Origin of the sequence: Bacillus thermotolerans, from assembly GCF_000812025.2 — a bacterium.
GTDB classification, from domain to species: Bacteria; Bacillota; Bacilli; order Bacillales; family Domibacillaceae; genus Quasibacillus; species Quasibacillus thermotolerans.
Map to the genome: position 1 here is coordinate 1 of NZ_JWJE02000003.1, position 57,671 is coordinate 57,671.

A 57,671-nucleotide genomic window follows, 5' to 3' on the forward strand; every position below is an offset into this window, starting at 1 on the left:
TAAGTACCTTGCGCTTCCTTAGTGGTTGGTCGATGTGTACCCCCACAGTGGACTCTCACCACCTAGATAGTTGCCATGCCTGGCACACAAGAATTCAGGCGGCACTGCCTCAGCAGTCCGCCTATGTATCTTCTTATTTTAACAGCTTCCTGCAGGAATGTGAATGTAACAATCCTTTCGAAAAAAGAGAGCTTTTTATTTGGCCGTTTCCTTTGCTGCTTCATACAAAGCATTTGTAACCGTGCCATACTCGCTTGCATGCGGCCGATCATCATCATCTTTATATCCGTAATCAAACATGCGGTTCCGGTTAAGCGTTAATTTCGTAAAAGAAGGGCGCAGCAAATCAAACAATTCGAACCGCTCCTTTAAATGAGAAAATGCTTGTTGATAAGAAAGAATCTCCTCACGCACCATACACCAGAAACGCTGCTCGGATAATTGCTCTCTTTCTTCTAAAATGCGGCTTAAGTATCGAAAATGACAAATAAACAGTCCTGTAAAAATAAACTGAGTTAAACCTTCAGGCGGTTCACTGCGCAGAACAGCCTTTAGCTCGGCCGAAAGCCCCTTCAGCTCAGGCAGCGGCTGATCGCTAATATTCACGTCATCAACGAAATCTTTCATAATAATCCGTTCCGGTACCCCCTTCTTTAATACGAGCACCGTATTTTGTCCGTGCGGCGAAAACACTGTACCGTATTGATACAAGTAATGAAGCAGCGGAGGCAGAACAGCCTTCATTAACCTGCTCGTCCACTCTTCTGCAGACAACCCTGACTTTTCGATAAAAGCAGATACAAGAGGCTTTTCTTGCCTGTCAATGTACAGCAAAGCCGCCAGCGTAATCGCCTGTTCATCTTCTTTTAGTTCGTTATATACGCTCTCTCGCCACACAACACCAAGCATTTCTAAATATTGATAAGGAGCTCCCTTCAGCCTCTCAAAGACCCGATGGCTCACATTCATCGTAGCTACCTCTCCAAGAAGGCCGAGCCGGCATGTTTCCTTTAAAAACGAGTCATTCTCCCGTATCCCCTTCATAAAGGCTGTCACTTCAGGCGCAATAATCGTCCGTTCACCTGGCAGCCCCCTATAAACAAGCGTATTTAAGATACTCATCGGCAGCTTTACATGATGCTTTTTCTTATCGGTTACATTCACAAACGTGCGAATGGACTGCTGTGGAAGATATTCATCTACCCCTTCTCCAAGCGGAATAATGTCTTTCTTTGCTATTTCAGTTGCGTACATGGAGACAAGCACGTTGTTCCATTGCCACATGTGAACAGGCATGAAATAATAATCCTCGGCACATACTCCGTTGTCTTCCAGCTTTTTATCGAAATATTGGCGTGTCTTTTGATCCAGTTCTTGCTCTATCAGCTGTTCATAATCAAGCTCTTTGACAGAATAAAATGTTCCTGCATTTTTTCGTACAGCAATCCAGGACAGCTGTACGCGCTTTTTTTGTTCAGGTGCATATTGAACATAATCGTCATACCCAAAGCCAATTCTTCCTTTATTATAGGTGATCCACGGGTGACCAGTCATTTCACCTTCCAGCTCGGCATAATCCATCTCAGTGAGTTCATGAGATAATTTTGTGTGTTCTTTTAGATGCGTATCCGCAACGAGGGTATGCAAATATTCCTTAACCAAGTTTCCTGCTGTAGAAGGAGACATATGTCCTTCTTCCTCCTGAATGCTCAATAGCAGCTGAATAGACAGCGGAATGCCGGTGTTTTCCGCCGGTGCCACTTCTATACTGTTAGCCAGAACTTGCAGGCTGTCAAATACCCGGGCTTTTGCCTGGAAGCGATACACCTTTCCTTTTCTGTCACTCCATGTAAATGTACATATCTCTCCTTCCTTTGATTGCAGTGTCGGTATGATGATTTCTTCATAGGCAAACTCTTGCAGCATTTTTGCTAAAAGCTGCTGATCCACCTCTTCCCAAGCTTCCTTCGTCAACATATGTAATGGCCATTCACAAATACTCACGACGATTCACTCCTTTTCTTAATTGATAGACAGGTGTCAGACTCTTGATAAAAAGCAGACACATACATACAGCCGCTCCGATCAACAGGAAGCCTCCCAATAAAAATGGCCCCTTCATGCTGCTGGATTGTATAGCGAGAAAAGCAGCCGTTGGTGCAAACAGCAACGCGGCATTCTGCACGGAGGAAACCACGCTGTACAAAAGCGGCGATCGTTCACCTATGCCTGAACGGAAAAAGAAAATATCCATTGCAGCCAGGCTAATAAAAAAACAAAGGCTATAGGCGATTCGAATAATAACGAATACTAAATAAGACTCTACTGCTGCTTGGACGAGAAGCAGTCCTGCTGTCACCACTGTTAAGCCGATAAGCAGCCCTTTCACATGGGAGTGCAGGATGCGTTTTGGCATCATAAACTGCAAGACCACGGCAGTCAGGCTCGGCATAACGTATAGTAAGCTCATCTCTTGCTCGGAAACCGTATAATCCGCTTCTAGAAAAGCGGTAAAATAAGGGCGTATAGTATGGTGGCCGATGTAGAAAAAGAACACCACAAACAAGTAAATAAAAAACTCTCCTTGTCGCTTTCCTTCCTTATAAAGAACCGCCCTTTTTCCCTTCTCTTCTGAAGGGGATGGCTGATGCCAAATAATAAAACAGCTGACCACAGCCAAAAGAAGGTCGATACAAGCAAACAGGTAGTAAATATCCAGCGGTAACGGATGGCTGATCAGAAAGCTTCCCACTATCCCAGACACGATGACGCTTCCATGAAATACGAACAAATACGTCGTGGTCGCTCGCACCTTCTCCTGATCACTTCTGCTTGACGCAACGATTGTCGGATACAATAAGTAAATGATACTTTGGAAGAAAAGCAGTAAAAGTGATACAGCTAAAAACTGAGTAAACGTATCGACAGAAGGAAGAAGCAGCTTGCATCCTGCCATAACGACTAAAGCGCCCGTTACAAGGCGTTTGAAGCCCCATTTTCTGGAGGCGACTGCCCACAATGGCGTCATTACAATGACAACAAGCCGGCAGCAAACGATGAATAGACTCGTGGCCTCGACGCCATCTACCCGAAAATATTGGGAGAACAGCTGCGGGTAAAAAGGTGAAAGCAGCATTTCCGAAACTAGTGTAAAAAGCAGACAGCTATAAACAAAGCTCTTTTCCTTCGTCATGAAAAACCTCTACAAACCAAACTGCTGGAATACGTTCTTTTCATCTATCCGGTAGACTTCTTTTCCGGCCAGCTGATTAATAATCACCGCATTCCGAAAGGCCCCCAGTCCTAAATCCGGGGCGCCCACCCCATGTGTATGGATCTCACCGTTTTGAACAAATAAATGATGGTTGCCTTCACTGTGCATTTTCACCTTGTAATCCTCTTCAATCACAAGCTGGCCATTGGCATCCCATTCAAGCTTGTCTTTTATCCCATTCAGGCAATCTGGAATGTATGGATGATAGCCTGTCGCAAGGATTACCGCTTCGCTGTTGATTTCTGCCGTCTTGTCCTGTTCGAATTGATGGAGCGACAAGCGGTACATACCCTCTCTTTCTTCAATAGACACCAGCTCCGTCAGCGCCTGCAGTCTCACATTCATGGTTTGTTGTCCAACAGACCGCTCGTATAATACATCATAAATCTCACCAATCGTTTGAAAGCTGATTCCTTTGTATAACAACGATTGCTTGCTTAAGACAGCTTTCTTCTTTTCAGACGGCAGCTGATAGAAGTAATGGGTGTAATCCGGTGAAAAGTGTTCCAGCCCAAGCTTAGAGTATTCCATCGGATAAAAACCTTTTGATCTCGTAAACCAGGATAATTCGTATCCATAATCCGGTTGTTTTAATAACAGATCATAGAAGATTTCGGCCGCACTCTGTCCTGAACCGATAACAGTCACCGACCGTCCATTCAGCAACCTTTTCCGCTTATCCATGTATTGGGAAGAGTGAAGAATCTGCTCTCCTGTCATCGATTGAAACGGATATGGTATGTACGGTTTCGTTCCCACGCCGATGACGACATGTCTAGATTTATATGTCCTTCTCTCTTGGTCATCATGAGAGAAAACAGTCACTTGATAACAGCCGTTCTCTTCCTGTTCCACTTTTTCCACTTCGGTTCCGAACCGGAGCTGAGGCAGCTGAGCAGCGACCCACTGGCAATAGTGATTATATTCCTTGCGCGGAATTTGAAATTTCTCAAAGAAGTAAAACCGATACAGTCTCTTTTGTTCATGCAAGTAATTTAAGAAGCTGTACGGGCTCGTTGGGTCCACCATCGTCACGGCATCGGCAAGAAAGGGCACTTGCAGGGTTGTCCCTTCAAGAAGCATGCCTGGATGCCACTCAAACCGTGTTTTCTTATCAAAAAACAATGAAGAGCAGTCTGTTTTTTCAAGCAATGCTGCTAGCCCCAGATTAAATGGGCCAATTCCTACTCCAATCACATCTAAAATTGATTCGCTTGCCAATTTTTCCACCTTCTTTCGAACATATCCCTTTCACAGGCCATAAGCAGGCCTATTTTGTCAGGAAGCTTAACTTCCTTTACTGCTTTAAAGCCGCATTTTTTAAATACATGAATCATTTTTTCATTTCTTATATCAGGCTCAGCTACCACTCGATTCGTTTCTTTACATTCAAATTGCTTATATAACATAGTTAAAAGCAATGGATAAATAAGCCCCTTTCCTAAAAATGCTGGAGGTCCAATCAACAGATGAATGCCTTGGTCATATTCGCCAAAAGAATAGTAGTTACCAATAATATCGCCCTTCACCCAATACGACTCCCAGTAGCTCATAGGTACACCATCTAATTCACCAATAAGAAGTGTTTGATGGTCATCTTTTAAAAACCTCTGTAAATGCTTCATATAATCATCGAAAGAAATATTCAGGTTCCAAAATGGGATCACGTGCTCCTCATGCATCCATGTATGCAGACGTTCACCATCTTTCTCCGCCTTCACTGGACGAAATGCTATGGTCTTTTGGCTAATAGGATCATAATGCTCGTACTTATCAAATGAGCGAGCAGCTACATTAGACTTCATGCAAATCACCTGCCGTTACTGCCAGCGGATTCGTCACTTGCACATAAACCGATTGGGTATCCAGTGATCCAACCAGCTCATCCATGTCGTGAACTCTCGTCAGCAAATTCGCTTTGCATGGCAGCTTCTCTTCGTATAACAAGGAATCTACTAAATGAGTATGATCACCCAGCTCCTGTTTCAAATCTACTAGCTCTTCCTTGATCATTGCCAGCAGCTTCTCCTCATCGATCAACTGTCCGGTGCCAAATGCGTTAACTAAACCAAATAAGTGATTGAAAAAGACATAATATCGAAAACGCTCCTCCGCAATAGCATCTGTGCAAACCGTATCGCTTTTTTCATTTAAAGATGGAATCAGTTCCCGTAATGCTTGTGCCTTCGACTCCATGAAATAGTAGCCCTGGTTATCCCGGTAGTAAAAACGGGATGGATATCCTTGCTCGTCCAGTTGAATAACTGAATTTTGCTGATGAGCTTCTAAGGCAATCCCATGCACAGCATACAACCAATAAAGCGGACGAAGGCTTACCTGCAAGTAACGGCTGAACCACCTTTCGCTTGCTGCTTCTAGAGAAATCCTTTCTCTTTCGGCTATGCTATGGATGACGTTGACTAAGTGAGACGCTTCACCTGCCAGCGGGTCTTGGCATAGAGCGGCAATCAAGCTCGTTCGCTTCTCCTTGCCTTTCTGGAAAGGGTTCTCCCGGATCACCGTTTCAAAGCCTGTCTCTTCCCCCGAGCCTGTCTTTACGTTGATATAAGCCGGATCTTGAACAATATGAAACCCCGGGTAACGAACGGTTAGCTGTTCATGAATACCATTTTGAAGAAGCCGGCTCACCTCTACTCCTCGGTCAAGCTCCTTTCGCTTATTGATGCGCAGCGAGTTAGTAATTTTGACTGGGATCGAAAACTTGTACATTACACTTGCCTTCGGATGGTACACAGTCCGAACCGAAGAAGTTGGATGGAAAGCCCTTCCTTGTGCACCAAGGTAGGTGAGCTTCCCCGTTTGTATATAGTCACAAATATCCTGCCTGCCCAGCAGCTTTCTCGCCTGCAGTGGATGAACAGGTATTAAGGCATAGCCATCCTCCTGGCAATAAGCTTCCTTGAACGCTGGAGAGACTGCCGCATCCTTCTTCAGCTCTTCCTTTATAAGCTGTGCAGCACTGATGGATAAGACGGACGCCTCTTCGACTATGTCATTGACAGCCCGGAAATAATGGAGCTGAAACGCGCCCTTTCTTTCCGGGGCAAATACATCCTCTTCCTCGGGTTCAATCCCTTGGCGGCTCTTCGGCATAGGGTGTACCTGGTGTCCAATCAGTAAAGACTGTTCAGACTCGAGAAAGGTTTTGTCTAGTTGGTAACACTCCGCCAAACCCTCCTTCCTCGCAGTCAGAATACCCTTCATCGTTTGGTAGCTTAAAATCATCCGAAGCATGAATTCATCCATTTCCAGACCCTTTCTGGATAAGAAAGACAGCTCCTTTTGAAGAAGAAAGGTTAGCGTCAAGTAATCTAGCTGTTTTACCTGGTCATTCTTTATCTGGTAGTACATGACTTTGGAGAACAGATGGCGCTCTGTAATAGATTGGTAGCGTACAGGAATAAATAATGTAGCCTTCTGCTGAGAAAGCTTAATCACTAATACCTTCTTCACGCCCGAGTCGTTCGGAATCATTGGAACCTCACATGGCTTCTTCCACTCACCAGCTCCCGTTTCTTTCACATAGCAATTCAGTAAGTTCTGCATCGTTATATAATTAGTAAGGAAGGGAATATCCATACTGCATCTCTCCTTTCTCCTCTTCTATTGCTTTGCCTGCTCGCTTAATCTTCTGCAGATGCTCTTTCATTTGGCCAATCGTATTCAAAGGGTTCAGCATTGTAAATTTCAAATATACATCCCCGGCCTGCTTCGTTTTCGCCATGATCAGTTCACCACTTCTATAAAAAGAGCGTTGAAGCTCCAGGTTTATATCGTTTATATAGGCAGCTTCCCGGCTCCCCGCCGGCAGATAACGAAAAACAACTGCATTTATTTCCGGATCATTAATTACTTCAAAGCAAGGGTCTTCTCGGAATAGGCGAGCTGTTTCCTTCGCCAGTTGAATAGTGTAGTCGACCATCTCCCCGAATGTATCGGTCCCTATCAGCTTGAAGGTCATAAGCAGTTTGAGCGCATCGAACCGCTTCGTCGTTTGCACACTTTTTTCCACCAGATTGAGAATGCCCGCCTCACCATCTTCTTGAGGGTTTAAGTAATCCGCATAATGGGCAATATATCGAAAATTCCGTTTATTTTTCACAAAAAAAGCACCGCAGCTAATTGATTGGTAATATAGCTTATGGAAATCAATAGTGACCGAATCGGCTAACGGAAGCCCATTGAGTAAGTCCTTGTATTGATGAGAAAACAGCATGGCTCCACCGTAAGCTGCATCCACATGAAGCCAGAGGTGTTCATCATCAGCCAGCTGGGCTGTCTCTATTAAAGGATCAATGCTTCCAAAATCTGTTGTTCCTGCTGTCGCAACGATCATGAAAGGAATCAGTCCTTGTTGGCGAAGTTCATGTACCTTTGCTCTTGCCTCCCTTATGCACATTCTCTTCTGGTCATCCGTTTTTACGGTGACAACTGCATTTATTCCTAAACCAAGCTGGGCCGCCGATTGTTGAACAGTGAAATGAGCATGTTCTGAGCATAGAATTCGAAGCCTGTCTGCTTCGAAGGGAAGCCCTTCTTTCTGTACATTCATAGAGAAGTGTCTTTGGCACGCCCAGTTTCTCGCCAGCAGCATCCCCATATAGTTTGATTGAGTTCCTCCGCTCGTAAATACACCGTCTGCCTCGTGCGTATAGCCGATCTGCTTGGCCAGGAACTTGATCAATTCCTCTTCCACATAGGTGGCCGCTGGGCTTTGATCCCAAGAGTCCATCGACTGATTCAGCGCATTGATCACAACTTCAGCTGCAATAGACGGAACTAAAGGCGGGCAATGAAGATGCGCCATAGCACTAGGATGAGAGATCCATAAAGAATCTTTCATAACAGTCTGCTCTATTTCCTCCATCACTTTGTCCGTTTGCTGTCCTTCCTGCGTAATCGCCAGAAGCCTTTTTACCTTCGAGGCAATTTGCCGGTCAGAAACTCCTGTGAAAGGCGTATAAGCCCTCCTCGTTTGATCGGCCACTAGCTGTACGACACGGTCCATTAATTCATAATAAGCGCTGATACTTTCATGCCCTGGATGAAGAAACCATTTTGTAAAAGCCGTATTCATTCTTATCACCTTCTGTTAGGAATTCCCGCCTGATGCTCCGCGCTAGTGATCGCTTCATGGAGGCGGTTCAGTACTTCATCTACTTGTTCTTTCGTAATCACTAGCGGCGGCAGCAAACGGATCACTGTGCTGAATCGGCCGCCTACTTCTAAAATCAACCCCCGCTTAAAGCACTCCTGCTGAATGGTCTTAGCTAATTCCGGGTAGGCAGGATAACTTCCCACACCATTCGGCTGCTTGGTCGGGTCAACAATTTCGATCCCGATCATTAATCCTCTTCCTCTCACTTCCCCAATGGAAGATACCTGCTTTTGAATAAATGTCAGTTGCTTCATAAAGTACGCCCCAAGCTCGGCAGCGTGATCAGGAATCTGATGTTCTTTTATGAATTGCAGTGTGGCTTTTCCAGCCGCCATCGCCAGCTGGTTTCCCCGGAATGTGCCAATATGGGCTCCCGGCTCCCACAGATCAAGACGCTGGTCGTAAAGAACAACAGACAACGGAAGGCTTCCTCCTATTGCTTTGGAAAGAACAAGCACATCGGGTTCGATACCGGCATGTTCAAAAGCAAACATTTTGCCGGTCCGGCCGATTCCCGTTTGCACTTCATCAATAATCAGCGGAATATGTCGCTCTTTCGTTAAACGACGCAGCTGTTGTAACCATTCGATTGGTGCAGGAATAGAACCGCCCTCTCCCTGGACAACCTCCACAATGATACCCGCCGGCGCAACGATACCGCTTTCCGGATCGTCCAGTAAATTTTCAATATAGGCGTTGCTGACGCGGTGGCCTTCTGCTCCAATATTAAATGGACAGCGATAGGCATATGGATAGGGAAGGAAATGTGCATCTGGCACCAGCGCGTGAATTTTACCTTTCGGTGCTGTCGTCCCGCTGATACTCAACGTTCCGTGAGTAGACCCATGATAACCGCCTTGAAACGATAAAATACTCCGGTTGCCTGTAGCTGTTTTTACAAGCTTTAAGGCTGCTTCGATCGCATCGCCGCCAGTTGGCCCGCAAAACTGAATTTTTGCTTTTTCGGCAAAAGAACCCGGTAAGGAAGCATACACTTCATCGATAAACGATTCCTTAATCGGTGTCGTCAAGTCAAGGGTATGTAACGGTGTATAGGAGTCCATTGCCTTTGAAATAGCCTCCCGGACCACTGTGTGATTATGCCCTAACGCAAGCGTGCCTGCCCCCGCCAAGCAATCTATATACTGTTGACCGTCCATATCCGTTACATAGATTCCCTCTGCTCTATGAATCGCAAGCGGCAGCCGTCTCGGATAAGATCTGGCATTGGATTCTCTTCTTGCCTGCCTGGCTAGCAGACTTTCATTAGCTGAATGAGAACGGATCACTGTATCCATTGATAACACTCCTTGTCATCGTCACAATTAGTATGCGATAATTTAATTGATAATGATTTTCATTATCTGTTGCATATTTAGACTAACTGATAATCATTCTCAAAGTCAACCGTCTCAACAGAAATTATGATTTTTTGCCTACTTTATTCTTTTATTCATCTATTATTCAGCTGCCCAAGATCTATGGCAGGACTATTTCATTATGTTCGCCAAAAGAAAGACATAAGAAAGCCCCTCTTGCTATACACAAGAGGGGCCCGTTATTTATTTAGGCAGCTTTTTAATTATTAATATACTTCTCAAATACCTCTCCGAAGTCCTTCACATGATACTTTTCACGGATGGAGGACATCCACTCGAAGCCCGCTTCCGTTAATTGTTTGTACGTATTGCTTAAACTTTGCTCCTCTGTGCGGGAGTTTTGCAACACAGTCACAGCTCTGTTGATGCTTTCAGATGCCATATCCATGTAAATGTTGTTCTCGTGTGTCAGTTCTGCAATTCGAAGCAGTGCTTTATATAAATCTTTTAACTGTTCGATTTGATCTTTTCTTACATCGATATCAATCATTTCATTCCCAATTTGGAATTTAATCTCTACATCCATATCGATTTTTCCAGCTGTCTCTAACACCACATTCGAAATTTTATATTGCGCATACGGATATCTTCTCAGTGTCCGCTTAGAGGACATCGCACTCTCCCCATCCACGTGGATGATCGCTAGATTTGTAAAGCAATACTCATCTGCTTTCGTTTTAATGACGAAATAAATTTTTTCATCATCTTCATGCATCACATAATCGTCAGCATCTGTTTTGTCATAGTCAGACGGCGGAATAATTTTCCCAATATCTGATAAACCAAGCGCATCTGAAGCAATTTTCTTAAACATGGAACCTCTCCCTTTAAAAGATCATCTTTTCTCACTCTTCTCTATTGTATCAACAGAGGAAAAAGATAGAAACACTTAACCCTGAAAATGGGTATTGAGTCATTATTCCTAGAACTGCTCATCTATTTGCTGCTGTTCACCTGAATAATACGTCTTACAGTCAGGAGACACGACAGGTCTTTAATAGAAAAGGATAGGTGTATGTATGAACGTAATCTCTCGATTGAGGGAGCGGAAGTTACTTATGAAGACGGTGTGATCCGCGCAAAAACAGGAGTCAATCTCAGAACATTCGGAGATCAAATAACCCTTCTTGTACAAAAGGCCGACGAGGAAACAACGAGCGTACATATACAGAGTAAACCAGCTATTCCCACTACTATTGTAGACTATGGAAAGAATATAAAGAATATAGAGGCGATCACTGCTTATCTGAAGCCGCATATATAAACAAACAGCATGCGAACACTTTATAGGTTCACATGCTGTTTGTTGTTATCACAGGCACTTTTCAGCAAGAAAGAGGGATTGGTGGAGGACTAGTCTATTTCTTTCTCCAAAACCTTGCCGCTATCCGCATCAACTTTCAATTCTACTTCCTGGTTATTATGCTGAACTTCGATTTCATAATAGCCATCATCGTCAAGCTCTGCTTCAGTTACTTTACCAGGTACACTCTTTAGAGCAATATTTATCGCTTCTTCATGAGAAATGTTCACTTGCTTGTTCACACGATCGTCTCGATCATCATCGTCGTCCCGGTCATCCTCTACATTCATCACCTTGCCGGAAGCCGCATCTACTTCCACTTCCTTATCACCACTGCGATCAGATCCATTTACTTCTATGTCATACTTTAAAAGGCCGTCATCTTCCTCGAGCTCAATGCTCTCAATTGTACCGTTCACTTGATTGACTGCCGCTTCTTTCGCTTTTTCAAAGGAAATGGCTGGTTCACTGCTGACTGCTCCTACTCCAATGGCTCCACCTAAAATAATTGCCCCTGCTACACCTGTAATAAATAATTTGCGCTTCATTTACCCTTCCTCCTTCATTTGATGTTACTTCTATCATAGACCGTCAAAATGAGAGGATAAGGATAGATAAATGAGAGTTTGATGAGAAAAGTATGAGCAAGTCTAATCCTCCCAAGTAATGGACATCACCTTGCCAGAGATCGCATTGATTTGAACAACAGCTTCCCTATCGTCGTCCCGCTCCACTTCAACTAGATAGTAAGTCAATCCATTCGATTCTTCCAGGTCGATGTCATCCTCAGCCGTGCCGCTCACATTCTTCAGCGCAATAGCCCTTGCTTCTTCCTCAGTAATCTCGCGGGCCGGCGGCGAAGACGGCTGCTCCTTTGGCGGCGCCTCAGGAAGAGGTTCCACAGAGGAGTCAATGACTTTCCCTGTCAAAGCGTCCGCTTTCACTGTTGTTCGCTCCTGACCGTGTTCAATGGTCGCATAGTAATAAGCATGGCCGCCCTCTGCCTGCTTTTTCAGTCCTGTCAACTTGCCGGGATAGCTTTTCTGCAGACGCTCCTTCATTTCCGTTTCGCTTACTTCCTTCGGCGGCTCCGCCTGTTTGTTGCTCTCTACTTTCGTTAAGGAACGAATATCTCCCGTTTCTGCTGCCATTTCAACCTTGTACGGCTGCTTTTCTATTTCAATCATCAGCTCATATTGATCACCGGATTGCGTGATGCTTTTTACTTCAGCCGCATACATTTCCTGAATGCGGTTCTTCGCTTCATTCTCCGTTAACGGCTCTGCTGAGGCAAATAGCCCCGTCATCTGCCAGGCGGCTGCACCGACAACTAGAAGAGCTATGGCAATGACAGTGATGAGCCGAAGACGCTTCTTATTCATTTGATCACCCCGTTTAAATCCTTTAGCTCTTTAGCTTTAACTATATACGATCATCATGAGAAATTAGTGAGAATCAGTCAAAGGAAGCCATATTTGCGCGGTCGTTCCTTCTCCTTCCTTACTCTCCAAACGCACATCTGCTCCCATAGCTTCAGCGATTTCTTTAGCAAGGGACAGTCCCAGTCCAAACCCTCCTGTTTTTCTTGTTCTTGCTTTATCCACCCGGTAAAAACGGTCAAATATGGAGGCCAGCTCATCAGCTGGAATACCGATTCCTTGATCAATAATCTCAACAACCGCCCAGTTCTCCTGCAGGCGGATCACTACTTGAATAGATGCCTCACTGTATTTGCGCGCATTATCCATCAGAATATACAGCAGCTGGCTCAGCTTTTGCTGGTCCGTTCTAAGGATCACGTCTTCTTCCACCTGCAAGGTAACCCCGCGGTTGTATGCTTTTTGAAAAGCCTGTACCGATTTTTCTACTAAAGGGGTCAAATGAACATCAGCCAGCTCTACATTCCACTGCTCCTCTTGTCTAGCCAGCTGGAGAAGCTGCTCGGTCAAGTTCTTCATCCGCACGGCTTCCGAATGAATTGCTTCCACCGATTCATCAAACAGCTCCGGCTGCTCCTTTCCTCTTCTCTTCAGCAGGCTCGCATAGGATTCAATAACCGTCAGAGGGGTTTTCAGCTCATGAGAGGCGTTTGATATGAACTGGCCCTGCTTCTCATAGTTTCTTTGCAGCAAATTCATCATATGGTTAAAGGTATCAGCCATTTGATAGAGCTCATCTTTACTCTTTTTCGGCAATTCAATTTTTTTGTGCTGGCCGCTCCGCTGAATCTCCCCCATTGTGCGGATCATAGAGGAAATCGGCTGTGTAATAAAGTTGCTCAGCCAGCGGGAAGAAAGAATGACGGGTACCATAGCGATTACTGTCACAGCGACGAGAACCGCCCTTAATACAGCAAGGGCCTCCTCTGCTCTTTCCAGGCTCTCCGTCATTTGCAGGCTGGCTAACTCTCCGCCTTCCCACACTACAGGAATGGACACAAAGGCATATCTCACACCTTCATATTCGACGATCTCATGCCGCTCCTTCTCATAAAAGACAGCAGGATATTCACTCAGATGCCCTTGGCTCGGTGCCGTAACAGCCGCGGCCGCTTGGCCATTCTGCTTCACAATTTGCAGCATCCCGCTCACCGGCATATAAGCCCTGAGCAAGGTATTTGCTGGAACCGATGCGTCCGTTCGGCTGATGCCTTCAACCGTTTGCCGGGCCTCATCTGTGGTATCCTGCAGTTCACTTTCAAGCATGACATGGCTAAATGTGTAATAGACAGCGCCGTTTAACAAAATAAACAGACTGATAAACATAACAGCCGTGTAGAGGTTAATCCTGTTTCTCAGTTTCATTTTTTATCCTTCAGCGCGTATCCTACACCGCGCACCGTGTGAATCAGCGGGTGATCATACGGCTTATCGATCTTATTGCGCAGATAGCGTATATAGACATCTACAATGTTCGTATCCCCGTAATAATCATACCCCCATACGCCGTTAAGAAGCTGCTCTCTATTCAGCACTTGGTTGCAATGCGACATTAAGTACGCCAGCAGGTCAAATTCGCGCGGTGTCAGTTCAATGGAATCCTCTCCCCTCATGACTTCACGCGTCATTTCATTCAGCCTCAGATCCGCGGCCTGCAGCCAATTCTGGTCGACCACCATTCCATTTGAACGCGGCTGGCTTAAGCGCAAGGCTGCCCGTACACGTGCCAGCAGTTCTTCTATTTCGAATGGCTTCGTCACGTAATCATTGGCCCCAAGATCAAGACCTGAGACCTTATCCTCGACCGAACTTCTTGCTGTTAACAGAATAACAGGAATCTGCGGGTCGCTTGAGCGGATTCTTCGTAATAACTCAATACCGCTGATCCCTGGCAGCATGACATCAAGCAGCACTAAATCCCAGGACTGGTCATGAAACAAACGCCAGCCATCAAGCCCGTCCAGCGCTTTCCCAACTTCATAGCCTTCATAAGTCAATTCCAATTCTAAAATTCTAGCAATTTTCTCCTCGTCCTCTACGACTAATACTTTTGTCTTTTCCATTCCTATCCTCCGTTTGACTTCATGCATTTACTCCCATATTAGCACAACCAGGCAAGGAAATTGGTTATCAGTTTTTGAACAAAAAAGAACAGACCTGCTCTTCTAAGCAAGTCTGTTCATCATGAACATGTACAGCTATTTTCCTGCATATAAAAAAGACAGGTATGAACACCTGTCCGCTTAGCTGGTTAATTGAAGTAAATGGGCGGCTTCATTTTCAGAGATATCCTTGACCAGAGCGATCTCACTAACGAGAAACTTGGTGGCAAGGTCCAGCATATGCTTCTCACTAGAATTCAGCGCTTTCTCTTTTTGATAGTAGACCAGGTCATGAAAAACCTCCGCTGTATCCTTCATCTCGCCTGTTTTCATCTTCTCCGTGTTTCTTTTCAGCCTTTCCTTCCATGGAAGGGCGCCATGAGGCTCTTCTCCTTGGAGCTCAACAAGAATTTCTTTCGCCTCTGACGTATCAACGACAGAGCGGATTTTCATCTTTTCCATGTTCTTCATTGGAATCATCACATTCATTTTACTAAGCGGAATCGTAATCATACAATACTCTCGTGTTACACCTTGGATTTCCTTTTCTTCAATTGCTTCAATGACCCCTGCTCCATACATAGGATAAAATACTTTATCGCCTACTTGAAACAACGTATCCACCTCCATATTTCATCACCTATATAGCATACCACAAATACTTACTTTAATCAAAATATTATAATATACCACGCAGTAAAACTACATGTCAACAATAAAACTTTCATTTTCCGTAAAAAAAAGCGGCTTAAAAGCAGGCAGTTTCCCAGCCTTTAAGCCGCTTCTTATCTATCTTTCATTTATACATCGATGCTCGTGCCGATTCCGTTTTTCTCTGCCTTTGCATACACTCCTTTGGCTACAGCAAGATCAAAGTAGGCAGCTCCGACGGACTTAAAGAACGTAATCTCTTCATCATCTTCTCGTCCTGCCTTAACGCCGGTTGTCAGCTCATGCAGCTCGCCATGCACCTCTTCAAACGACCAGTCATTCTGTTCGTCCGCATAAATAAGCTCACCGGCCTCCTCCTTTACTCCCGCAAGATCATCAGCGACAATTTTGGATGCGCGCAGCACCGTCGCGTGATCGACCTCTCTCATATGCGGCAAGTAGGAACCTACCCCGTTAATATGTGTACCGGGCTGCAGATCCTTTCCATTAAACACTGGTTCATTGGACCGGGTAGCACAGCAAATAATATGAGCCTCATGCACCGCTTCTGATACATCGCCGACCACCTTAAAAGGAGTCTTTACACCAAACGAACTCAGCCTCTCACCGAACGCCTTCGCCTTCTCAAGTGTTCGGTTGAATAAAAGAATACGTTCAATATCTCGAACGGCCAATACACCAAGCACCTGCTCAAACGCCATGGCCCCTGTCCCGATAACGGCGAGCACACGAGCGTCCTTCCGGGCCAGCAGATCAGTAGCAATCCCGCTTAGCGCCCCTGTCCTCAAGCGTGTTAAATAGGAAGCATTCATCATCGCTACGTGTTCGCCATTCTCTGCATCCGACAGCAAAATTACCCCTTGAGTTGTCGCTTTGCCTCTCGAAGGGTTCCTCGGAAAAATAGTCACAACCTTCACCGCAGACACCTCTTCGGACAAATCGGCGCTCGGCATATACAAGGCGGATGCTTCATACTGCGGGAACTCCAATACCGTCCGGTGAGGATTATTAATTTCTCCTATGTTTTTTGCTTTCAGTACCTCTTTCGTATCTTCAATTGCTTCTTTCATGCCATAGCATTGCTGAATGTCCTTTTCACTAATCACTAACATACTAACACCCTCCTTGATGAAGTAACACCCCTATTGTACATTGTTAAACAAACAAGGCTGCAAGAAATCAGTTTCTACTGATTTCTTGCAGCCTGTTGTACATATGATTATTTTAACTCATTTAACACTTCTTCAATTTTAGCCAGCTCAGATTGTAAACCGCCGCCGCCTAAGTACCAAAGCGGACCATCTAAGTATACGATACGGTCGTTCTTGTAAGCTTCTGTTTGCTTAAGAATGTCATTTTCCATATCGGCTTTAATATTTGATTGACTACCCGTAGCTGCTGTACGGTCAATCACGAACAATACTTGTGGATCGAATTCTAGGATTGCCTCAAAGCCGAAGTTCGAACCGTGAGAAGAAGCCTCAATGTCTTCTGCTACTGGTTTGAAACCATACTCCTCATAAATGTAACCAAAACGAGATTTTGACCCAAAGCCAGATAGGTTACCTTCGTTATACATAGTCACTAATGAAGTATCATATTTTCCAGCCAATGCTTTGATTTCCTCTAGAGCTGTATCATATTTAGCAAGATATTCGTCCGCTTCCGCTTCTTTATCGAACATCTTAGCTGCAATATCTACTGAAGCTAGGAATGTATTCCAGTAGTCATCCTGATTAGTACCAACGAATACGACAGGAGCGATTTCTTTTAATTCTTCATAGTAAGCAGATTGGCGGCCAGAGATAAAAATAACGTCTGGGCTCAGTTCTGCAATATCTTCAAGCAATGGTTCTTTTAAAGTACCAATGTTTGTATAGTCATCACTTTCATACTTTTTAAGGTGATCTGGTAAGCTGGAGTCTTGAGCAACACCCATGATTCCCTCTACACCGAGCGCATCCAATGTATCTAACATACCATAGTCAAATACAGCAATTCTTTCCGGCATTTTTTCAAATGTCACATCTTCAAAGTTAACTGTACCTGCTTCTTCGTTCTCCGTTGAACTGATTGTTGGAGATACAGTCATTGGATAAGCTCCATTGTTTTCTGCAGATTGGCTGTCAGAGCCAGCGGATTCATTTTCTGCCTCTGTTGCGGTGCCTCCGTTAGATCCGCATGCAGCAAGCATTAATAGCATGGCTAATAAAAAACTAGCTAACTTCCATTTTCCCATGTCTCTTACTCTCCTTTTATGAAATTACGATTTTTATCAATAATGAGAATCATTATTAATGATAACTGTTCTCATTATATGGTGAATTGTTATTAGCGTCAATACTTCTTTGACAAAATAATTTAAATTTTTTCAACTGAGTAACAAAACGAATAGACTGTATGACAATTATATCTTTTTAAAAAGAGCTGGAGAAAACAAGTTAAAGGATTAAACTTATTTCTCCAGCTCTTTCTACTGATTAATTAAATTGGCTTATGCATGTGCTTTGAAATAGACGCAAATACGACATCCATCCTGCTCTTGAATAGGAATATCCATATCGTACACCTCACGCAGTGCAGCCGAATTAATAATCTCATGCGTCGGTCCGTTTTTCACCAGCTTGCCGTTTTTCAAGGCAACAATGCGGTCCGAATAGACAGATGCGAAATTAATATCGTGCAAGACAATGACTACCGTTTTACCAAGCTCGTCTACAAGCTTGCGCAAAATCTTCATGATTTGAACAGAGTGCTTCATATCCAGGTTATTTAAAGGCTCATCCAGTAACACATATTCTGTATCCTGCGCGATGACCATCGCCACAAAGGCACGCTGCCTTTGACCGCCTGATAACTCATCTAAAAACTCATTTTGTATATCCGTTAAATTCATATATCCCAGTGCTTGGTCAACGAACTTTTCATCCTCTGCTGTTAGACGCCCCCGAGAATACGGGTAGCGGCCAAACGAAACAAGCTCGCGCACGGTTAACCGGACGTTCAGATAATTGGATTGCTTCAGAATCGAAACGCGCTTGGCGAATTCCGTTGACTTCATTTTCTTTACGTTCTCCTGATCAAGCAATACTTCTCCGGTATCCGAATCTAACAATCGGCTCACCATAGAAAGAAGTGTGGATTTACCAGCTCCATTCGGACCGATAAATGATGTAATCGTTCCAGGTTCAATTTTCACGGATACATCTTCTACAACAGGCTTCTTACCAAATCTCTTCGTTAACCCTTTAATTTCAATCATCCTGCTGCCCTACTTTCTTTTAATAATAAGTAAATGAAGTAAATACCACCAACAAAGTTAATGATCACACTTAACGTTGTACGTAATTCGAAAATATGCTCAACAAGGAACTGACCGCCAACTAATGCAACAATACTAATTAAACTTGCCCCTAAAATCAAGATGGAGTGCTTATAAGTAGCTAAGTATTGATAGGATAGATTCGCTACAATTAAGCCAAAGAACGTAATAGGACCAACTAAAGCTGTGGATGTCGCAATTAAAATGGACGATAAAATCAGTACATTGATTACCATCCGGTCATAATTGACACCAAGATTCATTGCATTTTCCCGGCCAAGCGACATAACATCCAGCTTATCTATAATGAGATAGCCATAAATAAATGCAATCAATAGGATGCCGATGGCCACATATAATAAGTCAGCATTCACGTTGGTGAAGCTTGCAAACAAACGGGACTGAAGACTTAAGTATTCTACCGGATCAATCATAACTTGCAAGAACGACACGAGACTTCCTAAAAGTGCCCCTAAAATCATCCCAATGATAAGGAGAAAATAAATCGGATACTTGTCTGCCCGGAACAAGAAACGGTATAAAAGGACCGCGAATAACACCATAGCTATAATCGCTACACCGAAATTCAAATATTTGTTCAAGACCCAAATCGACATGGACCCGGCAAAGAAATAAATTAGCGTTTGCACCACTTCATACATTGAGTCAAGGCCCATAACGGAAGGAGTTAAAATACGGTTATGGGTGATTGTTTGGAACACCACTGTCGAGTAGGCAATTGCCACTCCCGTTACCACCATGGCCGTCACGCGAACCATACGCCTTGGGAAGGCGTAATCAAAGCCGCCCTTTATATCGTAAAATGCATACAATAAAACACAAACAATGGATAATAATGCTAAAAAGATCAACTTCGTACTATTTTTTGCCATATGCTCTTCCCCTAAGTAACATGATTAAGAAGATCGCACTACCGATGACTGCCACAGTTACGTTAACTGGGATCTCAAAAGGGTGAATAACAAGACGCCCAATAATGTCACACAATAAGAGGAAGACGACCCCTAATAGCGCTGTATGTGGAATTATTTTGCGTAAATTGTCACCTAAATAAAGAGAGACAATGTTAGGTACAATTAAACCTAAGAACGGGATCACTCCGACAGTTAGTACGACAGTTGTAGAAATAATCGCTACAAGAATAAGACCTATGTTTAACACAAATTTATAACTTAAGCCTAGGTTCTTCGCAAACTCTTCCCCCATACCTGCGACGGTAAATTTATTCGCATACAGATAGGCTAAAATAACCGCTGGAACACTTACGTATAACAACTCATAACGACCAGAGATCATTAATGCAAAATTCCCCATTAACCAAGAGGAAATATTTTGAAGAAGGTCTCCTTCGTATGCAAAAAATGTCGTAATGGATGACAAGATATTTCCGTACATAATCCCGATTAACGGAACGAAAATAGCGTCTTTAAATTTAATACGATCTAGAATTTGCATAAAAAGCAGCGTTCCCGCTAGAGCAAATGCAAAGCTGAAGATAATTTGCTGTGTATACGTGGCATTCGTGAAGAACAGCATAGAGAGTAAAATCCCTAGCTTGGCTGCATCTAACGTTCCAGCAGTCGTTGGCGACACGAACTTATTTCGGCTTAAAGACTGCATAATCAATCCCGCAATACTCATTCCCGCGCCCGCCAGTATAATCGCCATTAGACGCGGCAGGCGACTAGTTAAGAAAATTTGTGTCTTATCCGAATCCCAGTTGAGCAAGTCACTGATCTTGATATCAATCGCGCCGATAAATAACGATATAAAGGACAGGACGATAGTTGCGATTATCATCATCCATAGTCTCATATGTAACCCTCATAACATGTTTATTCTCAGTATGTCATTTGAAAATGATTATCATTCCAAGTATACTATGATTATATAGAAAGAATTGTCTAAAATCAAGACCAAATGCATAATTGTATCTAGGCAACGCTAGATAGGTAAATCCATATTTTGTAAATAATCATTTTTACATCTAAAAGACTGATAAAGAACTAGCGTTCAAGCCTTTACAATGACCTATGTATCATTTTTCATTAAAAGAGAAGGCATCCTTTGGAAAGATCAAAAAGGCTGTATCCCGAATTGGATACAGCCTAAATATATATGGGATCTTAATATAATTGAGACTTTAATGAGAATCCATCTCAAGAACTCCAGCTGTCTATTACATGCCACCTGTTACAGGGATACTTTCGCCTGTAATCGCTCCAGCCCCATCGGATGCTAGGAACACGGCAGCCTTGACGATTTCAGATGGTTCAAGTAATCGCTTAATCCACTGTTTGCCTAGAATATGATGTTCTAGCGCCTCCTCTACAAAAATACCATCTGCAAGAAAATCGTATATGGATGAGCTGAAAGCAGTAAAAAAGGCTGCCGACAAAGTCGACAGCCTGAAGCAATGTTAACACTGCTTTATGTTATACCGTTAAATGTAATGATTATCCACCAAATTATGTATGGTGGAGACGGTGGGAATCGAACCCACGTCCAAGGATAACGGCACTTGAACGTCTACGAGCGTAGTCGATATATTTTAGTTTCGCTGTTCCTTATGCCTATCGACTGGCGTCCGGACAGCTAGCCTGATTAGTCTCTTCCTTCGTCCCCAGGCGGAGAACTCCGGCGTAGTCCACTAAATTTGGGCCCCTTACCCGACTACATGGACGATAGCGGGAGGAGCAGCTGCGCTAAATTAGGCAGCTAAAGCTAATTCGTTTTTGCCAGTTATATTTAGGCGTTTGCGTTGATGCGGAGACGCGACCCTCCGACTCGCAGTCCAAGCTCGAACTACCCCTGTCGAATCCGTAACGTCCCCATTATAGAATAGGAACGGACTTGGTGTCCGGAGCTTAACTACATTTCTTATTATAACAGATTCTAAGGAAAATGCAAGAGGGGCACTTTTAGGATCAGCCCTTCTGCCTTTCCCTGAAGGCACGCTCAATATCGCGCTTTGCTTCCTTCCGCTTTAAGTCTTCCCGCTTGTCGTACTTCTTTTTCCCTTTTGCTAAGCCGATTAATAATTTGGCATAGCCGTCTTTAATGTACATTTTTAATGGAACGAGCGAGTATCCCGCTTCCTTCGTTTCTCCAATCAGCTTATCAATTTGCTTGCGGTGCAAAAGAAGCTTTCTTGTCCGCAGCGGGTCATGATTATAGCGGTTCCCCTGTTCATATGGGCTGATGTGCATATTGTACACAAATACTTCTCCTCTATGAATACGGGCAAAGGCATCCTTTAGGTTTACCCGGCCTGCACGAATCGATTTGATTTCTGTTCCCTGCAGAACAATCCCTGCTTCATACGTCTCCTCTATGAAGAAATCATGGCGTGCTTTTTTATTTTGTGCTACTGTTTTTCCTTCTCCCTTTGGCATATGTCTCACCTTCCATTTTCAGCCCTATTCCGGCAGATCTGCCCCTTGCCGGAATAGGGCTGGACTTATCACTTCTTACGGCTTTGGCTTTTCTTTACGGCTCCCTTATAAAACTTGTCTTTTTTCTTCTTTTTCGATGGGCCTGAAAACCATTCACCGCCTGCTTCTTCTTTATTATTTCCTTGCGGGCCGCGCGCCTTTTTATCCTTCGATTTCGTTTGGACAGTACGGCTTGCTTCCGGCCGGCTCTTCCTCATCGTCTTCATGCCGACGACTTCAAAATCAATAGACTGTTCATCTTTATTGACATCCCGTACACGAACGGTAATTTCATCGCCAATTCGGAAGACATTCCCCGTACGCTCACCAATCATCGCAAACTGGCGCTCGTCATATCGGTAATAATCGTCTGTCATGTAGGAAACATGAATCAAGCCTTCAATGGTATTCGGCAACTCCACAAACATACCGAAGTTCGTGACGGAGCTGATAATCCCGTCAAATTCCTCTCCAATCTTATCCAGCATAAACTCGACTTTTTTCAATTCATCCGTATCACGTTCGGCATCAACTGCCCGGCGTTCCATACTGGACGTGTGATTGGCAATCTCAGGAATTTCCGCCCCCCATTTCGCTTGTGTAGCCGGATCAATCTTACCTTCGACTAAGTACGTGCGAATTAAACGGTGAACAATCAAATCTGGATAACGGCGAATCGGTGACGTAAAGTGCGTGTAGAACTCCGTTGCCAGTCCGAAATGCCCCAGGCTGTCCTCATGGTACTTCGCCTGCTGCATAGAGCGGAGCATAACCGTGGAAACAACGGTTTCTTCCGGCTTGCCGGATACTGATTCAATGATTTTTTGCAGCGCACGAGGGTGGACAGAATTCGATGTTCCTTTCACGACTAATCCAAAGTTGGTGATAAATTCAAAAAAGCGCTGTAGCTTATCTTCCTTCGGATCCTCATGAATACGATAAATAAACGGAACTTCCATCCAATGAAAATGCTCAGCCACTGTTTCATTGGCCGCAAGCATGAATTCTTCAATCAGCTTTTCCGCTACCGAACGTTCACGTATAACGACATCGACCGGATGGCTCTCCTCATCTACAATGACTTTCGCTTCTTTAAAGTCAAAGTCGATAGCGCCGCGCAGCGTCCGCTTCTTCCGCAGAATAGCCGCCAGTTCTTCCATCGCTTCAAAAAACGGAACGAGCGGCTCATACTTCGCTCGAAGCTCTTCGTCCTTGTCAACGAGAATGCGGTTGACATCATGGTAGGTCATACGCTCCGTTGTTTTAATCACACTTTGGAAGATCTCATGACTAACGACTTCCCCTGACGGATTAATCTCCATTTCACAGGAAAGGGTAAGGCGGTCCACCTTTGGATTCAGCGAGCAAATCCCGTTAGACAAGCGGTGCGGGATCATCGGGATGACCCGGTCTACTAAGTACACACTCGTACCGCGGTCATAGGCTTCCTGGTCAATCGGCGATCCTTCTGTTACATAATAGCTGACATCTGCAATATGAACGCCGAGCTTGTAGTTTCCATTCTCTAATTTTTTTACATTGACGGCGTCATCCAGATCTTTCGCATCTGCACCATCAATGGTGACGATGGTTTCATCACGCAGGTCACGCCGTCCTTCTAAATCTTCTTCAGAAATGGTTTCCGGAACGCTATTCGCTTGTTCCATCACTTCATCTGGAAACTCTTGCGGAAGACCGTGCTTATAGATAATGGACATAATATCGACGCCAGGGTCATTTTTGTGGCCGAGGATTTGTATAACTTCCCCTTCCGCACTCTTGCGTCCGTCTGGATAGGAAGTAATTTTCACCACCACTTTGTGGCCTTCCACTGCGCCATTTGCCGCCTCTTTTGGGATGAAGATGTCACTGGCAAATTTCTTATCATCCGGAATAACAAATCCGAAGTGCTTACTGTCAGTGTACGTGCCAACAACCTCTGTTTTTCCGCGTTCGAGGATACGCACAACCGTACCTTCACGTCGGGAGCCGCTCGTTTCACTAGAGACTCGCACAAGAACCGTGTCGCCGTTTAAAGCACCGTTTGTTTCATGGGGCGGGATAAAGATATCATCCATTCCTTCTTCCTCTGGCATTAAAAAGGCAAAGCCCTTTGAATGGCCGGATATCTTGCCGCGCACTAAATTCATCTTCTCCGGAAGCCCATAGCGGTTGGCTCTCGTCCGGACAACAAGCCCCTTCTCTTCCATATAAACGAGCGCTTTAACAAACTCTTTAAACTCCGCAGAATCCTCCACCTGCAGTGTTTCTTCCAGCTCTTTCACTGTCAGCGGCTTATATGATTCTTCCTTCATGTACGTCAACAGCCGATCGATAAGTTCTTTCGATTGCTGGTCCATTTGCTAACCTCCCATCATTGTTACCGGCACTCATGTGATTTTTAAAAGCGAGAACGTTTCCGACTGCCTGACCGCTTACTCACTCCAGTCGAGGCGCTCCAAGAAACGATAAATGTCTTCATGAAGCTGATCCTTCTCCTTATCAATCGTAATCACGTGGCCGGATTCTTCATACCATTTCATTTCTTTCATCGTTGATTCTATTTCATCATAGATAATGTTTGCACTCTCTGGTTTAATCATTTCGTCATGCCGCGCTTGCACGACAAAAGTGGGCGCATAAATCATATCTATATTACTTCTCACATCACTGATTAACTCCTGCAATGACTTTAGCGTGTTCATAGGAGTTTTCTTAAATTCTTCCATCTCTTGTTCAATTACCTCTTGTGATTTCCCTTCAAACTTCTTGAAGTCCCGGGCATATTTGACGACGCCTTCGTACATCACTTCTTCACTCTTTATGTACATCGGTGCGCACATCGTTACAATGCCTTTTACCGGAACCGTGTAACCAAGCTTTAAGGAGAACACTCCGCCAAGCGATAAGCCTGCTACAGCAATTTCCTCATAGCCGAGGTTCTTCAGATGATTATACCCATCCACTACATCCTTCCACCAGTCTTCAGGACCTGTATGTACCAGCTCCTCAGGCGGAACACCGTGCCCCTTGTAATGAGGCGCATGAGAGGTGTAGCCTTTCTTCTCAAGGAAGCGGCCAAGCATGCGCACATCGGAGGAGTTTCCGGTAAAGCCGTGAAGCAAAAGAACTGCTCTCTTCCCGGCTTCAAATGTAAATGGTTTGGGTAAACGTATTCTCATAATGCAATAACTCTCCTTTTTCCTAGTATGGACCGTTCGATACATATTCATTATCATTTTACGGGATATTCCGCCGGGACACCAGCAGAAGCGATTGTTCCTTCCTTGCAGCAAAAAGAAGACACCCCAATCAGACTCTTGGGGTGTCTTCTTTTTCTTATAATCCAAGATAAGATAAAGCAATAGTCAGCACAAAAAACAAAATGGACAATACGACTGTTGCCCGATGAAGTACTAAATCAATGCCGCGAGCCTTCTGCTTTCCAAACAGCTGCTCTGCTCCTCCTGAAATCGCTCCGGACAGACCTGAACTCTTCCCAGACTGTAAAAGCACAACAGCGATCAAAGCAATCGCTACAATAACAAGCAATGTAATTAATAAAGTATGCATGTATGCCCCTCCAAAAAACGAACATATGAATGAAACCAGTGTAACATAAATAAGAAAAAAAGGACAGCCATTCAAGGCCGCCTTTTCTTTTCAAACAGGGTGCTTATCTTTTTAGGTTATAGAACGTTTTGTCTCCAAGATATTGGGCAAGCTCTCCAAGAGTATCTTCAATGCGGAGAAGCTGATTATACTTAGCTACACGATCTGTACGTGAAGGAGCGCCTGTCTTGATTTGGCCAGCATTTGTCGCTACAGCGATGTCCGCAATGGTAGCATCCTCTGTTTCTCCAGAACGGTGAGAAATGACCGCCGTGTATCCGGCACGCTTTGCCATTTCGATTGCATCGAATGTTTCTGTTAATGTACCGATTTGGTTGACTTTGATCAGGATCGCATTGCCTACTCCTTGCTCGATTCCCTGAGACAATTTAGCTGTGTTCGTTACGAATAAGTCGTCACCAACGAGCTGAACTTTATGACCAATTCGTTCTGTCAGCATTTTATGGCCATCCCAATCATTTTCATCCAAGCCGTCTTCAATTGAAATGATCGGATATTTAGAGAGCATTTCTTCATACCAATCCACCATCTCTGCAGAAGTTTTCACAACCCCTTCTCCGCTCAGATGATATTTGCCGTCTTCTTTGTTATAAAACTCAGAAGAAGCTGCATCCATCGCAAGCTTGACTTGCTCGCCAGGTGTATAGCCTGCTTTTTCAATTGCTTCAATGATCGTTTGCAGTGCTTCCTCATTGGACTTCAGGTTTGGCGCGAAGCCGCCTTCATCACCAACTGCTGTATTTAAGCCTTTCTCCTTCAGAACCGCCTTTAAGCTATGGAAGATTTCCGCTCCCATGCGCAGGCCTTCTTTAAAGCTTTCCGCTCCTACAGGCATAATCATGAATTCCTGAATATCTACGTTATTATCCGCATGCTCACCGCCATTTAAAATGTTCATCATCGGTACTGGCAGCTGTTTAGAATTCACACCGCCTAAGTATTCATACAGTTGAACACCAAGGTAATCAGCAGCAGCATGGGCAACAGCCATAGATACACCAAGAATCGCATTCGCACCGAGCTTGCCTTTATTTTCTGTTCCATCAAGAGCAATCATCGCTTGGTCTACGCCGATTTGGTCAAGTACTTCGTAGCTTCCAACCAGCTCAGGAGCAATCACATCATTTACATTTTCAACAGCTTTTAATACTCCTTTGCCAAGGTAACGGCTTTTGTCACCGTCACGAAGCTCCACTGCTTCGTATTCCCCTGTAGAAGCGCCAGAAGGCACAAGGGCCCGCCCGAAGGCGCCGGATTGTGTATATACCTCTACCTCCACAGTAGGGTTTCCGCGAGAATCTAGTACTTCGCGTGCATAAATGTCTGTAATGATTGGCATAATAAGTCTCTCCTTTTTTATGAAAGCATTTATTTTTTTATTAAAGAAGTGCCGGTCATTTCAGCCGGTTTCTCTATATTCAGTAAATCAAGCATCGTTGGAGCTAAATCCCCGAGTATGCCGCCCTCACGAAGCTCTAAGCCCGGCTTTGTTACGATAACCGGGACTGGATTCGTCGTATGGGCCGTCATTGGTTTATCTTCCAGTGTAACAACTTCATCCGCATTTCCATGGTCGGCTGTAATAATGGCTGTTCCGCCTTTTGAAAGAATAAGGTCAACTACACGCCCCAGGCACTCATCTACAGCCTCAATGGCTTTAATCGTCGGCTGCAGCATCCCTGAGTGTCCAACCATGTCCGGATTAGCGAAGTTCAAAATAATCGCATCCTGCCGGTCATTGTTAATTTCATCAAGTAATGCTTCCGTTACTTCATAAGCACTCATTTCCGGTTTCAAGTCATACGTTGCTACTTTCGGTGAATCAATTAAAATTCGCGTCTCACCTGAAAACTCCCGTTCCCGGCCGCCGCTCATGAAGAAGGTGACATGCGGATATTTTTCTGTTTCCGCAATGCGCAGCTGCTGCAGGCCGTTATCAGACAATACCTCTCCGACCGTGTTCGTTAAATCCACATTATCAAACGCAATTACACCATCCACCGTTTGGCTGTAAGGCGTCATGCTGACAAAGTGAAGGTTAGACGGCATGTGTTCTCCGCGGTCAAAGCCATTGAATTCTTTATTCGTAAATACATTAGATAATTGAATGGCCCGGTCTGGACGGAAGTTGAAAAAGATCATGGCATCGTTGTCATTTACCTTCGCCACTGGCTGATCGGCTTCGTTCGTGAGCACAACCGGCACGACGAATTCATCGTGAATGCCGTTTGCGTAAGAGTCTTCTACAACTTCAAGCGGATCAGAAAAGAACGGAGCTTCATTATATACCATTGCCCGATAGGTTTTTTCCACCCGGTCCCAGCGCTTATCACGATCCATCGCATAATAGCGGCCTGAAATCGTTGCAAACTGTCCGACACCGTATTCCTTCATTTTTGCCAGTGTGTCTTCAATATAGCCCTTTGCTGTTTGAGGCCCCACATCCCGTCCATCCAGAAAAGCATGGACATACACCTTCTCCAGCCCTTCATCAGCCGCAAGCTTTAGAAGAGCAAACAGGTGCTCAATATGGCTATGTACGCCGCCATCCGAAAGCAGGCCGAGCAAGTGAAGCGCAGACCCATTCTGTTTTGCATGCTGAATCGCCTGCAAAAACGCTTCATTCTCAAAGAATTCCTTTTCGCGGATAGCAATGTTGATTCTTGTTAAGCTTTGATAGACAGTCCGTCCAGCCCCAATATTTAAGTGACCTACCTCAGAGTTTCCCATTTGCCCCTCGGGAAGGCCGACCGCCTCCCCGCAGGCTGTTAGTGTTGAATGGGGAAATTGCTCCCAATAACGATCGAAATTCGGTTTTTTTGCTTGGGCGACAGCGTTTCCTTTTGTTTCGCTGCGGCAAGCAAAGCCATCCAAAATAATCAGCGCAACAGGTGACTTACCCATGATTAACTGCCTCCAATAACTGCAGGAAGGACGCAGGCTCCAGACTTGCTCCACCAACTAACGCACCGTCAATATCTGGCTGGCTCATGAATTCTCCAATATTGTTTGGCTTTACACTTCCGCCGTACTGGATACGTACGCTATCCGCTGCCTCTTCAGAGAATTGATTGGCTATTGTCTGGCGAATATGCGCGCACACTTCATTTGCTTCTTCTGCTGTGGAAGATTTGCCTGTACCTATTGCCCAGATTGGTTCATATGCGATCACCACTTGCTTGACTTGCTCCTCCAGCAAGCCGGAAAGCGCCTTTTCGATTTGTCCGGCAACAAAAGTATTTGTTTCGCCGTTTTCGCGCTGCTCAAGCGTCTCTCCGCAGCAGACAATCGGCGTCAGCTCATATTTAAAAGCAGCCATTACTTTTTTATGAACGGTTTCATCCGTTTCACCGAACATCTCCCGTCGCTCTGAATGACCGATAATCACATAGTTCACGCCAATGTCCTGCAGCGCTTTTGGACTAATTTCTCCCGTGAAAGCCCCGCTTTCCTCAAAATGCATCGTTTGCGCTCCAACCTTCACATCCGTACCGTTTGTATCTTGAACAAGTGCATCCAAGAATAAGGCCGGTGAACATATTACGCTGTCGACCACATCTGCTGATGGTACCCGCCCCTTTACTTCCTCAGCAAAGCTCTTGGCTTCGGCCAGTGTTTTATGCATTTTCCAGTTCGCCGCGATAATCGGCTTCCGCATAACGTTTCATCCTTTCTTTCCTGTCGATTGCTTTATTCGCTCTCTAAAGATGCTGCTTATGTCCTTTTACTTATCGTCTAAGGCGACTACGCCCGGCAGCTGTTTTCCTTCCATGAATTCCAAGGAAGCTCCTCCGCCTGTGGAAATGTGATCCATTTTCCCAGCGATACCGAACGTCTCCACCGCTGCCGCTGAATCTCCGCCGCCAATGACTGAATATGTATCTTCCGCTTCAGCCAAGGCCTCCGCTACCGCTTTTGTTCCTCCAGCGAACTTCTCCATCTCGAATACACCCATCGGTCCATTCCAGATCACAAGCTTCGATTTTTGAATCGTTTCTCTATATAATTCACTCGTTTTCGGTCCGATGTCAAGCCCCATCCAGCCAGATGGAATGCTGTCGATATCAACTGTTTTTGCTTCGGCTTCCTCAGAGAACTCTTTTGCTACCACTGCATCTAACGGCATAAGGAACTGGACGCCCTTTTGCTCAGCTTTCTCGATAAATTGCTTGGCCAGCTCTAATTTATCTTCTTCTAGAAGGGAGTTTCCGATTTCATAGCCTCGTGCTTTAATAAACGTGTAAGCCAGGCCTCCCCCGATGATCAAATTATCTACTCTATCCAGCAAGTGATCAATCACGCCAATTTTGTCTTTTACTTTGGCACCGCCAATAATAGCTGTAAACGGACGGGCAGGATTTGATAAAGCTTCACCTAGAACCTCCAGCTCTTTCTCTAAGAGGAACCCAGCTGCTGCCGGCAAGTGATGAGCCACTCCCTCTGTAGAAGCGTGGGCACGGTGAGCGGTGCCAAATGCATCATTAACGTACAAATCAGCTAACTCTGCAAATTGCTTTGCTAATTGCTCATCATTCTTTTCTTCTCCAGGGTAAAAGCGCACATTTTCAAGAAGCAGCACATCGCCATCCGCCATGGCATCGATTTCCTTCTTTACTGTCTCACCGAACGCTTCGTCCACCTTCTTTACTTCTTTGCCGAAAAGCTCGGATAAACGAGCAGCTACAGGTGTTAAACGAAGCTCTTCTCTCACTTCCCCTTTCGGCCGGCCAAGATGGCTTGCTAGAATTACCTTCGCACCTTGTTCAGATAAATATTGAATAGTTGGAAGTGCAGCTAAAATGCGTGTATCGTCCGCTACCTTTCCGTCCTTCATTGGTACGTTAAAGTCTACGCGGCAAAAGACACGCTTCCCTTTCACATCGAAATCCTTCATCGTCTTTTTGTTCATGTAAGAAGGCCTCCCTCGTAAAATCACAAAATAAAACGAAAGGGAGAGGGGATATCCTTCCCCGCTCCCCTGTCATCCCATCTATCATTATAGATGGTGGGTTATCATTTTCCAATAAAGAAGTGAAAAAAACATAACACACTTTTCCAATAGTATCACACTATTAGTGATTAGAAGCCTTTTTGAATGATGTAGTCTACAAGGTCGACAACTCGGTTGGAATAGCCAGTTTCATTGTCGTACCAAGATAGTACTTTCACCATATTGTCTTCAAGCACCATTGTAGATAATGCATCAATAGTTGAAGACGCTGTGCTGCCGTTATAATCTCTAGAGACAAGCGGTTCTTCAGAGTAAGCGAGAATTCCCTTTAACTCTCCTTGAGCGGCTTCCTTCAGCACTTGATTCACTTCTTCTGCTGTTGTATTTGTTTTCAGCTCAGCTACTAAGTCGACAACAGACACATTTGGTGTTGGTACGCGCATAGCCATACCATTTAGCTTGCCTTTTAATTCCGGCAATACAAGAGATACCGCTTTAGCTGCTCCTGTTGTTGTCGGTATAATGTTCTCCCCCGCTGCACGCGCCCGGCGGTAATCTTTGTGAGGCAGATCAAGAATCTGCTGGTCATTTGTATAAGAATGAACCGTTGTCATCATGCCGCGCACAATGCCAAACTTATCATTCAGCACTTTAGCGAACGGTGCTAAGCAGTTTGTTGTACAAGAGGCATTTGAAATGACGTGATGGTTTTTAGAATCGTACTGGTCTTCATTTACGCCCATAACAATGGTGATGTCCTCTTCCTTCGCTGGCGCTGAGATAACTACCTTTTTTGCACCTGCTTCTAAATGCTTCGCCGCATCAGAGCGCTTTGTAAAGCGGCCGGTTGATTCCACGACGATATCCACACCAAGCTCTCCCCATGGAAGGCTGGCCGGATCCCGTTCAGCTATTACCTTTACTTTGTGCTCGCCAACAACGATATACTCTCCGTCGACTGTTACCTCCTGGTCGAGCGTGCCATGCACGGTATCATACTTCAGAAGGTGAGCGAGCATATCCGCATCTGTTAAATCATTCACTGCTACAATATCAATATTGGGATTATCTAAAGCTGCACGGAATACAACGCGTCCAATCCGTCCAAATCCATTAATTCCTACTTTTACTGCCATGTCACGATTCCTCCTAGAATGTTTTGATTATCATTAAACTGCCCAAGCAATAAATTAATTGCTTTATAGAGAAGCAGTTGTTATCACTTAGTCATTTTCATCGATTAACTGCCCAGCAGCCGCTTCATCTGTAATGAGCACAGTGGTCTTAACGGCTCCTTTCAAATAAGAGCGGATGGCCTGCCCTTTGGACTTCCCGCCCGCTACTGCAATGACTTCACGAGACTGGGCAAGATCCTTCAGCTGCAGTCCGATTGTCGGCACACGGTGAACTACGCGTCCATCCATATCAAAGTAATAGCCAAACGCTTCACCCGCTGCCTGTTCGGATTTCATCTGCTCGATGACTGCATCAGGCGTATCCCGACGCCTAGCCATCTTGAATGCTTCTCCTATGCCATGCACGACAATAGACGGGGATTTGATCAGCTTCAGCACCTCTTTAATAGAGGGCTCCTGCAGCATAGACACCTGTATTTCCGGACTAATTTGATCGGGTGCATACAACACTTTATGCGTTGCGCCAGTCTTCTCAGCCATTTTGGCTGCAATCGCATTCGCCTGATGGGAAATATCCTCTCCAAGACCGCCTCTGGCCGGTACAAATGTAATATCTTTGCCAGCGGCAAAATCAGCTGTCATAGCTGCGGCTGCTTCAAGCGTTGTTGTCCCACCCGTCACAGCAATGATATCTTTTACCTGCAGACGGCTTTTTATACTGTTTGCACAGTATTTTCCAAGTTCTTTTTTTGTCCATGGAGATTCATCACTGTCGCCATGAACAATGATTACTTCATCAAGACCGAACCGGCGCTTAATTTTCTCCTGCATGGTGTTTATACCCTTCATTGCACCAATTAATTCCTGCAATTCCTCTAGAACAGCCACACCCGACTCTGTCAGTATCATCCCTGACGTTCGGTAATCGAGCAGGTCCTGTTCCTTCAAGAAATCAGCCTCTGCCCGCAGGGTTCGCTCCGTTAACCCTAATGACTGAGCTAGCGGGCGCCTGCCGATCGGCTGGGCTAAACGAATCGAATGCAAAATGTCATACCGCTTTTGAAGCACCTCCAGCAAGTCAGGAACCAGCTTCTTCTGAAGGTCAATGAGTGATTGCATACAAATCCCCTCACTTGATAGGGACGTTATTTGTCCCTTTATTAAAAGTATTGTCCCACTATGTACAAAAAAATAAACCCTGCTTCAAAATAAAGTGTAGCAGGGAAAAAACTAGAAAGCAACGAAAACGACTTCACTGGTAAAAGACTTACGCATCCACTGCCAGCTTAATAGTAGGATAATCAATGTGACCGTACTGGACCACCTTCCCATCTATTTCGACTACCGGAATCATCAATCCATACTTTTCCATCCATTCGTCCTTATCGTCAATATTTCTTTCATAAAGCTGAAACGATGCATCCTCCCGGACAAGCTTTAATACAGCCTCCGCCTCCTCACAAAGCGGGCATCTCGGCCTCGTATAAAAGTAAACCTCTTTCATTCTATCTCCTCGGTTCTCAGTCGTATCTTTTCCTCTTCGATGATGAAGGGATGGCCAATAAGCCCCGATACTTAGCAACGGTTCTTCTGGACACCTTCCATCCTTCTTCCTCTAAACGCTTGCTGATTTCCTGGTCTGAGAGCGGCTTGCACTTATCCTCTCCGTTCACCAGCTCTACCATACGTGCCTTCACCTGTTCAGCCGAAGCAGCTCCCTCGGTTCCGCCCGATAAGCCTGACGGGAAGAAGGATTTTAATTCGTATGTGCCGTATGGTGTCTGCATGTATTTCCCCCGCACAGCCCGGCTAACCGTCGATTCATGAATATCAAGCTCATCAGCGATCTCCTTCATAGTGAGCGGCTGCAGACGGCTCGGTCCTTCGAAAAAGAAGTCACGCTGCCTTTCAACGATGGCTAGGCCGACTCGCTGAATCGTACGCTTACGCTGCTCCAGGCTCTTCAGCAGCCAGAGGTAATCCTTATGTTTATCTTTCATAAATTCCTTTAGCTTCGTATCTTTGTGTGCTGCTAATTCATCGAAATACTCTTTTTGAAACACAATTTTCGGCATGGCTTCTTCCAGCAAATGAACCTCGATTGAACCGTCCTTTTTCACAACTGACAAATCAGGCCGTACATAGGTCGGCTGCTCATAGGAAAAATGGATCCCTGGTTTCGGGTTCAATGTTTGAATAAAATCGGCCGCTTCCTGAATCTGCTGTATGCTGACATCCAGCTGTTTAGACAGCGGCCGCCAATTTTTCTCCGCAAATGCCACAAAATGATCTCGAATAATAACAGGAACGATCGGCGGGACGTCGGAAAGCCGTTCAATTTGGAGAAGAAGACAATCTTGCAAGTTACGAGCCCCTACACCGGCCGGTTCCAGCTCACGAATCATATGAAACATCTTTACCCCTTCGTCTATAGAACAGCGGCACATTTGTGCAGCTTCTTTAATATCAATCGTCATATAGCCATTTTCGTCAATATTATATAACAAGAAGTCTAGCATTTTCTTCTCTGTCGCCTTCAACGGAATATGTGTCAGCTGCATTCTTAAATGGTCGATCAGTGTCTGGGATTGGTCCGCTACGTGCTCTACCCAGTTTCTCTCTTCCCTGCTTTGGAGAGCTTTCTTGCGTGAGCCGGGCTTCTCCTTTTGATGAAGCGCTTTCATTTCCCCTGACTCTAACTGGATAAATGGGTTTTCCATCGTCTTTGCTTCCAAAAACTCAGTCAGCTCCTGGGCAGAGTATTGCAGCAAAGCAATCGCCTGCGTTAATTCTTGTGTCATCACAAGCTTTACTGTTTGCTGTTGCCAAAGACCGGGCTTCAAGTGCATATTCAAATTCCTCTCCCCCTTCCTACTCTATTATACAGCAGGAAATTGAATTGAGAAGTGAAAATTCAATCTTTTCGGCTAATGAAGGCATAAAAAAAGCCTGACCCGCTTGCTTAGAAAGCAAAGCTGGACAGGCTTCTCTCTTGTACGCCCTCGGCAGGAATCGAACCCACATTTCAAGAACCGGAATCTTGCGTGCTATCCGTTACACCACGAGGGCTTAATGAGTACATTTCAATATTATAGCGGATGAATACTTAAAAAGCAAGGTCTCTTTTTTATAAAACAATAAATTATAACTTTCACTTTTCTTATTACGTTTAGCAGGATTTTTCCTGGGTATAATAGAAAACTATGTAAGAAGTGTAAGACAGAAGTGAAGTCAGATCGTTTGACCTTTATTGACCATCAAGGTATCATACTTACATAAGATCGTTATTTTTTTATTTGAAGGGGGAACGAAAAAAATGAATTTAATTCCTACAGTTATTGAACAAACCAACCGAGGTGAGCGCGCGTACGATATTTACTCCCGCTTGCTGAAAGACCGCATCATCATGCTAGGAAGCGGCATTGATGATAATGTGGCCAACTCGATCGTTTCTCAGCTATTGTTCCTTGAAGCGGAAAGTCCAGAGAAAGATATTTCTATTTACATCAATAGCCCAGGCGGAAGCATTACAGCTGGTATGGCGATTTATGACACCATTCAATTCATTAAGCCGGACGTTCAAACAATTTGTATCGGCATGGCCGCTTCCATGGGTGCCTTCTTATTGGCAGCTGGAACACCAGGCAAGCGTTATGCTCTTCCAAACAGTGAAGTGATGATTCACCAGCCGCTTGGAGGCGCACAAGGTCAGGCGACAGAGATTGAAATCGCAGCTAAGCGTATCCTCTTCCTTCGCGAGAAATTAAATCAAATTCTATCTGAGCGTACAGGCCAGCCAATCGAAGTGATCTCACGCGATACAGACCGTGACAACTTCATGACTGCAGAGCGCGCGCTGGAATACGGCTTAATCGACAAGATCTTAACTCGTAACGACGTAGAAAACAAATAATCGTGTATCCGAACGAAGCATGGACCGGCCTTTTTAAGGACACAACAAAAAGGCGGGATTTCTTCATCTCCGGATAGAAAAACAGCTGGAAATTCTCCAGCTGTTTTTTCTTGCTTATTATTGATGTCCTTCTTCACTCTCAATGAATTCAGCAAGCACCTTAACCGCTTCCTCCTCATCCGAGCCCTCCGCTGATAGAGTAACTTCACTGCCGCGGTTAATTGCAAGGCTCATAATGCCCATAATACTTTTAGCATTTACCTTCTTTCCGTCTTTCTCAAGGAAAATTTCAGATGAAAAGCGATTTGCCTCCTGAACAAATAATGCAGCTGGGCGTGCATGCAATCCTGTTTTTAATTGAACTTCTGTCAATTTTTCTACCATTTCCTTCTCCTCTTTCATTATTTTTTCGCTAACTCATTTGCTCGAATCTTTTCAGCAATTTCGTCAATTTTGCGAAGTCTATGATTAATCCCTGACTTGCTAATAGCCGGACCGGATACCATTTCTCCAAGTTCCTTTAACGTCACATCCTGGTGAGCTACTCGCAATTCAGCGATTTCACGCAGTTTATCAGGCAGTATCTCTAAGCCAACCGTGGACTCAATGAAGCGGATGTTTTCCACTTGGCGCATGGCTGCTCCAATCGTTTTATTCAAGTTGGCAGTTTCACAATTGACCAGACGGTTTACAGAATTTCGCATGTCACGAACGATACGGACATCCTCAAACCGAAGCAGCGCATTGTGGGCGCCGATTACATTGAGAAATTCTGTAATCTTCTCCGCTTCTTTCAAGTAAGTAATAAAACCTTTTTTACGCTCCAATGTTTTGCTGTTTAAATGAAAGCTGTTCATCAATTCGCACAGCGCATCATTATGCTCTTTATAAAGCGAGGCGATCTCTAAGTGGTAGGACGAGGTTTCTGGATTGTTCACTGAACCTCCTGCTAGGAAAGCCCCTCGTAAATAGGCACGACGGCAGCATTTTTTTGCAATTAAGTCAGGTGATATATTATGAACAAAAGCAAAGGATGTATCAATGATAGATAGGTCCTCAAGAACATGGCGGGCTTTCTCTTTCAGACGGACGATGTAGACGTTGTTCTTCTTGAGACGCATCTTCTTACGAACCAGTAACTCTACATCCACTTGATAGTTTTGCTTTAGTAATATATAAATTCTTCTCGCAATGGCTGCATTTTCTGTTTGGATATTCACAACCAGCAGCCGATTAGAAAAGGACAATGAGCCGTTCATGCGAATGAGCGCTGAGAGTTCAGCTTTGGAGCAGCAAGCCTTTGTCTCTAGTGTTGTTAGCTCTTTTTTTGTTTCAGAGGCAAATGACAAAGGGTTCACCTTCTCCCTTATTTTTTATCTTGAAGCAGCTGAAATAAGATATCAGCTACTTTGCTCGTATTGTGACGGATCACTCCGTCCTTCCGTATGGCAATGTGGTCAAAAATAACATCTATCCCCATGCTCTTTAATAAATCTACATCATAAACAACCGGTTTGGCATGCTCTTCTTTGTATTTTTCTTGAATATAATCCGGAATAGGCTCGTTGTTCACTAAAATCGTATCAATGAACGGGCAAGGCATATGACTGTAAAGCGCCTTCACATGGTCACTCGCAGTGAAGTCGAGCGTCTCACCAGCCTGAGTCATCAGGTTACAGATATAGACCTTTTTAGCCGGTGTCTGGCATACCTCTTTTCCAATCTCGGGAACGAGCAGATTTGGCAAAATACTCGTGTACAGACTGCCCGGTCCAACTACAATCAGGTCTGCTTCTCGAATCGCCTGCACCGTTTCGGGCAGCGGCTTTATATCATTGGGGGATAAAAATACCCGCTTAATCCGCTTCCCTGAATAAGGAATTTGTGATTCCCCTGACACAACCGTTCCGTCTTCCATCTCTGCGTGAAGCACGACGCTTTGATTCGCTGCCGGCAGCACCTTGCCTCTTACATTCAGTACTTTGCTCATTTCTCTCACGGCATGCACAAAATCCCCTGTAATGGAGGTTAAAGCAGCAATCATTAAGTTGCCGAGCGAATGCCCCGACAGCTCATTTTGCGTGCTGAAACGATGCTGGAATAAGTTCTCCACCAGCGGTTCTACGTCCGATAGAGCGACTAACACATTTCGGATATCCCCAGGCGGAGGAATATTTAGCTCACTTCGCAGCCGGCCAGAGCTGCCCCCGTCATCAGCCACGGTTACTACAGCCGTCAAATCAATCGGATGGCGCTTCAAACCGCGCAGAAGCACCGATAGGCCAGTACCTCCCCCGATGATTACAACCTTTTTATCTGTCTGCTGTCTCATGTCGCAGGAACCTTCCGTTTATGAATATCCCTGTGAGTAATGCGGGTCTGATAATCATCCGCAAAGTGTCCAGCGATATATTCGGCTAATGCAACAGACCGATGCTGTCCCCCTGTGCAGCCGATGGCAATGACGAGCTGGGACTTCCCTTCCATCTTATAATGAGGGAGCATAAAAGCAAGCAGATCTATCACTTTTTCTAGAAATTTTTGTGTATCGTTCCATTTCAGCACGTAAGTCGATACATCCTCTTCCAAGCCTGTACGGGCTCGCAAATGCTCAATGTAATGCGGGTTGGGCAAAAAGCGGACATCAAAGACGAGATCTGCATCAATAGGCAAACCATGCTTAAAACCAAAGGACATCACATTCACCGTAAAGACCGCTTTCTTATCAAGTGAAAATTCGCCTAGAATTTTCTCTCTAAGCTCTCTCGGCTTCATGAGAGACGTATCATAAATGAGGTGGGCACGGCCTTTCAGCTCCTCAAGCAGCTCTCTCTCCTGGCGGATGCCATCAAGCGGACGCTTCGTTGGTGATAGAGGGTGAGAACGCCGTGTTTCCTTATATCTGCGCACCAACACGGAATCATCCGCATCTAGAAACAACAGTTTAGGCGTGATGGAAGCCATTTCCCCTGCTTCATCCAGCGCATGAATCAAATCATCAAAAAATTCACGCCCTCTCATATCCATCACGACTGCTACTTTATTCATCCGGCCCCCCGCTTCATTCATGAGCTCCAAAAACTTCGGAAGCAGCATAGGCGGCAGATTATCTACACAATAGAAGCCAAGATCCTCAAAGCTTTGTATAGCCACCGTTTTTCCTGCTCCGGACATACCAGTAATAATTACGAGCCGCATTTCCGTTCCGCCGTTATTGCTCATTCCTCTTCCCCTTCCTTCTGTACCGCTTTATATAGGCACTGCTTACATTGATCGCTCCTTTCGCCCTTCCTTACTGTCTATTAGTTAGGATCAAGGCGGTAGGAAAGGAGCTTAAAGTCTGGTGTATATGTAAAGGCACCATAAATGATCCCTGTACCATGCACCATGTATTCAAGAATATGGCGGTCTCCTTCTGCCATAGGCAACTCTTTAATTTTGCTGACAGGGTGCCATTCCAGCTGGCCTTCCTCACATTCTTTAATCGATACCCCATCGCTTTCTTCAGCAAAGAATGTGAACATCATCCATTCGGAAACGATTTCATCTCCATCTTTAATAATGAAGGTAAAGATCCCTTTCACGGCTGGACGACGCAAATAAATGCCCGTTTCTTCCCTGTACTCACGAATAACAGCGTCACGAATGGACTCACCCGGTTCCATCTTTCCGCCAGGAGCTACCCACCAGTTACGGCGGGGTTTCTGCAAAAGCAATACTTGATCATCTTTTAACAACAAACAGTTGGTTACCCGTTGCACAAGCTTCCACCTCCAAGCCATTCTATACAAGTGCTTCGTTCGATTCTTCTCCCATTCTTATTATTATACTACGTTTACACCAGTGTTCTCAATGATACACTTTATCATCAGCAAGTATGCAAAAAAAGAGGCTGTTCCCGAACAGCCAATGACCTCGCTTGCAATCATTCTGGCGTCGGAACAGCCTTATTTAAGTTATTAGTTATAGGGGGGCTAATTACTGTCTTACTGTATCACACTTTTATTTCAGGTGTATTACGTCTCTGTAACTAGCACGTTAAGCATGTGTTCTTGCGCTTTACGCTTTAACCCCTAGCTCTTCTTTCAGCTCTTCTACATAGCGCTGAGCGGCCTGCGCAGCAATACTTCCATCTCCTGTAGCAGTAACGATCTGACGCAGTGTTTTATCACGTACGTCACCAGCAGCATAGATGCCTGGCACTTCTGTTTCCATCTGGTCATTCGTTACAATATAGCCTGCCTCATTCGTAATGCCAAGGCTAACGAACGGCTTGGAGATCGGCTTCATGCCGACATAGATAAACACACCGTCGATTGGCATTTCCCGCTCTTCGCCTGTTTCTGTTGACACAAGCGTTACGCTGCCGACTTTTCCGTCCTTTTCATGAATTTCTTTCACTGTGTGGCTCCAGATAAAGTCCACTTTCTCATTTTTAAAAGCACGATCCTGCAAGATCTTTTGTGCACGCAGCTCGTCACGGCGATGAACGATCGTTACTTTTTTAGCAAAGCGAGTTAAATACGTTCCTTCCTCAACGGCTGAGTCTCCGCCGCCGACAACAATTAACTCTCTATCCTTAAAGAAGGCCCCGTCGCAGACTGCACAGTAAGAAACACCTCGGCCAGTTAGTTCCTCTTCCCCCGGTACACCGACCTTTTTCCACTCTGCTCCAGTTGCAATAATGACAGAACGAGCCTTGAAGTCTTTAGCTCCCGCTTTAATAATCTTGTACTCTTTTCCATCTACAATTTCCTTAATATCGCCATAAGCATATTCAGCACCGAATTTCTTCGCATGCTCGAACATTTTATTCGATAAGTCAGGACCTAAAATATGGTCATATCCTGGATAGTTCTCTACTTCTTCTGTATTTGCCATTTGGCCGCCAGGCACACCGCGCTCAATCATTACTGTAGATAGGTTGGCACGTGATGTATATACAGCGGCCGTCATACCAGCCGGGCCGGCCCCGATAATAGCCACATCATAAATCTGTTCTTCTGCCACAACGATACACTCCTTTTTTCATAGGAATACCCTAATTCGTATAAATTATTCTCTGCTTATATGGTAAGACAAAGAGCCGGTTTCGTCTAACTTTCTGCTCATTACAGATGCTCGCGCACAAGCTTCACATACTTCTGCAGCGTAGAAGGCGAAATACCATATTCCTTTGCCAGGTCTGCTTGTGAGTTATTTTCCCCGCGGAACTTTCTCCAAACATATTCTGTTGCCGCTGCAAACGCCCGGCTGTTCTTCAAATGAACATGATCATCTGCCAGCTCGCTAAACACGGAGAACCAAAGCAGGAAGAGACCTGCTTCCTCTGTGCTCAATGACTGTAATTTCGAATAAAGAGCCAGTGCGGTTTCATGAGCCAGACGTATATTGGCTTCTTCTTTCAGCTTTTCATCCACGGTCACGCCCAGCACGTCTGCCAGATAAATCTTCTCCCGGAATGCGAGGGATTCAATATCGCAAAAACCCGGCTGTTTCATCACTTCCTTGCGATCTTCTGTAAGCGATAAAAGGAAAATGCCAAACAAACGCTCCTCTTCCTGCTGGCTGTTCAGCCGGTTGACAATGGCAGCAGGCTGATATTCTTCATAAATGGAAGAGGCTTTCGTATCTGACCACGGTTCTTGTCCTGCTTTCTCAGGATTGAGCTTGAGCAGCTGATTCCAAGCATTCTCAGCCGCCTCCATGCGCCCTGAGTAGTAAGCAGAATGAGCCAACCAATAGTAAAAGGCAGGCTCGCTTCCGCCTCCTCCTTTGCGATACAGCTTTTTCAGCCAGTAATACGCATCTTCATACTGGCCAACCAACGCTAATGTTGCGCCGAGTTTAAATTGCTGCTCAGGCAATATCGGATAAGTCTTGCGCAGCAGGTCCATTAAACCTTTTAAGACCGTATATTTCTTCTCGTAAAATAAAAAGACTGCCTTATTACAAAGCGCGTGCAAATTCCCCGGATTTTCAGCAAGCACCTTTTCAAGCACCCGATACGCCTCATCAGAGTTGCCAAGATAAAAATGAGCCAACGCTAAGTTATTATAAGCAGACCAGTAGTCAGGATGCTTCTCAATAACCTCCTGCAGGCGTGCAACAGCCTTTTCAAAGCTGCCGCTTTCAAGAAGATAGCGTGCTTCCTCCTGCAAGGTAATTAATTCATCCTGCTGATACATTTCTTCAAATTCTTCCTCGCTGTCCAGCGCAATTAAATCAAGCAGATCCTCTGCATCTTCCTTGAAGTCTCCTGATTCTTCTTGCTCCAAGTATTCTTTAACATGCTTGAATGCTTCCTTAAATTCTCCCAAGTGAGCATAGTTATTCGCTAAAAAATAATGGCACTCGACCATGTGCGGATCTAAATCATCTAATATAAAATGCAGCAAGCCGTTCGACTGTTCGAAATTGCCTAGTTCTGTTTCGACAATCGCCAGCTGGCAAGCAATCATTGGTTCAAGCGGCTCAAGATCCATCGCGCGCGATAAATATTTCTTCGCTCGCTGAAGATCTCTTCTTCGCAATGCCTCTAACCCTCTTTTATAGTAATACTCTCCCGTCGGCAAAAAAGAGACAACCTTGCCTTTTTCCTTCCGTATCTTTGAGTTCCTTGTCATCTAAATCCTCCGAACATGGTTAATTAACTCAATTGAGTATAACACAGACCACAGTAAACAGCATGAATGAAAGTTTAAAAATCAGCGAACAAAAAAGAAGGCAGTTCAAAAGAAAATACACGCTTTTATATTTGGATCCGCTCTATACTCCTGCTCTCTAGCGCCTTGCAGACAACTTCCGCTTTTTGACACAAAAAGGGCGCCTCTATACAAGACACGCCCTTTTTTCTTATTTCCCTTTTTCTTCGTGACGCTTCGCTAATACACTGAGGACATCCGCTAATGGCACTTTCTGCTCGCGAAGAAGAACAAGCAAATGATAAAGAAGGTCCGCTGCTTCCCACTGGAGCTCGTCCTTGTCACGGTTTTTCGCAGCAATAATCACCTCTGCTGCTTCCTCTCCGACCTTCTTCAAAATTTTGTCCACACCTTTTTCAAACAGATAAGTCGTGTAGGCGCCTTCCGGACGCTGCTGCTCTCTATCAGCAATGACTTCCTCCAGCTTATGCAAAATTGTGTAAGGCAGGGTTTCCGCCTGTTCACCGTACAGGGAGTTTTCGAAGCAGCTTGTTGTTCCTTCGTGACAAGCTGGCCCGTTCGGCTTTACGAGCACAACAAGTGCATCTTTGTCGCAGTCGTACTTAATATTGACTACCTTTTGTGTATTGCCGCTCGTCTCTCCTTTATGCCAAAGCTCCTGACGGGAACGGCTGAAAAACCATGTTTCTCCGCTCTCAATCGTCCGATTCAGTGAATCCTTATTCATATAAGCAAGCGTTAATACTTCATATGTAGCGGCATCTTGCACAATGGCAGGCACAAGGCCCTTGTCATCAAATTGAATATCATCTACTGTTACACTCATCTTACGTTCACTCCCCGATCTTTTAAAAAGCCTTTTACTTCGCTAACGCTTGTTTCTTTATAGTGGAAAATGGAGGCAGCCAGCGCGGCATCCGCTTCCCCCTCAACAAACACTTCGAGAAAATCATCCGCTTGGCCCGCACCCCCAGAAGCAATAACCGGTACAGTGACGGCTTGACTAACTGCCTTCGTCAGCTTTATGTCGAAGCCGCGTTTTTCGCCATCCGAGTCCATGCTGGTTAACAGAATTTCACCTGCTCCGCGTGCCACAGCTTCCTTCGCCCAGTCAATTACTTCGCGGTCCGTCGGCTTGCGGCCGCCATGGGTGTACACTCGCCAAGACCCCAATTCTTCATCCCATTTCGCATCAATCGCCAGCACAATGCACTGTGTACCGAAATAATCTGCTCCAGCCGTAATGAGCTCTGGATTCAGCACAGCTGCTGTATTCAGCGAGACCTTATCCGCCCCCGCACGCAGAATACGCTTCATATCCTCTAAAGAATTAATGCCGCCTCCAACGGTAAACGGGATCGCCAGCTGTGAAGCCACATCCTGTACAACCTCAACCATCGTTTTCCGGCCTTCATGAGAAGCAGAAATATCAAGAAAAACCAGTTCATCGGCTCCTTGCTCATCATAAGTTTTGGCAAGCTCAACGGGATCTCCGGCATCTCGCAGCTGTACAAACTGAATGCCTTTCACTACGCGTCCTTCCTTTACATCCAGGCAAGGAATAATTCGTTTTGTAATCACGCCTCGCCCACCTCCTTCAATGCTTCTCTTACAGTAAACTGTCCTGTATAAATCGCTTTTCCGACAATCGCTCCGCTGACACCTTTTTCTTCATAGCGCTTAGCGTCCTTTAAATCGGCAAGCGAGCTCACGCCGCCGGACAGGATGACTTGCTTGCCCGTTGCTTCTGCCAGCTGAACAGCCGCTTCTATGTTTGGACCAGACAGCATACCATCAGTCGCAATGTCGGTGAAGATAAATGTTTCTGCTCCCGCTTCTGCCAGCTCCCGGCCAAGGTCCACTGCTTTTAAAGAAGAGGTCTCAATCCAGCCATGTGTAGCCACGTAGCCGTCCTTCGCGTCCAAACCAATCGCTATGCGGCTGCCGTATTTTCCAAGCCACTCCTTTACGAGAGCTGTATTGGAAACAGCCAGGCTGCCGATAATAACACGATCCACTCCGCTGTCTAAGTAATGAAGAACATCCTCTTCTGAACGGATACCGCCTCCGATTTGCACCTTTGCACTCAGGTTCTTTGCTGCTTCGATAACAAAGCGGTCATTAATCCGCTTTCCATCCTTTGCCCCATCAAGGTCAACCATATGGATCCAATCCGCACCTTCTTCTACGAAGGACTTTGCCATATCAAATGGAGAGTCGCCATATACCGTCTCCTGATTATAATCACCTTGCTTTAAACGTACACACTTGCCGCCGCGCATATCAATGGCGGGATAAATCGTAAAACTCATATGATCGCCTCCGATTGCTCCATTGCTTTTGCAAAATTCGTTAACAGCTGCATGCCGACATGGCCGCTCTTCTCTGGGTGAAACTGCATGCCGAATACGTTGCCTTTGCCGACAACTGCCGGAATCTCTACACTGTATACCGTGCTTGCGAGCAGTGATTCTTCATCCACCTCTGCCGCGTAGTAAGAGTGAACGAAATAGACGTAGCCTTCTTCCACTCCGTTCAGGACAGGCGATTCTTTATGAAAAGCAAGCTGATTCCAGCCCATGTGAGGCACCTTCACACGCTCGTCATCTTGATTTGGGATGCGTGTAATGCGGCCCTTCAGCCAGCCGAGTCCTGCTGTGTGGCCATTTTCTTCACTCTCCTGGAATAACAGCTGCATGCCGAGGCAAATGCCAAGCAATGGGCGGCCACTATCTACATACTCATGCAGGAATGTATCCAGCTTCTTCTCCTTCAATAAAGCCATCGCGTCCCTGAACGAACCGACACCTGGCAAAATTAATCCTTTTGTCTGATTAAGCTCTTCCGGTGATTCACTGAGTACATAAGGAACGCCAATTCTCTCCAGCGCCTTGCTGACGCTGAATAAGTTGCCCATTCCATAATCTACAATCCCAATCATTATAACATTCCTTTCGTTGACGGCACGCCTTTCACACGAGGGTCGACGATCGTGGCTTCATCGAGCGCCCGGGCAAGAGCCTTAAATACCGCTTCAATCATATGATGTGTGTTGCTTCCGTAATGAATGATCACATGCAGATTCATTCGGGCTTCGAGCGCCAGCTTCCAGAGAAACTCATATACAAGCTCTGTATCAAAGGTACCTACCTTTTGAGACGGGAACTCTCCTCCGCGCATTTCAAAGTGCGGACGGTTGCTTAAGTCAACTACGACTTGAGCAAGCGTCTCATCCATCGGTACAAAGGCATTGCCGTATCGCTTAATGCCCTTCTTGTCTCCTAACGCTTCCTTTAGGGCCGTCCCGAGGCAAATACCGATGTCCTCTGTTGTATGGTGATCATCAATCTCCGTGTCTCCATCTGCTTTCACCGTTAAATCAAACTGTCCGTGCTTAGTAAACAAATCCAGCATGTGGTCCATGAAAGGAACGCCTGTTTGAATATCTGCTTTTCCTTCTCCATCAATCGAAAAAGCGAGGTCTATTTTCGTTTCATTTGTATGACGCTTTAGCTCTGACACCCGGTTGCTCACTATGTCCATCTCCTTCTGCTAATTTCATCTATATATTTAGTTAGTTGTTTTGTTTTCTAATCTCCACTGCTCGCGCATGTGCTTCCAATCCCTCTAGACGAGCAAACGCAGCAATCTTATCAACGTTTTCCTCAAAAGCTTGCCCACTGTACATAATCAAGCTGGATTTCTTCATAAAATCGTCCACATTGAGCGGTGAAGAAAAGCGGGCTGTCCCGTTCGTTGGCAATACGTGATTCGGGCCAGCGAAATAATCACCCACCGGCTCCGAGCTGTAGCGTCCGATAAAAATGGCGCCGGCATGGCGGATCTCCTCAACAATCGTTAAGGGCTGCTCCGTCATGATTTCCAAGTGCTCTGGTGCAAGCTGGTTGACAACATCTATCGCTTCTGTCAAATCACGCGTAACATAAATAGCGCCGTATTGCTCCACTGCCTGCCGGGCAATTGCTTCACGCGGAAGACTGGAGAGCTGCTTTTCTACTTCAGCCGCTGTTTCTTCCGCAAGCTTTCGGGAAGGTGTAACGAGTACGCTGCTCGCTCTTGGGTCATGCTCTGCCTGCGAAAGCAAATCAGCAGCAACCTCCGCTGGATACGCACTTTCATCAGCCAATATGGCAATCTCACTCGGTCCAGCGATCATATCAATGTCCACATCGCCGAACACTTCCCGTTTCGCGAGCGCTACAAAAATATTGCCGGGACCCGTGATTTTATCCACCGGACGGATCGACTCCGTACCATAGGCAAGTGCCGCAATCGCCTGAGCACCGCCCGCCTTGTAAATCTCTTTTACACCCGCAATATCCGCTGCGACAAGCACGCCCGCCGGCAGACGTCCATCTTTGCCAGGTGGTGAGATCATAACGATGCGCTCCACACCAGCCACTCTAGCCGGCATGACATTCATAAGCACAGAGGATGGATAAGCAGCGGTTCCTCCAGGTACGTAAACACCCGCTGAATCAAGCGGTGTCATCTTCTGCCCAAGCATCGTTCCGTTGTCATCGGTATACGTCCATGTTTGTCTTAGCTGCTTTTCATGGAAAGCGAAAATATTATCGGCGGCTTCTTTAATGATTTCCGTCATGTCCGCTGGAAATTCACGGTATGCTTCCTCTATCTCTTCCTGTGTAACCCGCAGCTCATGAAGCTCCGCACCGTCAAATTGCTTTGTATACCTTTTCACAGCTGCATCTTTTTCCGAACGAACCGCTTCAATAATTTGCCGGACCGCTGTACGCTGTTCCTCTGTGCCGCTGTCCACAGAGCGCTTCAATGATAATTCTTCAGTGACACTTTGGATTTTCATACTCTCACACTGCCTTTTCTGAAATAATCTCTGACAGTCGGCTGACAAGCTGGCCAATTTCCTGGTCCTTCATGCGGTAGCTGACTGGATTGACAATTAATCTTGATGTGATATCCACAATCTTTTCATATTCGACCAGTCCGTTCTCTTTGAGCGTCCGCCCGGTAGATACAATATCGACGATCCTGTCAGCTAGTCCGATCATTGGTGCCAGCTCAATGGAACCATTCAGCTTGATGATTTCTACCTGCTCGCCTTTCGTCCGGTAATAAGCAGAGGCTGCGCTCGGGTATTTCGTCGCAATTTTCGGTGCTACTTCATCAATAGAGGTGTTCGGCAAGCCGGCTACCGCCAAATAGCATGGACTAATTTTCAAGTCGATCAGCTCATATACATCCCGTTCTTCCTCAAGAAGGACATCTTTTCCGGCAATCCCAAGGTCAGCTACCCCGTGTTCTACATAAGTCGCTACATCCATAGGCTTTGCCAAGAAAAACCGCATGTTCTCCTCAGGCACTTCAATAATAAGTTTGCGGGATTCATCAAATTCTGGAGGCAGCTTGTACCCCGCCTCACGAAGAAGGGCCGCCGCTTCTTCAAAAATACGCCCCTTTGGCATCGCTATCGTTAACATTGGTTAATTCCCCTTTCCGCTTGCTGCTTTTCCAAGAAAGAATGAAACACTGGCATATGCTTCTGTAAACCGGTCTACATCTTCTACGCCATTAACATCTTGAAGCAGGACCGCTTCTCCTTTTTCCCGTCTGGCGGCCGCTTCCTGAATCGCCTCAACACGGCGCTCATTGCTGAATAAAATACAGTGAACCGCTTCTTCCTCTGCCAGCTCGTCCAGTGCACGGATCAGCATATCTACGCGTAAACCGAAGCCAGTAGCACTTGCCGGACGCCCGAATTTTTCAAGCAGCTGGTCATAGCGGCCGCCATTTCCGACAGGCACACCGACACCCTCCGCATACACCTCAAATAACAGGCCTGTGTAATAGCTCATATGGCTGACAAGCGGCAAGTCGAATTTTATATATTCGGCCACCCCATACTCTTCCAAACGCTCATATACACTGTTCAGCTCTTCTATTGCCTCACGCCCTGCCTGGCCTTCAATCAGCTCAGACGCTTTCTCCAAGCATTCCTTTCCTCCGGATAAATCAAGAAAACGAAGCAGGCGCTGTTTATCAATAGAAGAAAGAGACAGACTCTTCACGTATTCACGATAGCCAACATAGTTCTTTTCATATAAAAACCGCCGTAAATATTCCGCTCGCTCTTCCGTTCCAAGAATTTGCTTAAACAATTCATCGGTAAAGCGGATATGGCCAAGAGATACCTGGAATCGCTTCAGACCGGCCTTCTTCAAAACAGACACTAACAGTGAGATTAATTCAGCATCTGCACTGGTTGTCTGATCCCCGATCATCTCTACACCGATTTGTTCAAACTCGGCAGCCCGCCCGCCTTCACGCTGCTGCGCGCGGTAGACATTCGCCGAATACGCAAGCCGGAGCGGCACCCGCTCCTTCAACAACTTTGAAGCGGCTACACGAGCAATAGGCGCCGTCATATCCGGACGAAGCACAAGCGTATGTCCAGCCTGATCCAGCAATTTAAACAGCTGACGGTCCAAGATAGCTGATGCTTCTCCTACAGTTTCATAATATTCCAAAGCTGGCGTTTCGATAAAACGGTAACCCCAGCTCCTCATTTCCTTCTCTACTGCTTCCTTCAGCTTTCGTTTCGTTTCATAAATGTGAGGCAGCGTATCACGCATTCCCACAGGCTTTTCGAACATCAACAGCTTGGACATAGTCAATCACCCGATCATTGAATATTTCACGCCAGCACTTTAGTTCGCTAATGTGCTAACATGATGAAGTTATAAGTAGTTTAACCCTTCTGACAATTCCCGTCAAGAGCCATAAAACAAAAGCCGGACTAACTCATAAAAAATCATTCCAAAAAAGCGCTCCGTCAAACGGAACGCTTTTTTATCTTTCTTCATTCTTATTTAAAACTTTCAGGGAAAGAGCCAATCTCTACACCAAAGATCATTGGCATAACAATGTACATAGCTGAAACGATCAGAACGATGGCGATTATATTAATCCAGAATCCTGCCCGTACCATTTCGCTGATCTTAATTTTGCCTGTCGCAAAGATAATCGCATTCGGAGGTGTACCTACCGGAAGCATGAAGGCACAGTTCGCCGCCATAGCAGCTGGCATCATTAGTACAAATGGATGCACATCAATCGCTAGAGCCAATGAAGCCAATACCGGCATGATCATTGTAGCTGTTGCTGTATTTGAAGAAATCTCTGTCAAGAATAGAACGAAGGTTGTAACAAAGACAACAACGAGCAGCATTTGCATTCCTTCAAGAACTGTTAATTGTTCACCAATCCACTGTGCAAGCCCTGTTTCAGCAAAGCCTGCTGCGATAGCAAGACCGCCGCCGAATAGAAGCAGTACGCCCCATGGCAAGTCACGTGATACTGTCCAATCTAATAAAGCACCGCCCTTTTGACGAGACGGAAGGATGAATAGTAATACTGCAGCAATCATCGCAATCATCGTATCACTGATGCCCGGGATCAGATCTTGCCATAGGAATGTGCGTGTGATCCACATGAAGGCTGCGAATACGAACACACCCATCACAAGTTTTTCTTCTGATGACATCTTTCCAAGCTTTTGCTTCTCTGAGCGAATTAATTCCATTCCACCCGGAAGCTCTTTAAATTTAATAGGAAAAGCGATATTAACAAGATATAGCCAAGCAACGATAAGCATAATGAACACTACCGGAGCAGCAAGGAACATCCAGTCAGCGAACGAAATCGTTACGCCGTACAGGTTTTTCACGGCTGCTGCCATAATGATATTTGGCGGTGTACCGATTAATGTACCGAGACCGCCGATCGTACCGGCAAAGCCGATTCCAAAAATAACAGCTTTCTCGAACCCTTTAATATCAATCGACTTGTCTCCAGCTTTTTTTACAATTTGAGCCGCCTGATACGTAATCGCTGTTCCGATTGGCACCATCATCATAACAGCCGCTGTATTGGATACCCACATAGACAGGAAGCCAGTAGCAATCATAAAGCCAAGTACAATACGCTTAGAGCCTGTACCAATAAAGGCAACAATCGCCATGGCAATCCGGCGGTGCAAGTCCCATCTCTCCATCGCCATCGCAATCATAAAACCGCCAAGGAATAAGAAGACGATCGGGTCACCGTAAGCGGCAGCTGTCGCATCCCCATCTAACGCACCAGTCATCGGCATTAAAATAAGCGGCAATAACGACGTAACCGGAATCGGAATCGCCTCTGTAATCCACCAAACTGCTACCCAAGCCGTAATAGCCAGTACAGATTGCGCATCGGGAGTGAGCCCCGGAGGCGAAATTAAGAACATCATCACAAAGAATAGCAGGGGACCAAGGAAAAAGCCGATCCATTGAGCGGGTGACATATATCTTTTTGGACCGTTGCCGCCATTCGGATCCCCTACAGTTGGTTGGTCATCTAGCTTTTCTTTCTTTAAAGCGCTTTCTTTTTTAGGAAGAGCAAAAAACAGCATCTGTTTAATTTTATCGTGAGCTTTCCAGCATTCATTCCATACATTTCCTGCTAGTTGCAGCATCTATTATTCCCCCTTTACTTTCTCGTAAACTCCTTACTATTAAGATACTGCATTTGGCGAAAATTGTGGAATAATGTAATAAAAAAAATATTTTTGAAAATAAAAAAAGCAAACGCTTTCAAATTAAAACAAAAAGAAAGCTGGTTCTTTTTACTACAGAACCAACTCTTTTCTATTTACTGCTTCAGTCATCAGCATGTACGTTCAGGAGCTGGTTGACCCGGCCGATCACTGCCCGGTTAATTCGATAGCGGGTTTGCGGACGGCCAACAGAGCCATAGGAAACATCCACCGACAGGATGCCTGCTTCCTGCAGGAAAGATAAATACTTGCGTACAGATACACGCGAAACACCTGAGCTGAAGGCAACATCTTCTGCGGAGAAATCCTCTTCCTCTTCCTGCAGCACAGCCTTCCACACAGCAGCCAGCGTAGCCTTCGTCAAGCCTTTCGGTAAATCAACCGTTGACTTTCTCTCCCTTAGCCGGTGGAGAAAGTGGTCGATCTCCTTCTGCTTTACTTCTTCCGTCACCGTAAAAAATTGGCGTCGCTCCTTATAAGACAGAAGCGCTTGCTGGAAGCGTTCAAAATGAAAAGGCTTAATTAAATAATCAACCGCGCCATAGCGCATGGCTTTTTGGATACTATGTGTGTCATTGGCGGCACTGATAATAATAACATCTACTTCTGCGGCGCTTGCCCGAAGCTTTTTCAAAAGCTCAAGTCCGTTGAGACCTGGCATATAAATGTCAAGCAGAAGCAAGTCCGGCTGGAGGTCATCAAGCTTCTCCATCACCTCTTCGGCGGCTGCTTGTCCCACGGCCCGAAAGCCTGGCACCGCTTCAATATATTGCTTATTCAATTCGGCTACCATCGGATCATCCTCTACGACCATTACTTTAATCAATGGTTTTCCCCCTTCTTTCATATGGCAGAATCACTTCTATGATCGTTCCTTTGCCTTTTTCGGATAATACCTGAATCTCCCCATTCAGCCGCTGAATGCTCTCACTAACCAGGTGCAAACCAAAACCGCGGCTTTTTCCTTTTTCAGACACGCCTTTTTGGAAAGCGGATTCCGGGTCATCCATGCCCTTTCCATGATCCTTCACTTCAACAATCAGCTCTTCTTCCTGCACTTCGATTAACACCGTTATAGGCCGCCCATCAACCGGTGTCGCTTCTAAGGCGTTATCAATGAGATTGCCAATGATCGTCACAAGCTCATGTGTAAAGCGGCTGTCCTGTTTATTCGGTAAGTAAGAATCCTCTGACAGTACGACCTCTTTTCCCTGTTCCGCTGAATAGCTCATCTTCGCCAGCAGGAACCCCGCAATGATGGGATCTTTGATGCGGCGAGCCAAGTAACCAATGCTATCCTGGTAGCGCACGTGAATCTCTTCGATATAAGCAGCGAGCGTTTTGTAATCCTTCATATGCACGAGTCCTAAGATGACATGAAGCTTATTCATAAATTCATGCGTCTGCGCCCTCAAGGCTTCTGCATACATCTCTGTTCCGCTCAAACGCTCTGCCAGCTTCTTGACATCCGTTTCATCGCGGAACGTCAATACTGCCCCGATGATGTGCTCCCCCACCTTTAACGGGGAACTGTTCACATAAAAGATAGATCCGTTCACCTCTGCTTCTTTATCAACGGCCGGCTTGCCATCCCGCAGCACCGATGATACATAAAAGCTCGGGATCACCTCTTCGGCTTTCCGTCCCCTGAACGGACCGACTTTCCCTGCTTTATCCAGCAGACGATTAGCAGCTTCGTTAATGAGCGTAATGCGCCCGTCCCGGTCCACAGCAACAATCCCTTCATGAGTCGATTCGATTAAAATGCTGCGTTCCTCCAGCAAACGGGCAATTTCTCCCGGCTCCAGGCCAAACATCACCTTCCTGACACGACGCCCGAGATAAAACGCTCCTGACACACCGACGACCAGCCCTGCTGCCATACCGGTATAAATAATAGACCGGCTTTTGTAAATCGCTTCCTCCACTTGTTCAAGCGTCACACCGACCGCTACGGCCCCCGTCTGACGTCCGCTCCCGTCTCTTACCGGAGTAAAGTAACGGATGGACAGCCCAAGGGAGCCTTCAGCTGTGGAGAAATGCTCTTTCCCTGAGAGCACCGGTCCCTCATCTCCTCCTTGAAATGGCTGGCCGATCAGCTCAGGATTAGGGTGGGATTGACGAATGCCCTCCATATTAAAAACGGTGATGTAATCGGTTTCTGTCTGTCTGCGAATGTCCTCTACAAATGGCTGAATATCCTCCACCGGTCTTTCGCCTGACATCCCATCGCGAACAATAGCCGATTCCGCAACGAGCCTTGAGGTATCCTTCACCTTCTCCTCGAGCGACTGGCGCTTCAATTTAGCTGTCTCGCTCGCTACCAGTGTATACGTAACACCAAGAGACAAACCGGTCACTAGTACGACGAGCATGACAATGAGTGCCCGTAACGTAATTTTCTCTTTAATTTTTCCCTTCATCATTAGCCGTCCTTTCAAACTCCTATCAATAGGTTGGCAAATTTTCGTCATTTCCGCAAGCTTTCTCCTGAATATTTAACGTATTCAACATGCTAAAACAAAAAAGGCTGCAGATGATTCAATGAATGAATCATCTGCAGCCTTCTATTCATTAAGAGACCTGGCTCACGGTTACACCATTTTCCTCTGTCATTCGTTTATGACGAAGAATCTGCCAAGCATAAATACAGCCAATGATCGCTGTTAGAGTAAAGCCGATGATCATGGAAATCGTATAATCCATGCCAAATCCTTCAGGTGCATAGAAGATGTAAGTGCATACAACCCCTGTCATGAACATGGCCGGTACACCTGCTATCCAGTGATTTCTCGCTTCTTTCAGCAAATAGGAAGCAGCCGTCCACAGCATTACTGTAGCTACTACCTGGTTTGTCCATCCAACATATCTCCATAAGAACGAGTAATCAATCGTTGATAAATAGAACATAGGTGCCGCAACAGCGAAGGAAAGAATCAGCGAGACGCTTCTCTTTTCCGTGTTCATCCGTTTGGACACCATCTCAGTTAGAATCATTCGTGAAGAACGAAGCGCTGTATCTCCTGTCGTAATCGGCAGAATAATAACACCTAAGATGGCCAGCACGCCGCCCAGTGTACCAAGCAGAGAAGATGAAACTTCATTAACAACTCCAGCTGGCCCTCCGGCAGCGATAGCCGCCTGTAAACCCTCTGTGCCATGGAAGAACGTCATGGCTGCAGCCGCCCAAATTAACGTAATGATCCCTTCTGCTACCATAGCTCCGTAGAAAATCTTGCGCCCTTCTGATTCCTTCTTCATCGTACGGGCAACGATCGGACTTTGTGTAGAATGGAAGCCTGAAATCGCTCCACAAGAAATGGTTACCATCAACAGCGGCCAGATCGGCAGCTCTCCTGGATGAAGGTTCTCAAGTGTCAGGTTCGGGATCGGCGCCTCACCAAAAAGCAAAGCAACAGCGATGGCACCTGCCATAAAGATTAGAATCGCACCGAAGAGCGGATAAATCTTTCCGATAATGCGGTTGATTGGCAGAATCGCTGCCAGTAGAAAATAGATGAAGACGATGACTAATCCAGCTGTAAAGCTAAGCGGCGTAATCTGCGCAATTAATTGAGCCGGTCCTGCTGTAAAAGCTGCCGCTACTAAAATCATTAAAATGATAGATAAAACGTTAATAGCTGTTTTCATTCCATTGCCGAGATAGCGGCCAACAAGAGACGGATATTGTGCTCCACCGTGGCGAAGCGACAGCATGCCTGAGAAGTAATCATGTACTGCTCCTGCGAAAATACAGCCGAAGACAATCCAGATAAATGCGACCGGACCATATAACGCTCCGGCTACCGCACCGAAAATCGGTCCAAGACCCGCGATATTCAATAATTGAATCAAGGATCCCTTCCACCAGCTCATCGGCATATAGTCCATGCCGTCCTGCTTCGTGTAAGCCGGTGTTTTTTGATTATCGTTAATAACGAATACACGTTCAACTACTTTAGAGTAGGTCATATAACCAACAACAAGTAATAGTAAAGATGCTAAAAATGTAACCATGTAGACTTCCTCCTAGATGTATATCAGAAAAATAAGTTATGTATATTCTATATTCTGAAAAATATAAAAACAAGTCCAAATTTTCTGAGAAAACGCTTACTTTTAAATTTTTTTTGAAAAATTTCAAAATTTGTTGTTTATGCAATAATAAAATCATTATTCTACAGGAACAACACTTCCGTAAAAATACTTTTATTACAAAAAAAGAAGTCTTTAAGCTTTCGCTTAAAGACTTCTAGGAGCGCCCTTTGATTTGCATCGGATTGCCGCCAGCGAAGGCGCCGGCAGGCACATCACGATGCACAAGTGTGGCAGCCGAGACAATGGCGCCATCGCCGATCGTCACACCAGGAAGAATGAGGCTGTTGGCCCCAATCATCACATTGTCGCCAATCACCACTTCACCTAGGCGGTACTCTTCAATCAAGTATTCATGCGCTAAAATAACCGTATTGTATCCGATAATTGTGTTATGACCAATAGTGATGAGTTCAGGAAACATAATATCCGGTGTCACTTTATAGGCTAAGGCGCTTTTGTCACCGATTTTCATGCCTAAGAAAGAGCGGTATAACCCATTCTTCACCTTCATGAAAGGGGTGAAGCGGCCAATTTCAATAATAAGCGTATTCTTGAATGTTTTCCAAAAAGAAACGGTTTTATAAATATTCCAGAGCGAGTTAGCTCCTTCTACTTTATACCGCGTCGTTCTTCTCACTTTCTGGTTTCTCCTATTTCGAGAATATCCAGTAGATCTGGCATCGTTTCAAGCATATAATCCGGATGAAACGTCTCCAGAAACTCTCTTCCCTTGATGGACCAGGCCACACCTGCTGTCAGCGTGCCGGTGTTTTGCCCTCCTTCAATATCATGATAATTATCTCCGATCATGATCGCTTCCTCCGGTTTAGATCCCAATGCCTCAAGTGCTTTTCGCAGCGGCTCAGGGTCCGGCTTTGGATGAGTGACGTCATCCAATCCAACAATTACATCGAAAAATTGGTACAGATTCGTCAGCTTTAAACCTTTAATCACTGTATCACGCAGCTTCGTAGAGACGATGGCCATCTTATATCCATTTTCCTTCAGCGTGCGGATCGTTTCAAATACGCCCTCAAACTCCGTTACGAGCGCGTCGTGATTTTCTATGTTAAAGGCCCGGTAATGGTTCATCATTTCCTCCGCCCGCTCTTCATCCAGCTTCGTAAAGGTCTCCGTCAATGATGGGCCCATAAATGCGTACACATCCTCCCGCTTGAATTGTTCGGGGAAGTAATGGTTCAGCGTGTGTAAAAATGAGGAAATAATCAATTCATTTGTATTAATTAAAGTACCATCTAGGTCGAATAACAGTGTAGTAATTTTTGTCACGATAATTTTGCTTCCTTTCTTTGAACAATTTCCGCGCTTTTCCATAGCCTTGCTACGACAAGTGTCAACAAGATGGCAGCAATCAGCCGGATAAGGAATAAAGCAACAAGGGGTGCTCCCGTGATGCCAAGCGGCACAAAAATAAGCGTATCCTCTACAATCGCATGACAAGCTACCAGAAAAATCATTGCCAGCGTGACATCCCGGTGGCTGACGCCGTCTTCCTTCACCGCCTGAATCATGACCGCAGAACCGAACGCCAGACCAAATAACAAACCAGACGCCAGCGTGGTAGAGGTATTTTCCTTCATGCCAAGCATGCGAGTAGCGGGTGCCATCCAGCGTGAAAAGACATCGAGCCATTTTAAATCCTTCAAAACCTGTATAGCAACCATCAACGGGATCACAACAAGCGCTAACTGCAGGACACCATACCCGGCTTTTTCAAGACCAAGCATAAAGATTTGCCCCCACCCATCAGGGTCTGCCTGCAAAGGAGGAGCCATGCCGTAAACGGCTGTTTCTCCGCCTCCCTTCCAGACAAGGTTAATGACTATGGCGGAAACTGCAGCAAGCCCAAGCCGGACCGCCAGTAAAATCGGTACCTTCACACCAACACGGGAAGCTACCCCTGATTCAATAAACAAGTTATGAGAAAAGGAAAGCATGACAGCGAGAATAAATACTTCCTTCACTGATAAATCTAGAGACAGAATCGCACCAATGGCGGCGTATAAGTTCAGAACATTTCCAAGCACGAGCGGAATAGAGGCATCACCAGACAGGCCGAAGATGCCCATGACTGGACTGATTGCATTCATCAGCCACGGCAGTACAGGTGTATACTGGAGGAGCGTCACAATTAATGTGATGGGAAAGATCATCTTTCCAAGCGTCCATGTCGTTTTTACGCCTGCAAGCAAGCCGCTTTTCAGTGTTTCCTTCATTCATTCCCCACTTCCTTTCTCTTATTCATTTATTCATTAGAGAGGCTGTTATAAGACGGCAGACGATCCTTTCGCAAGCGGCGGACTGCCCATATGATGACGGCTGCCGCAATTAAGCCGAGAGAAATGACCTGAGCTATTCGTAATGACTCTGTCAGCATCAGGCTGTCTGTACGCATGCCTTCAATGAAGAAGCGGCCGATCGAATACCATATTACATAGCTTAAGAACAATTCGCCCCGCTTTAAATTTACTCGTCGCAATAAGAGCAGAATGATGAAGCCAACAATATTCCAAACAGATTCATATAAGAAAGTTGG

General features: G+C 45.4%; 56 protein-coding genes, 1 tRNA gene and 1 other RNA gene (1 of these 58 running past the window's edge). 2 read left to right on the forward strand and 56 right to left on the reverse strand.

The genetic code is table 11. The features are described from left to right. Window positions 1-195: 195 nt before the first annotated feature. From QY97_RS01985 to QY97_RS02020, 8 genes are all read right to left on the reverse strand, one after another. Entirely contained in the window at window positions 196-1,977 is a 1,782-nt protein-coding gene (locus QY97_RS01985) for an IucA/IucC family protein (RefSeq protein ID WP_039230994.1), read from the reverse strand. A 13-nt stretch (window positions 1,978-1,990) separates the two neighbouring features. Beyond that, window positions 1,991-3,193: an MFS transporter gene (locus tag QY97_RS01990; RefSeq protein WP_039230681.1), complete on the reverse strand. Its 1,203-nt coding sequence runs from the start codon at window positions 3,191-3,193 to the stop codon at window positions 1,991-1,993. A gap of 9 nt (window positions 3,194-3,202) precedes the next feature. Then, complete coding sequence (locus tag QY97_RS01995; RefSeq protein WP_052728908.1) at window positions 3,203-4,495, reverse strand: lysine N(6)-hydroxylase/L-ornithine N(5)-oxygenase family protein; 1,293 nt, start codon at window positions 4,493-4,495, stop codon at window positions 3,203-3,205. Further along, the gene (locus QY97_RS02000) at window positions 4,474-5,079 is read right to left on the reverse strand and encodes a GNAT family N-acetyltransferase (protein ID WP_039230684.1); all 606 of its coding nucleotides are present in this window, start codon (window positions 5,077-5,079) and stop codon (window positions 4,474-4,476) included. Before QY97_RS02000 ends, QY97_RS01995 begins: the two co-directional genes overlap by 22 nt. Continuing rightward, window positions 5,069-6,874 carry an IucA/IucC family protein gene (locus QY97_RS02005; RefSeq protein ID WP_039230687.1) on the reverse strand — a complete coding sequence of 602 codons (1,806 nt, stop codon included), beginning with the start codon at window positions 6,872-6,874 and terminating at the stop codon, window positions 5,069-5,071. The genes QY97_RS02000 and QY97_RS02005 overlap by 11 nt, the downstream gene beginning before the upstream one ends. Continuing rightward, window positions 6,852-8,372: a pyridoxal phosphate-dependent decarboxylase family protein gene (locus QY97_RS02010; protein ID WP_039230690.1), complete on the reverse strand. Its 1,521-nt coding sequence runs from the start codon at window positions 8,370-8,372 to the stop codon at window positions 6,852-6,854. Before QY97_RS02010 ends, QY97_RS02005 begins: the two co-directional genes overlap by 23 nt. A gap of 5 nt (window positions 8,373-8,377) precedes the next feature. Continuing rightward, window positions 8,378-9,751 (reverse strand): aspartate aminotransferase family protein, encoded by a 1,374-nt coding sequence (locus QY97_RS02015; protein ID WP_039230693.1) that lies wholly within the window; start codon window positions 9,749-9,751, stop codon window positions 8,378-8,380. 280 nt (window positions 9,752-10,031) lie between these two features. After that, entirely contained in the window at window positions 10,032-10,646 is a 615-nt protein-coding gene (locus QY97_RS02020) for a PH domain-containing protein (RefSeq protein ID WP_039230695.1), read from the reverse strand. A gap of 201 nt (window positions 10,647-10,847) precedes the next feature. On the opposite strand from QY97_RS02020, the gene QY97_RS02025 reads away from it, so the two are divergent. Next, a complete protein-coding gene (locus QY97_RS02025; protein ID WP_039230697.1) occupies window positions 10,848-11,096 on the forward strand; it encodes a hypothetical protein in 249 nt (82 codons plus the stop codon). Between the two features lie 89 nt (window positions 11,097-11,185). On the opposite strand, the gene QY97_RS02030 is transcribed toward QY97_RS02025, so the two are convergent. From QY97_RS02030 to QY97_RS02145, 25 genes are all read right to left on the reverse strand, one after another. Then, window positions 11,186-11,683, reverse strand: a complete 498-nt coding sequence (locus QY97_RS02030; protein WP_052728909.1) for a PepSY domain-containing protein — start codon at window positions 11,681-11,683, stop codon at window positions 11,186-11,188. Window positions 11,684-11,785: 102 nt separating this feature from the next. Next, the gene (locus QY97_RS19435) at window positions 11,786-12,517 is read right to left on the reverse strand and encodes a PepSY domain-containing protein (protein WP_052728910.1); all 732 of its coding nucleotides are present in this window, start codon (window positions 12,515-12,517) and stop codon (window positions 11,786-11,788) included. A gap of 63 nt (window positions 12,518-12,580) precedes the next feature. Beyond that, window positions 12,581-13,939: a sensor histidine kinase gene (locus tag QY97_RS02040; protein WP_039230699.1), complete on the reverse strand. Its 1,359-nt coding sequence runs from the start codon at window positions 13,937-13,939 to the stop codon at window positions 12,581-12,583. After that, window positions 13,936-14,637: a response regulator transcription factor gene (locus QY97_RS02045; protein WP_039230702.1), complete on the reverse strand. Its 702-nt coding sequence runs from the start codon at window positions 14,635-14,637 to the stop codon at window positions 13,936-13,938. Before QY97_RS02045 ends, QY97_RS02040 begins: the two co-directional genes overlap by 4 nt. Window positions 14,638-14,817: 180 nt before the next feature. Further along, the gene (locus QY97_RS02050) at window positions 14,818-15,306 is read right to left on the reverse strand and encodes a CarD family transcriptional regulator (RefSeq protein WP_099098522.1); all 489 of its coding nucleotides are present in this window, start codon (window positions 15,304-15,306) and stop codon (window positions 14,818-14,820) included. 170 nt (window positions 15,307-15,476) lie between these two features. After that, a complete protein-coding gene (locus QY97_RS02055) occupies window positions 15,477-16,460 on the reverse strand; it encodes an ornithine cyclodeaminase family protein (RefSeq protein ID WP_039230706.1) in 984 nt (327 codons plus the stop codon). 107 nt (window positions 16,461-16,567) lie between these two features. Beyond that, a complete protein-coding gene (locus QY97_RS02060; protein WP_039230709.1) occupies window positions 16,568-17,587 on the reverse strand; it encodes a siderophore ABC transporter substrate-binding protein in 1,020 nt (339 codons plus the stop codon). A gap of 255 nt (window positions 17,588-17,842) precedes the next feature. Further along, on the reverse strand, window positions 17,843-18,610 hold the full coding sequence (locus tag QY97_RS02065; protein WP_039230712.1) for an iron ABC transporter ATP-binding protein: 768 nt from the start codon (window positions 18,608-18,610) through the stop codon (window positions 17,843-17,845). Beyond that, window positions 18,607-19,563 (reverse strand): iron chelate uptake ABC transporter family permease subunit, encoded by a 957-nt coding sequence (locus QY97_RS02070; protein WP_039230715.1) that lies wholly within the window; start codon window positions 19,561-19,563, stop codon window positions 18,607-18,609. Before QY97_RS02070 ends, QY97_RS02065 begins: the two co-directional genes overlap by 4 nt. Continuing rightward, window positions 19,550-20,506: an ABC transporter permease gene (locus QY97_RS02075; protein ID WP_039230718.1), complete on the reverse strand. Its 957-nt coding sequence runs from the start codon at window positions 20,504-20,506 to the stop codon at window positions 19,550-19,552. Before QY97_RS02075 ends, QY97_RS02070 begins: the two co-directional genes overlap by 14 nt. 364 nt (window positions 20,507-20,870) lie before the next feature. Next, window positions 20,871-21,089 (reverse strand): SDR family oxidoreductase, encoded by a 219-nt coding sequence (locus QY97_RS02080; protein ID WP_039230721.1) that lies wholly within the window; start codon window positions 21,087-21,089, stop codon window positions 20,871-20,873. A 77-nt stretch (window positions 21,090-21,166) separates the two neighbouring features. Continuing rightward, window positions 21,167-21,524, reverse strand: a transfer-messenger RNA (tmRNA) gene (ssrA, locus tag QY97_RS19765). Window positions 21,525-21,618: 94 nt separating this feature from the next. Continuing rightward, a complete protein-coding gene (gene smpB / locus QY97_RS02085) occupies window positions 21,619-22,086 on the reverse strand; it encodes an SsrA-binding protein SmpB (protein ID WP_039230724.1) in 468 nt (155 codons plus the stop codon). Window positions 22,087-22,154: 68 nt separating this feature from the next. Further along, window positions 22,155-24,485, reverse strand: coding sequence for a ribonuclease R (gene rnr, locus QY97_RS02090; RefSeq protein ID WP_039230727.1), 2,331 nt, complete (start codon window positions 24,483-24,485; stop codon window positions 22,155-22,157). A gap of 75 nt (window positions 24,486-24,560) precedes the next feature. Beyond that, the gene (locus QY97_RS02095; protein ID WP_039230730.1) at window positions 24,561-25,307 is read right to left on the reverse strand and encodes an alpha/beta hydrolase; all 747 of its coding nucleotides are present in this window, start codon (window positions 25,305-25,307) and stop codon (window positions 24,561-24,563) included. A gap of 157 nt (window positions 25,308-25,464) precedes the next feature. Next, window positions 25,465-25,698: a preprotein translocase subunit SecG gene (secG, locus tag QY97_RS02100; RefSeq protein ID WP_039230733.1), complete on the reverse strand. Its 234-nt coding sequence runs from the start codon at window positions 25,696-25,698 to the stop codon at window positions 25,465-25,467. Between the two features lie 103 nt (window positions 25,699-25,801). Next, complete coding sequence (gene eno / locus QY97_RS02105; protein WP_039230735.1) at window positions 25,802-27,097, reverse strand: phosphopyruvate hydratase; 1,296 nt, start codon at window positions 27,095-27,097, stop codon at window positions 25,802-25,804. A 29-nt stretch (window positions 27,098-27,126) separates the two neighbouring features. Then, window positions 27,127-28,662 carry a 2,3-bisphosphoglycerate-independent phosphoglycerate mutase gene (gene gpmI / locus QY97_RS02110; RefSeq protein WP_039230738.1) on the reverse strand — a complete coding sequence of 512 codons (1,536 nt, stop codon included), beginning with the start codon at window positions 28,660-28,662 and terminating at the stop codon, window positions 27,127-27,129. Further along, window positions 28,655-29,416 carry a triose-phosphate isomerase gene (gene tpiA, locus QY97_RS02115; protein ID WP_039230741.1) on the reverse strand — a complete coding sequence of 254 codons (762 nt, stop codon included), beginning with the start codon at window positions 29,414-29,416 and terminating at the stop codon, window positions 28,655-28,657. The genes gpmI and tpiA overlap by 8 nt, the downstream gene beginning before the upstream one ends. Before the next feature lie 66 nt (window positions 29,417-29,482). Then, the gene (locus QY97_RS02120; protein ID WP_039230744.1) at window positions 29,483-30,667 is read right to left on the reverse strand and encodes a phosphoglycerate kinase; all 1,185 of its coding nucleotides are present in this window, start codon (window positions 30,665-30,667) and stop codon (window positions 29,483-29,485) included. Between the two features lie 170 nt (window positions 30,668-30,837). After that, window positions 30,838-31,845, reverse strand: coding sequence for a type I glyceraldehyde-3-phosphate dehydrogenase (gene gap / locus QY97_RS02125; RefSeq protein WP_039230746.1), 1,008 nt, complete (start codon window positions 31,843-31,845; stop codon window positions 30,838-30,840). Window positions 31,846-31,932: 87 nt separating this feature from the next. After that, window positions 31,933-32,964, reverse strand: a complete 1,032-nt coding sequence (locus QY97_RS02130; protein WP_039230749.1) for a sugar-binding transcriptional regulator — start codon at window positions 32,962-32,964, stop codon at window positions 31,933-31,935. Window positions 32,965-33,112: 148 nt separating this feature from the next. Further along, window positions 33,113-33,349: a glutaredoxin family protein gene (locus QY97_RS02135; protein ID WP_039230752.1), complete on the reverse strand. Its 237-nt coding sequence runs from the start codon at window positions 33,347-33,349 to the stop codon at window positions 33,113-33,115. A 16-nt stretch (window positions 33,350-33,365) separates the two neighbouring features. Next, a complete protein-coding gene (gene rpoN / locus QY97_RS02140) occupies window positions 33,366-34,694 on the reverse strand; it encodes an RNA polymerase factor sigma-54 (protein WP_039231005.1) in 1,329 nt (442 codons plus the stop codon). Window positions 34,695-34,842: 148 nt separating this feature from the next. Continuing rightward, window positions 34,843-34,914 (reverse strand) — tRNA-Arg (locus QY97_RS02145). Window positions 34,915-35,161: 247 nt separating this feature from the next. Between QY97_RS02145 and clpP the strand changes: the two genes are divergently transcribed. Then, window positions 35,162-35,758, forward strand: a complete 597-nt coding sequence (gene clpP / locus QY97_RS02150; RefSeq protein ID WP_039230755.1) for an ATP-dependent Clp endopeptidase proteolytic subunit ClpP — start codon at window positions 35,162-35,164, stop codon at window positions 35,756-35,758. A 117-nt stretch (window positions 35,759-35,875) separates the two neighbouring features. Here clpP and QY97_RS02155 read toward each other — a convergent pair whose 3' ends face one another. The 23 genes from QY97_RS02155 to lgt all read right to left on the reverse strand — a co-directional run. Further along, on the reverse strand, window positions 35,876-36,142 hold the full coding sequence (locus tag QY97_RS02155) for an HPr family phosphocarrier protein (protein ID WP_039230759.1): 267 nt from the start codon (window positions 36,140-36,142) through the stop codon (window positions 35,876-35,878). 17 nt (window positions 36,143-36,159) lie between these two features. Then, window positions 36,160-37,107, reverse strand: a complete 948-nt coding sequence (gene whiA, locus QY97_RS02160) for a DNA-binding protein WhiA (protein WP_039230762.1) — start codon at window positions 37,105-37,107, stop codon at window positions 36,160-36,162. 17 nt (window positions 37,108-37,124) lie between these two features. Beyond that, complete coding sequence (locus tag QY97_RS02165) at window positions 37,125-38,090, reverse strand: gluconeogenesis factor YvcK family protein (protein WP_039230765.1); 966 nt, start codon at window positions 38,088-38,090, stop codon at window positions 37,125-37,127. Further along, entirely contained in the window at window positions 38,087-38,980 is an 894-nt protein-coding gene (rapZ, locus tag QY97_RS02170) for an RNase adapter RapZ (protein WP_039230768.1), read from the reverse strand. The genes QY97_RS02165 and rapZ overlap by 4 nt, the downstream gene beginning before the upstream one ends. A gap of 80 nt (window positions 38,981-39,060) precedes the next feature. Then, entirely contained in the window at window positions 39,061-39,519 is a 459-nt protein-coding gene (locus tag QY97_RS02175; protein WP_039230772.1) for an NUDIX hydrolase, read from the reverse strand. Between the two features lie 298 nt (window positions 39,520-39,817). Then, window positions 39,818-40,768 (reverse strand): thioredoxin-disulfide reductase, encoded by a 951-nt coding sequence (gene trxB / locus QY97_RS02180; RefSeq protein WP_039230775.1) that lies wholly within the window; start codon window positions 40,766-40,768, stop codon window positions 39,818-39,820. Between the two features lie 101 nt (window positions 40,769-40,869). Then, entirely contained in the window at window positions 40,870-42,384 is a 1,515-nt protein-coding gene (locus QY97_RS02185) for a tetratricopeptide repeat protein (RefSeq protein ID WP_039230778.1), read from the reverse strand. Between the two features lie 229 nt (window positions 42,385-42,613). Next, window positions 42,614-43,249, reverse strand: a complete 636-nt coding sequence (gene hisIE, locus QY97_RS02190; protein ID WP_039230781.1) for a bifunctional phosphoribosyl-AMP cyclohydrolase/phosphoribosyl-ATP diphosphatase HisIE — start codon at window positions 43,247-43,249, stop codon at window positions 42,614-42,616. Then, window positions 43,246-44,004, reverse strand: a complete 759-nt coding sequence (gene hisF, locus QY97_RS02195; protein ID WP_039230784.1) for an imidazole glycerol phosphate synthase subunit HisF — start codon at window positions 44,002-44,004, stop codon at window positions 43,246-43,248. The genes hisIE and hisF overlap by 4 nt, the downstream gene beginning before the upstream one ends. Further along, window positions 44,001-44,735, reverse strand: a complete 735-nt coding sequence (gene hisA / locus QY97_RS02200; protein ID WP_039230787.1) for a 1-(5-phosphoribosyl)-5-[(5-phosphoribosylamino)methylideneamino]imidazole-4-carboxamide isomerase — start codon at window positions 44,733-44,735, stop codon at window positions 44,001-44,003. The genes hisF and hisA overlap by 4 nt, the downstream gene beginning before the upstream one ends. Then, window positions 44,732-45,364, reverse strand: coding sequence for an imidazole glycerol phosphate synthase subunit HisH (gene hisH / locus QY97_RS02205; protein WP_039230789.1), 633 nt, complete (start codon window positions 45,362-45,364; stop codon window positions 44,732-44,734). The genes hisA and hisH overlap by 4 nt, the downstream gene beginning before the upstream one ends. After that, a complete protein-coding gene (hisB, locus tag QY97_RS02210; protein WP_408606235.1) occupies window positions 45,364-45,945 on the reverse strand; it encodes an imidazoleglycerol-phosphate dehydratase HisB in 582 nt (193 codons plus the stop codon). The genes hisH and hisB overlap by 1 nt, the downstream gene beginning before the upstream one ends. Before the next feature lie 52 nt (window positions 45,946-45,997). Beyond that, window positions 45,998-47,269: a histidinol dehydrogenase gene (gene hisD, locus QY97_RS02215; protein WP_039230793.1), complete on the reverse strand. Its 1,272-nt coding sequence runs from the start codon at window positions 47,267-47,269 to the stop codon at window positions 45,998-46,000. 4 nt (window positions 47,270-47,273) lie between these two features. Next, window positions 47,274-47,903 (reverse strand): ATP phosphoribosyltransferase, encoded by a 630-nt coding sequence (gene hisG / locus QY97_RS02220; RefSeq protein WP_039230795.1) that lies wholly within the window; start codon window positions 47,901-47,903, stop codon window positions 47,274-47,276. 3 nt (window positions 47,904-47,906) lie between these two features. Beyond that, window positions 47,907-49,091, reverse strand: coding sequence for an ATP phosphoribosyltransferase regulatory subunit (locus QY97_RS02225; RefSeq protein ID WP_039230798.1), 1,185 nt, complete (start codon window positions 49,089-49,091; stop codon window positions 47,907-47,909). 197 nt (window positions 49,092-49,288) lie between these two features. Then, complete coding sequence (locus tag QY97_RS02230; RefSeq protein WP_039230802.1) at window positions 49,289-50,935, reverse strand: SLC13 family permease; 1,647 nt, start codon at window positions 50,933-50,935, stop codon at window positions 49,289-49,291. Window positions 50,936-51,119: 184 nt separating this feature from the next. Further along, window positions 51,120-51,842 carry a response regulator gene (locus QY97_RS02235; RefSeq protein WP_039230805.1) on the reverse strand — a complete coding sequence of 241 codons (723 nt, stop codon included), beginning with the start codon at window positions 51,840-51,842 and terminating at the stop codon, window positions 51,120-51,122. Further along, a complete protein-coding gene (gene dcuS, locus QY97_RS02240; RefSeq protein WP_039231007.1) occupies window positions 51,835-53,439 on the reverse strand; it encodes a DcuS/MalK family sensor histidine kinase in 1,605 nt (534 codons plus the stop codon). The genes QY97_RS02235 and dcuS overlap by 8 nt, the downstream gene beginning before the upstream one ends. Window positions 53,440-53,590: 151 nt before the next feature. Continuing rightward, the gene (locus QY97_RS02245) at window positions 53,591-55,033 is read right to left on the reverse strand and encodes a carbon starvation CstA family protein (RefSeq protein ID WP_039230807.1); all 1,443 of its coding nucleotides are present in this window, start codon (window positions 55,031-55,033) and stop codon (window positions 53,591-53,593) included. Window positions 55,034-55,268: 235 nt separating this feature from the next. Continuing rightward, window positions 55,269-55,751, reverse strand: a complete 483-nt coding sequence (locus QY97_RS02255) for an acyltransferase (protein WP_039230814.1) — start codon at window positions 55,749-55,751, stop codon at window positions 55,269-55,271. Continuing rightward, window positions 55,748-56,449 carry a pyrophosphatase PpaX gene (ppaX, locus tag QY97_RS02260; RefSeq protein WP_046128468.1) on the reverse strand — a complete coding sequence of 234 codons (702 nt, stop codon included), beginning with the start codon at window positions 56,447-56,449 and terminating at the stop codon, window positions 55,748-55,750. The genes QY97_RS02255 and ppaX overlap by 4 nt, the downstream gene beginning before the upstream one ends. After that, a complete protein-coding gene (locus QY97_RS02265; RefSeq protein ID WP_039230817.1) occupies window positions 56,401-57,351 on the reverse strand; it encodes a nucleoside recognition domain-containing protein in 951 nt (316 codons plus the stop codon). Before QY97_RS02265 ends, ppaX begins: the two co-directional genes overlap by 49 nt. Before the next feature lie 29 nt (window positions 57,352-57,380). Continuing rightward, window positions 57,381-57,671: the final stretch of a prolipoprotein diacylglyceryl transferase gene (gene lgt, locus QY97_RS02270; protein WP_039230820.1), read on the reverse strand. Its footprint extends 525 nt past the window's final position; 291 of the gene's 816 nt are visible here — the last part of the coding sequence; its start codon lies beyond the right edge, outside the window; its stop codon occupies window positions 57,381-57,383.

Bases quoted from the DNA above. Each gene is read 5' to 3' on its own strand.
- QY97_RS01985 (WP_039230994.1), bottom strand. From the start codon at position 1,977: ATGTTGACGAAGGAAGCTTGGGAAGAGGTGGATCAGCAGCTTTTAGCA.
- QY97_RS02095 (WP_039230730.1), bottom strand. From the start codon at position 25,307: ATGAGAATACGTTTACCCAAACCATTTACATTTGAAGCCGGGAAGAGA.
- QY97_RS01990 (WP_039230681.1), bottom strand. From the start codon at position 3,193: ATGACGAAGGAAAAGAGCTTTGTTTATAGCTGTCTGCTTTTTACACTA.
- rnr (WP_039230727.1), bottom strand. From the start codon at position 24,485: ATGGACCAGCAATCGAAAGAACTTATCGATCGGCTGTTGACGTACATG.
- hisH (WP_039230789.1), bottom strand. From the start codon at position 45,364: ATGATTGGGATTGTAGATTATGGAATGGGCAACTTATTCAGCGTCAGC.
- hisIE (WP_039230781.1), bottom strand. From the start codon at position 43,249: ATGAGTGTAACAGTAGATGATATTCAATTTGATGACAAGGGCCTTGTG.
- QY97_RS02185 (WP_039230778.1), bottom strand. From the start codon at position 42,384: ATGACAAGGAACTCAAAGATACGGAAGGAAAAAGGCAAGGTTGTCTCT.
- QY97_RS02120 (WP_039230744.1), bottom strand. From the start codon at position 30,667: ATGAACAAAAAGACGATGAAGGATTTCGATGTGAAAGGGAAGCGTGTC.
- secG (WP_039230733.1), bottom strand. From the start codon at position 25,698: ATGCATACTTTATTAATTACATTGCTTGTTATTGTAGCGATTGCTTTG.
- QY97_RS02045 (WP_039230702.1), bottom strand. From the start codon at position 14,637: ATGGAAAAGACAAAAGTATTAGTCGTAGAGGACGAGGAGAAAATTGCT.
- hisA (WP_039230787.1), bottom strand. From the start codon at position 44,735: ATGAGTTTTACGATTTATCCCGCCATTGATATGCGCGGCGGCAAGTGT.
- gpmI (WP_039230738.1), bottom strand. From the start codon at position 28,662: ATGGGTAAGTCACCTGTTGCGCTGATTATTTTGGATGGCTTTGCTTGC.
- rpoN (WP_039231005.1), bottom strand. From the start codon at position 34,694: ATGCACTTGAAGCCCGGTCTTTGGCAACAGCAAACAGTAAAGCTTGTG.
- QY97_RS02015 (WP_039230693.1), bottom strand. From the start codon at position 9,751: ATGGATACAGTGATCCGTTCTCATTCAGCTAATGAAAGTCTGCTAGCC.
- clpP (WP_039230755.1), top strand. From the start codon at position 35,162: ATGAATTTAATTCCTACAGTTATTGAACAAACCAACCGAGGTGAGCGC.
- QY97_RS02155 (WP_039230759.1), bottom strand. From the start codon at position 36,142: ATGGTAGAAAAATTGACAGAAGTTCAATTAAAAACAGGATTGCATGCA.
- QY97_RS02075 (WP_039230718.1), bottom strand. From the start codon at position 20,506: ATGAGACTATGGATGATGATAATCGCAACTATCGTCCTGTCCTTTATA.
- dcuS (WP_039231007.1), bottom strand. From the start codon at position 53,439: ATGAAGGGAAAAATTAAAGAGAAAATTACGTTACGGGCACTCATTGTC.
- QY97_RS02060 (WP_039230709.1), bottom strand. From the start codon at position 17,587: ATGGGAAAATGGAAGTTAGCTAGTTTTTTATTAGCCATGCTATTAATG.
- hisD (WP_039230793.1), bottom strand. From the start codon at position 47,269: ATGAAAATCCAAAGTGTCACTGAAGAATTATCATTGAAGCGCTCTGTG.
- QY97_RS02135 (WP_039230752.1), bottom strand. From the start codon at position 33,349: ATGAAAGAGGTTTACTTTTATACGAGGCCGAGATGCCCGCTTTGTGAG.
- QY97_RS02005 (WP_039230687.1), bottom strand. From the start codon at position 6,874: ATGGATATTCCCTTCCTTACTAATTATATAACGATGCAGAACTTACTG.
- QY97_RS02070 (WP_039230715.1), bottom strand. From the start codon at position 19,563: ATGGCAAAAAATAGTACGAAGTTGATCTTTTTAGCATTATTATCCATT.
- QY97_RS02065 (WP_039230712.1), bottom strand. From the start codon at position 18,610: ATGATTGAAATTAAAGGGTTAACGAAGAGATTTGGTAAGAAGCCTGTT.
- QY97_RS02265 (WP_039230817.1), bottom strand. From the start codon at position 57,351: ATGAAGGAAACACTGAAAAGCGGCTTGCTTGCAGGCGTAAAAACGACA.
- tpiA (WP_039230741.1), bottom strand. From the start codon at position 29,416: ATGCGGAAGCCGATTATCGCGGCGAACTGGAAAATGCATAAAACACTG.
- rapZ (WP_039230768.1), bottom strand. From the start codon at position 38,980: ATGAGCAATAACGGCGGAACGGAAATGCGGCTCGTAATTATTACTGGT.
- hisG (WP_039230795.1), bottom strand. From the start codon at position 47,903: ATGTTAACGATAGCGATGCCAAAGGGGCGTATTTTTGAAGAAGCGGCG.
- QY97_RS02040 (WP_039230699.1), bottom strand. From the start codon at position 13,939: ATGAAACTGAGAAACAGGATTAACCTCTACACGGCTGTTATGTTTATC.
- smpB (WP_039230724.1), bottom strand. From the start codon at position 22,086: ATGCCAAAGGGAGAAGGAAAAACAGTAGCACAAAATAAAAAAGCACGC.
- QY97_RS02230 (WP_039230802.1), bottom strand. From the start codon at position 50,935: ATGCTGCAACTAGCAGGAAATGTATGGAATGAATGCTGGAAAGCTCAC.
- ppaX (WP_046128468.1), bottom strand. From the start codon at position 56,449: ATGGAAAAGCGCGGAAATTGTTCAAAGAAAGGAAGCAAAATTATCGTG.
- QY97_RS02000 (WP_039230684.1), bottom strand. From the start codon at position 5,079: ATGAAGTCTAATGTAGCTGCTCGCTCATTTGATAAGTACGAGCATTAT.
- QY97_RS02245 (WP_039230807.1), bottom strand. From the start codon at position 55,033: ATGGTTACATTTTTAGCATCTTTACTATTACTTGTTGTTGGTTATATG.
- QY97_RS02025 (WP_039230697.1), top strand. From the start codon at position 10,848: ATGTATGAACGTAATCTCTCGATTGAGGGAGCGGAAGTTACTTATGAA.
- eno (WP_039230735.1), bottom strand. From the start codon at position 27,097: ATGCCAATCATTACAGACATTTATGCACGCGAAGTACTAGATTCTCGC.
- QY97_RS02010 (WP_039230690.1), bottom strand. From the start codon at position 8,372: ATGAATACGGCTTTTACAAAATGGTTTCTTCATCCAGGGCATGAAAGT.
- QY97_RS02130 (WP_039230749.1), bottom strand. From the start codon at position 32,964: ATGCAATCACTCATTGACCTTCAGAAGAAGCTGGTTCCTGACTTGCTG.
- gap (WP_039230746.1), bottom strand. From the start codon at position 31,845: ATGGCAGTAAAAGTAGGAATTAATGGATTTGGACGGATTGGACGCGTT.
- QY97_RS02055 (WP_039230706.1), bottom strand. From the start codon at position 16,460: ATGTTAGTGATTAGTGAAAAGGACATTCAGCAATGCTATGGCATGAAA.
- QY97_RS02050 (WP_099098522.1), bottom strand. From the start codon at position 15,306: ATGGAGGTGGATACGTTGTTTCAAGTAGGCGATAAAGTATTTTATCCT.
- QY97_RS19435 (WP_052728910.1), bottom strand. From the start codon at position 12,517: ATGAATAAGAAGCGTCTTCGGCTCATCACTGTCATTGCCATAGCTCTT.
- QY97_RS02020 (WP_039230695.1), bottom strand. From the start codon at position 10,646: ATGTTTAAGAAAATTGCTTCAGATGCGCTTGGTTTATCAGATATTGGG.
- QY97_RS02225 (WP_039230798.1), bottom strand. From the start codon at position 49,091: ATGTCCAAGCTGTTGATGTTCGAAAAGCCTGTGGGAATGCGTGATACG.
- QY97_RS02030 (WP_052728909.1), bottom strand. From the start codon at position 11,683: ATGAAGCGCAAATTATTTATTACAGGTGTAGCAGGGGCAATTATTTTA.
- QY97_RS02165 (WP_039230765.1), bottom strand. From the start codon at position 38,090: ATGAGACAGCAGACAGATAAAAAGGTTGTAATCATCGGGGGAGGTACT.